The 56,464-nt window shown below is 64.7% G+C and carries 56 protein-coding genes, 4 pseudogenes and 2 riboswitches (2 of these 62 cut by a window edge); of the genes and pseudogenes, 37 read left to right on the top strand and 23 right to left on the bottom strand.

From position 1 onward, the window contains the following. A protein-coding gene (locus tag G6N47_RS27520; RefSeq protein WP_083134760.1) for a histidine phosphatase family protein crosses the window boundary here: on the top strand, window positions 1-344 show its 3' portion. 226 nt of this gene lie to the left of the window's left edge; 344 of the gene's 570 nt are visible here — the last part of the coding sequence; its start codon lies off the left edge, out of view; it ends in the stop codon at window positions 342-344. Here G6N47_RS27520 and G6N47_RS27515 read toward each other — a convergent pair. Further along, a complete protein-coding gene (locus G6N47_RS27515; RefSeq protein WP_083134761.1) occupies window positions 341-643 on the bottom strand; it encodes a hypothetical protein in 303 nt (100 codons plus the stop codon). The two genes, G6N47_RS27520 and G6N47_RS27515, sit on opposite strands and share 4 nt — an antisense overlap. Before the next feature lie 169 nt (window positions 644-812). Beyond that, window positions 813-873: riboswitch (Fluoride riboswitch) on the top strand. A 306-nt stretch (window positions 874-1,179) separates the two neighbouring features. Between G6N47_RS27515 and G6N47_RS27510 the strand changes: the two genes are divergently transcribed. From G6N47_RS27510 to G6N47_RS27460, 10 genes and pseudogenes are all read left to right on the top strand, one after another. Next, a complete protein-coding gene (locus tag G6N47_RS27510; protein WP_083134762.1) occupies window positions 1,180-1,479 on the top strand; it encodes a PE family protein in 300 nt (99 codons plus the stop codon). Between the two features lie 12 nt (window positions 1,480-1,491). Next, the gene (locus tag G6N47_RS30120; RefSeq protein ID WP_179966480.1) at window positions 1,492-2,670 is read left to right on the top strand and encodes a PPE family protein; all 1,179 of its coding nucleotides are present in this window, start codon (window positions 1,492-1,494) and stop codon (window positions 2,668-2,670) included. 38 nt (window positions 2,671-2,708) lie between these two features. Beyond that, a complete protein-coding gene (locus G6N47_RS27495; RefSeq protein ID WP_232080445.1) occupies window positions 2,709-3,860 on the top strand; it encodes a PPE family protein in 1,152 nt (383 codons plus the stop codon). 73 nt (window positions 3,861-3,933) lie between these two features. Continuing rightward, complete coding sequence (locus G6N47_RS27490; RefSeq protein WP_083134036.1) at window positions 3,934-4,230, top strand: WXG100 family type VII secretion target; 297 nt, start codon at window positions 3,934-3,936, stop codon at window positions 4,228-4,230. Window positions 4,231-4,297: 67 nt separating this feature from the next. After that, on the top strand, window positions 4,298-4,582 hold the full coding sequence (locus G6N47_RS27485) for a WXG100 family type VII secretion target (RefSeq protein ID WP_045384667.1): 285 nt from the start codon (window positions 4,298-4,300) through the stop codon (window positions 4,580-4,582). Window positions 4,583-4,624: 42 nt separating this feature from the next. Continuing rightward, window positions 4,625-4,685: riboswitch (Fluoride riboswitch) on the top strand. Window positions 4,686-4,717: 32 nt separating this feature from the next. Further along, a complete protein-coding gene (locus G6N47_RS27480) occupies window positions 4,718-6,247 on the top strand; it encodes a MutS-related protein (protein ID WP_083134047.1) in 1,530 nt (509 codons plus the stop codon). Then, window positions 6,244-7,773, top strand: a complete 1,530-nt coding sequence (locus G6N47_RS27475; RefSeq protein WP_083134046.1) for a MutS-related protein — start codon at window positions 6,244-6,246, stop codon at window positions 7,771-7,773. The genes G6N47_RS27480 and G6N47_RS27475 overlap by 4 nt, the downstream gene beginning before the upstream one ends. Before the next feature lie 310 nt (window positions 7,774-8,083). Further along, entirely contained in the window at window positions 8,084-8,713 is a 630-nt protein-coding gene (narI, locus tag G6N47_RS27470; RefSeq protein ID WP_211281514.1) for a respiratory nitrate reductase subunit gamma, read from the top strand. A 271-nt stretch (window positions 8,714-8,984) separates the two neighbouring features. After that, complete coding sequence (locus G6N47_RS27465) at window positions 8,985-9,596, top strand: cation diffusion facilitator family transporter (protein ID WP_083134044.1); 612 nt, start codon at window positions 8,985-8,987, stop codon at window positions 9,594-9,596. Between the two features lie 143 nt (window positions 9,597-9,739). Continuing rightward, window positions 9,740-10,277 (top strand): annotated as a pseudogene (locus tag G6N47_RS27460) (ABC transporter ATP-binding protein); the annotation flags it as partial. 152 nt (window positions 10,278-10,429) lie between these two features. Here the strand turns inward: G6N47_RS27460 and G6N47_RS27455 are convergent. From G6N47_RS27455 to G6N47_RS27445, 3 genes are all read right to left on the bottom strand, one after another. After that, window positions 10,430-11,980, bottom strand: a complete 1,551-nt coding sequence (locus G6N47_RS27455; RefSeq protein ID WP_232080444.1) for a DUF389 domain-containing protein — start codon at window positions 11,978-11,980, stop codon at window positions 10,430-10,432. A gap of 111 nt (window positions 11,981-12,091) precedes the next feature. Then, window positions 12,092-13,375 carry a PPE family protein, SVP subgroup gene (locus tag G6N47_RS27450; RefSeq protein ID WP_083134042.1) on the bottom strand — a complete coding sequence of 428 codons (1,284 nt, stop codon included), beginning with the start codon at window positions 13,373-13,375 and terminating at the stop codon, window positions 12,092-12,094. A 14-nt stretch (window positions 13,376-13,389) separates the two neighbouring features. Next, entirely contained in the window at window positions 13,390-13,689 is a 300-nt protein-coding gene (locus tag G6N47_RS27445) for a PE family protein (RefSeq protein WP_083134041.1), read from the bottom strand. Window positions 13,690-14,040: 351 nt separating this feature from the next. Between G6N47_RS27445 and G6N47_RS27440 the strand changes: the two genes are divergently transcribed. Both G6N47_RS27440 and G6N47_RS27435 read left to right on the top strand, forming a co-directional pair. Further along, a complete protein-coding gene (locus G6N47_RS27440; protein ID WP_083134040.1) occupies window positions 14,041-15,045 on the top strand; it encodes a sensor histidine kinase in 1,005 nt (334 codons plus the stop codon). A gap of 71 nt (window positions 15,046-15,116) precedes the next feature. Then, window positions 15,117-15,700: pseudogene (locus G6N47_RS27435) on the top strand (response regulator). Window positions 15,701-15,716: 16 nt separating this feature from the next. On the opposite strand, the gene G6N47_RS27430 reads toward G6N47_RS27435, so the two are convergent. Beyond that, a complete protein-coding gene (locus tag G6N47_RS27430) occupies window positions 15,717-16,193 on the bottom strand; it encodes a SpoIIAA family protein (RefSeq protein WP_083134039.1) in 477 nt (158 codons plus the stop codon). Between the two features lie 104 nt (window positions 16,194-16,297). Between G6N47_RS27430 and G6N47_RS27425 the strand changes: the two genes are divergently transcribed. The 6 genes from G6N47_RS27425 to G6N47_RS27400 all read left to right on the top strand — a co-directional run bounded on the left by G6N47_RS27425 (window position 16,298) and on the right by G6N47_RS27400 (window position 22,123). Further along, window positions 16,298-17,482: an FAD-binding domain gene (locus G6N47_RS27425; RefSeq protein WP_083134038.1), complete on the top strand. Its 1,185-nt coding sequence runs from the start codon at window positions 16,298-16,300 to the stop codon at window positions 17,480-17,482. Window positions 17,483-18,264: 782 nt separating this feature from the next. Next, window positions 18,265-19,509: a PPE family protein gene (locus G6N47_RS27420; RefSeq protein WP_083134059.1), complete on the top strand. Its 1,245-nt coding sequence runs from the start codon at window positions 18,265-18,267 to the stop codon at window positions 19,507-19,509. 177 nt (window positions 19,510-19,686) lie between these two features. Further along, a complete protein-coding gene (locus G6N47_RS27415; protein ID WP_083134058.1) occupies window positions 19,687-19,986 on the top strand; it encodes a PE family protein in 300 nt (99 codons plus the stop codon). A gap of 11 nt (window positions 19,987-19,997) precedes the next feature. Further along, the gene (locus G6N47_RS27410; protein ID WP_083134037.1) at window positions 19,998-21,410 is read left to right on the top strand and encodes a PPE family protein; all 1,413 of its coding nucleotides are present in this window, start codon (window positions 19,998-20,000) and stop codon (window positions 21,408-21,410) included. Window positions 21,411-21,474: 64 nt separating this feature from the next. Further along, window positions 21,475-21,771: a WXG100 family type VII secretion target gene (locus G6N47_RS27405; protein WP_083134036.1), complete on the top strand. Its 297-nt coding sequence runs from the start codon at window positions 21,475-21,477 to the stop codon at window positions 21,769-21,771. Window positions 21,772-21,838: 67 nt separating this feature from the next. Next, window positions 21,839-22,123 carry a WXG100 family type VII secretion target gene (locus G6N47_RS27400; RefSeq protein ID WP_045384667.1) on the top strand — a complete coding sequence of 95 codons (285 nt, stop codon included), beginning with the start codon at window positions 21,839-21,841 and terminating at the stop codon, window positions 22,121-22,123. Between the two features lie 94 nt (window positions 22,124-22,217). Here the strand turns inward: G6N47_RS27400 and G6N47_RS27395 are convergent, their stop codons facing one another. Further along, window positions 22,218-22,631 (bottom strand): MerR family transcriptional regulator, encoded by a 414-nt coding sequence (locus G6N47_RS27395; protein WP_083134035.1) that lies wholly within the window; start codon window positions 22,629-22,631, stop codon window positions 22,218-22,220. Window positions 22,632-22,751: 120 nt separating this feature from the next. On the opposite strand from G6N47_RS27395, the gene G6N47_RS27390 reads away from it, so the two are divergent. After that, the gene (locus G6N47_RS27390) at window positions 22,752-23,081 is read left to right on the top strand and encodes a hypothetical protein (RefSeq protein WP_232080443.1); all 330 of its coding nucleotides are present in this window, start codon (window positions 22,752-22,754) and stop codon (window positions 23,079-23,081) included. A gap of 30 nt (window positions 23,082-23,111) precedes the next feature. Beyond that, the gene (locus tag G6N47_RS27385) at window positions 23,112-23,477 is read left to right on the top strand and encodes a SpoIIAA family protein (protein ID WP_083134056.1); all 366 of its coding nucleotides are present in this window, start codon (window positions 23,112-23,114) and stop codon (window positions 23,475-23,477) included. A 372-nt stretch (window positions 23,478-23,849) separates the two neighbouring features. Here G6N47_RS27385 and G6N47_RS27380 read toward each other — a convergent pair whose 3' ends face one another. The 4 genes from G6N47_RS27380 to G6N47_RS27365 form a co-directional block, all read right to left on the bottom strand. After that, window positions 23,850-23,996, bottom strand: coding sequence for a hypothetical protein (locus G6N47_RS27380; RefSeq protein WP_163659932.1), 147 nt, complete (start codon window positions 23,994-23,996; stop codon window positions 23,850-23,852). Window positions 23,997-24,091: 95 nt separating this feature from the next. Continuing rightward, window positions 24,092-24,802 (bottom strand): GAF and ANTAR domain-containing protein, encoded by a 711-nt coding sequence (locus G6N47_RS27375; protein WP_232080442.1) that lies wholly within the window; start codon window positions 24,800-24,802, stop codon window positions 24,092-24,094. Window positions 24,803-24,885: 83 nt separating this feature from the next. Then, window positions 24,886-25,845, bottom strand: a complete 960-nt coding sequence (locus tag G6N47_RS27370; protein WP_083134054.1) for a sensor histidine kinase — start codon at window positions 25,843-25,845, stop codon at window positions 24,886-24,888. 317 nt (window positions 25,846-26,162) lie between these two features. Further along, window positions 26,163-26,666 (bottom strand): DUF421 domain-containing protein, encoded by a 504-nt coding sequence (locus tag G6N47_RS27365; RefSeq protein WP_083134034.1) that lies wholly within the window; start codon window positions 26,664-26,666, stop codon window positions 26,163-26,165. 171 nt (window positions 26,667-26,837) lie between these two features. Here G6N47_RS27365 and G6N47_RS27360 point away from each other — a divergent pair. Further along, a pseudogene (locus G6N47_RS27360) lies at window positions 26,838-28,318 on the top strand (chloride channel protein). An 11-nt stretch (window positions 28,319-28,329) separates the two neighbouring features. Here G6N47_RS27360 and G6N47_RS27355 read toward each other — a convergent pair. Continuing rightward, window positions 28,330-29,730, bottom strand: a complete 1,401-nt coding sequence (locus G6N47_RS27355) for a nitrate/nitrite transporter (protein ID WP_083134033.1) — start codon at window positions 29,728-29,730, stop codon at window positions 28,330-28,332. Window positions 29,731-29,839: 109 nt separating this feature from the next. Beyond that, the gene (locus G6N47_RS27350) at window positions 29,840-30,661 is read right to left on the bottom strand and encodes a class I SAM-dependent methyltransferase (RefSeq protein ID WP_083134032.1); all 822 of its coding nucleotides are present in this window, start codon (window positions 30,659-30,661) and stop codon (window positions 29,840-29,842) included. Window positions 30,662-30,896: 235 nt separating this feature from the next. Between G6N47_RS27350 and G6N47_RS27345 the strand changes: the two genes are divergently transcribed. Then, the gene (locus G6N47_RS27345) at window positions 30,897-31,379 is read left to right on the top strand and encodes a MarR family winged helix-turn-helix transcriptional regulator (RefSeq protein ID WP_083134031.1); all 483 of its coding nucleotides are present in this window, start codon (window positions 30,897-30,899) and stop codon (window positions 31,377-31,379) included. 42 nt (window positions 31,380-31,421) lie between these two features. On the opposite strand, the gene G6N47_RS27340 is transcribed toward G6N47_RS27345, so the two are convergent. The 8 genes from G6N47_RS27340 to G6N47_RS27305 form a co-directional block, all read right to left on the bottom strand. Further along, complete coding sequence (locus G6N47_RS27340) at window positions 31,422-32,720, bottom strand: ArsB/NhaD family transporter (RefSeq protein ID WP_083134053.1); 1,299 nt, start codon at window positions 32,718-32,720, stop codon at window positions 31,422-31,424. A 188-nt stretch (window positions 32,721-32,908) separates the two neighbouring features. Next, on the bottom strand, window positions 32,909-33,229 hold the full coding sequence (locus G6N47_RS27335) for a CBS domain-containing protein (protein ID WP_083134030.1): 321 nt from the start codon (window positions 33,227-33,229) through the stop codon (window positions 32,909-32,911). A gap of 59 nt (window positions 33,230-33,288) precedes the next feature. After that, window positions 33,289-33,705 (bottom strand): hypothetical protein, encoded by a 417-nt coding sequence (locus G6N47_RS27330; RefSeq protein WP_083134029.1) that lies wholly within the window; start codon window positions 33,703-33,705, stop codon window positions 33,289-33,291. Beyond that, window positions 33,702-35,702 (bottom strand): site-specific integrase, encoded by a 2,001-nt coding sequence (locus tag G6N47_RS27325; protein WP_232080440.1) that lies wholly within the window; start codon window positions 35,700-35,702, stop codon window positions 33,702-33,704. Before G6N47_RS27325 ends, G6N47_RS27330 begins: the two co-directional genes overlap by 4 nt. A gap of 122 nt (window positions 35,703-35,824) precedes the next feature. Beyond that, the gene (locus tag G6N47_RS27320; protein ID WP_139799693.1) at window positions 35,825-37,324 is read right to left on the bottom strand and encodes a hypothetical protein; all 1,500 of its coding nucleotides are present in this window, start codon (window positions 37,322-37,324) and stop codon (window positions 35,825-35,827) included. Between the two features lie 239 nt (window positions 37,325-37,563). After that, window positions 37,564-39,069 carry a site-specific integrase gene (locus G6N47_RS27315; RefSeq protein ID WP_083134027.1) on the bottom strand — a complete coding sequence of 502 codons (1,506 nt, stop codon included), beginning with the start codon at window positions 39,067-39,069 and terminating at the stop codon, window positions 37,564-37,566. 1,048 nt (window positions 39,070-40,117) lie between these two features. Continuing rightward, window positions 40,118-41,068 (bottom strand): nucleotidyl transferase AbiEii/AbiGii toxin family protein, encoded by a 951-nt coding sequence (locus G6N47_RS27310; protein ID WP_163659930.1) that lies wholly within the window; start codon window positions 41,066-41,068, stop codon window positions 40,118-40,120. After that, window positions 41,058-41,627: a type IV toxin-antitoxin system AbiEi family antitoxin domain-containing protein gene (locus tag G6N47_RS27305; RefSeq protein WP_083134025.1), complete on the bottom strand. Its 570-nt coding sequence runs from the start codon at window positions 41,625-41,627 to the stop codon at window positions 41,058-41,060. Before G6N47_RS27305 ends, G6N47_RS27310 begins: the two co-directional genes overlap by 11 nt. Before the next feature lie 302 nt (window positions 41,628-41,929). Here G6N47_RS27305 and G6N47_RS27300 point away from each other — a divergent pair. Next, window positions 41,930-42,153, top strand: a pseudogene (locus G6N47_RS27300) (MMPL family transporter); the annotation flags it as partial. Between the two features lie 73 nt (window positions 42,154-42,226). Beyond that, complete coding sequence (locus tag G6N47_RS27295) at window positions 42,227-42,685, top strand: hypothetical protein (RefSeq protein ID WP_179966479.1); 459 nt, start codon at window positions 42,227-42,229, stop codon at window positions 42,683-42,685. Between the two features lie 138 nt (window positions 42,686-42,823). Here G6N47_RS27295 and G6N47_RS27290 read toward each other — a convergent pair whose 3' ends face one another. Further along, complete coding sequence (locus G6N47_RS27290; protein ID WP_083134024.1) at window positions 42,824-43,453, bottom strand: RES family NAD+ phosphorylase; 630 nt, start codon at window positions 43,451-43,453, stop codon at window positions 42,824-42,826. Then, window positions 43,450-44,043: a helix-turn-helix domain-containing protein gene (locus G6N47_RS27285; protein ID WP_083134023.1), complete on the bottom strand. Its 594-nt coding sequence runs from the start codon at window positions 44,041-44,043 to the stop codon at window positions 43,450-43,452. The genes G6N47_RS27290 and G6N47_RS27285 overlap by 4 nt, the downstream gene beginning before the upstream one ends. Before the next feature lie 425 nt (window positions 44,044-44,468). On the opposite strand from G6N47_RS27285, the gene G6N47_RS27280 reads away from it, so the two are divergent. From G6N47_RS27280 to G6N47_RS27225, 12 genes are all read left to right on the top strand, one after another. Then, a complete protein-coding gene (locus tag G6N47_RS27280) occupies window positions 44,469-45,719 on the top strand; it encodes a nucleotide sugar dehydrogenase (protein WP_083134022.1) in 1,251 nt (416 codons plus the stop codon). Beyond that, window positions 45,716-46,660, top strand: a complete 945-nt coding sequence (locus G6N47_RS27275; RefSeq protein ID WP_163659928.1) for a TIM barrel protein — start codon at window positions 45,716-45,718, stop codon at window positions 46,658-46,660. The genes G6N47_RS27280 and G6N47_RS27275 overlap by 4 nt, the downstream gene beginning before the upstream one ends. Then, window positions 46,653-47,852 carry a DegT/DnrJ/EryC1/StrS family aminotransferase gene (locus tag G6N47_RS27270; protein ID WP_083134020.1) on the top strand — a complete coding sequence of 400 codons (1,200 nt, stop codon included), beginning with the start codon at window positions 46,653-46,655 and terminating at the stop codon, window positions 47,850-47,852. The genes G6N47_RS27275 and G6N47_RS27270 overlap by 8 nt, the downstream gene beginning before the upstream one ends. Then, window positions 47,849-48,838, top strand: coding sequence for an NAD-dependent epimerase/dehydratase family protein (locus G6N47_RS27265; RefSeq protein WP_163659926.1), 990 nt, complete (start codon window positions 47,849-47,851; stop codon window positions 48,836-48,838). The genes G6N47_RS27270 and G6N47_RS27265 overlap by 4 nt, the downstream gene beginning before the upstream one ends. Further along, the gene (locus G6N47_RS27260; RefSeq protein ID WP_083134018.1) at window positions 48,835-50,076 is read left to right on the top strand and encodes a DegT/DnrJ/EryC1/StrS family aminotransferase; all 1,242 of its coding nucleotides are present in this window, start codon (window positions 48,835-48,837) and stop codon (window positions 50,074-50,076) included. Before G6N47_RS27265 ends, G6N47_RS27260 begins: the two co-directional genes overlap by 4 nt. Continuing rightward, window positions 50,076-51,008, top strand: coding sequence for a GNAT family N-acetyltransferase (locus G6N47_RS27255; protein WP_139799691.1), 933 nt, complete (start codon window positions 50,076-50,078; stop codon window positions 51,006-51,008). Before G6N47_RS27260 ends, G6N47_RS27255 begins: the two co-directional genes overlap by 1 nt. Next, on the top strand, window positions 51,005-51,709 hold the full coding sequence (locus G6N47_RS27250; RefSeq protein ID WP_083134016.1) for a WbqC family protein: 705 nt from the start codon (window positions 51,005-51,007) through the stop codon (window positions 51,707-51,709). The genes G6N47_RS27255 and G6N47_RS27250 overlap by 4 nt, the downstream gene beginning before the upstream one ends. Then, window positions 51,706-52,398, top strand: a complete 693-nt coding sequence (locus tag G6N47_RS27245; protein WP_083134015.1) for a PIG-L deacetylase family protein — start codon at window positions 51,706-51,708, stop codon at window positions 52,396-52,398. The genes G6N47_RS27250 and G6N47_RS27245 overlap by 4 nt, the downstream gene beginning before the upstream one ends. After that, window positions 52,395-53,948 carry an MFS transporter gene (locus tag G6N47_RS27240; protein WP_163659924.1) on the top strand — a complete coding sequence of 518 codons (1,554 nt, stop codon included), beginning with the start codon at window positions 52,395-52,397 and terminating at the stop codon, window positions 53,946-53,948. Before G6N47_RS27245 ends, G6N47_RS27240 begins: the two co-directional genes overlap by 4 nt. Beyond that, the gene (locus tag G6N47_RS27235; protein ID WP_249025614.1) at window positions 53,852-54,391 is read left to right on the top strand and encodes a GNAT family N-acetyltransferase; all 540 of its coding nucleotides are present in this window, start codon (window positions 53,852-53,854) and stop codon (window positions 54,389-54,391) included. Before G6N47_RS27240 ends, G6N47_RS27235 begins: the two co-directional genes overlap by 97 nt. After that, a complete protein-coding gene (locus G6N47_RS27230; RefSeq protein ID WP_083134013.1) occupies window positions 54,384-55,811 on the top strand; it encodes an alpha/beta hydrolase in 1,428 nt (475 codons plus the stop codon). Before G6N47_RS27235 ends, G6N47_RS27230 begins: the two co-directional genes overlap by 8 nt. A 126-nt stretch (window positions 55,812-55,937) precedes the next feature. Beyond that, entirely contained in the window at window positions 55,938-56,285 is a 348-nt protein-coding gene (locus G6N47_RS27225) for a hypothetical protein (protein ID WP_083134012.1), read from the top strand. A 15-nt stretch (window positions 56,286-56,300) separates the two neighbouring features. Here the strand turns inward: G6N47_RS27225 and G6N47_RS27220 are convergent, their stop codons facing one another. Beyond that, a protein-coding gene (locus G6N47_RS27220) for an RNA-guided endonuclease InsQ/TnpB family protein (protein ID WP_083134011.1) crosses the window boundary here: on the bottom strand, window positions 56,301-56,464 show its end. It continues 1,066 nt past the right edge of the window; the window shows 164 of its 1,230 coding nt (coding positions 1,067-1,230); its start codon lies off the right edge, out of view; the stop codon is at window positions 56,301-56,303.

Genomic DNA, 56,464 nt, shown 5'->3' with positions numbered 1-56,464 from the left:
TCCCGGTCACCATCGACGCACGGCTCAACGACCGCGACTACGGGCCGATGACCGGGCTTCGTCGCGACGCCGTCGAATGCCAATACGGCAGCGTCGATTCCGCGCCCGGTGTCGAGCCGCTGACTGCATTGGCCGATCGCGCGCGACGGGCGTTTTTCGAGCTGGTGGCCGAACACGGACCGGGACCCGTTGTGATGGTGTCTCATGACGCGTTCAACCGCGCGCTGCTGTCACAACTGGACCCAACCTTGGACCATGTCCCGCAACGAACCGCATGCTGGAATCAGCTCAGCCTCGTCGGCGGCCGCTGGCGCGTCGACGCCTACGATTGCACGCCTGATTAGTGGGCCCGGAAGTAAGCCATCAGCACGTCTTCGGCGTGGTGGTATTGAACCGAGTCGACCCATAGCCGGTTGATCATCCGCTTCGCGGTGCGCGACCCGCGGCCACCGGGCGTCGCGACATACCCGCCGATGTCCGCCTCCGCGAGCAGTGCGAGCACTGGCTCGACATCACCGGGCTGCAGATCGGCGAGCTCGGCCCATGCGCTGGCCCACGCCCCGTTGTCGGTGCCCCCGGGTGGCAGCGAAAACATGATGTCGAATTGCGCCGGGTCCGGAATGGGTCGCAGCGGCGAACTCATGATGGCTCCTGCGGTGCTCTATTAGACATGCGCCTTATTCATTCCCGGTAGATGTCTAGGGACTGTCGGCGACATCGCGGTTGCGGCGAGCCCCACCGCCGTCTCCAATTATCCGCTACAAATCGATCCCGACAAACTGATTGCCAGCCGCGCCGGCCGAAGTGTAACCTCGGCTCCAGGCGATGAAGCTCGCCTTAACCGCCGCACCGGCTGATGGCTTCTACCCGTGACTGAGTCAGGGTGAAGGCAGGTGCCGATGGCGGCGAACCCGAATCACAGCGTATTCTCGCTCCCCCACGCAATTTCCGATACCGACGCGTGTGCAGGCCAGGAGCGCAACGTATTCCGGCTGTCGATTAACCGACGCGCGCCGAAGCACTCCCGAATGCGCCGAACGCCGCTGCTGCGACGGCATTCTCGTTGACTAACGAAGCGAAGACGATCGGAATCATCAACCGAAGGGGAGGTCGCCTAACTTCAGAATTATCCAGCGTTTATCGCGCTCGTAGAGAGATGTCGTAGAGAAAGGGAAATCCATGTCATTCGTAACAGCGCAGCCGGAAGCTCTGACGGCAGCAGCAGGCAGCTTGGCCGGGATCGGTTCAGCAATGAGCGCCGAAAACGGTGCCGCGGCCGCTCCCACGACCGGAGTGGTACCTGCGGCCGCCGACGAGGTGTCGGCGTTGACGGCGGCGCAGTTCGCCGCCCAGGGGCACCTCTATCAAGCGGTCAGCGCCCAGGCCGCCGCCATTCACGAGATGTTCGTCAGCACCCTCGGAACCAGTGCCGGCTCGTACGCCGCCACCGAGGCCGCCAACGCCATTGCGACCGGCTGAGACGGAGGGTATGTGCTGGATTTCGGAGTTCTACCGCCGGAGATCAACTCGGCCAGAATGTATTCCGGTCCCGGATCGGGTCCGATGATGGCAGCTGCGGCGGCCTGGCACGCGCTTGCTGCCCAGCTATCGGCGAGCGCGGCGGCATACGGATCCGTTGTGTCCGAGTTGACCGGCACGGGGTGGTCTGGACCGGCGTCATTGGCGATGGCCGCGGCTGCCGCGCCGTATGTGGCGTGGTTGCACAACGCCGCTGCGCAAGCCGAGCAGACCGGTGCCCAGGCTATGGCGGCGGCGGCGGCCTATGAACTCGCGTTCGCGATGACGGTTCCGCCGCCGGTGATTGCCGCCAACCGCAGTCTGTTGATGACTTTGGTCGCAACGAATTTCTTCGGGCAGAACGCGCCGGCGATTGCGGCAACCGAGGCGCACTACGCCGAGATGTGGCTTCAAGACGCGGCCGCCATGTACGGATATGCCGGATCATCAGCTGCTGCAAGTCAATTGCCTCCATTCACACCGCCACAGCCCACCACCGATCCGGCCGGGCTGGCCGCACAATCGGGCGCGGTAGCTCACGCAGTGGGCAATGCTGCCGGGACCCAGTCGACGACAGTGCCACAGCTGCTGTCCACGATGGCCGCCCCACTGCAAGCGCCCGCCCCGCTGCAAGCGCCCGCCCCGCTGCAAGCGCCCGCCCCGCCGACGGGCATTTCCCCGCTGTTCTTAGTGGGCACGGCGGAGCGCATCCCGAATGTCATCAACACCGCGCTCTCGTTCACCAACGCCGCTACCTCGGCGCGCGGTATTTCCATCCTCAACGCGCGCCTTGCATTCCAAGAAGCTCAGGACGCGGAAAAGTCTGCAGCTGCCCGCCTCGTCTCGAGCAGCCCAGTCCGGTTGGGTGGGGCAGCGGTGCCCGCAGTGTCGGCGGGTATGGGCCGCGCCACCATGGTCGGGTCTTTGTCGGCACCGCCTACCTGGGCGACGGCAGCACCGGAGATCCGAACTGTCGCACTGACATTGCCCGAATCCGGCATCACTGCCGCGCCGGCTGCAACCACCGGTATGCCGCCTGTCCCGGGGAGTACGTTCAGCCAATCGATGTTGGGCATGCTCTCTCCTCACGGATTCGACGGTCCTCGCGAAAAGAGCAAACCCGTCATTGTGCGCTCACCGGCCGCCGGCTAACCAACTTCAGACCGCCAATTGAGAAAGGGTCTTCAGACATGGACTTCGGAGCACTTCCCCCGGAAATCAATTCCGCCAGAATATATTCCGGTCCCGGCTCAGGCTTGATGCTGGCCGCCGCCGCCGCATGGAGCCAGCTCGCTCATGAACTCAACTCATCAGCCGCCGCCTACGGTTCGGTGATCAGCGGCCTTACCACTTCGGGATGGCAGGGCCCGTCTTCGACGATGATGGCCAGTGCGATCGCTCCCTACGTGACATGGATGCGCAGCACTGCCGCTCAGGCCGAGCAGACATCCCTGCAAGCGCAGAATGCAGCAAGTGCATACCAGTCGGCGTTCGCGATGACGGTGCCGCCGCCGCTGATAGCGGCCAACCGCACCCAACTGATGTCGCTGATCTCCGGTAATTTCTTCGGCCAGAACAGTCCGGCGATCGCTGCCACCGAAGCGGAGTACGACCGGATGTGGGCTCAGGATGCCGGCGCGATGTACGGGTATGCCGCTTCGTCGGCGACCGCGTCGAAGCTGGCACCGTTCGCGGACCCGCCGCGCACCACCGACCCGGCCGGGGTGGCCGCGCAAACGGCTGCGGCTGCGCAGGCCGCGAGCAGCCCGTCGCAGACTGCAACCTCGCAGTTGCTCGCTCAACTACCCATGGCGATGCAGCAACTGGCCGCGCCGGCGCAGGCCCCCGCGCCACCCGCCCTACCGACGCCGACAGACCTGCTGCTGCAGATCCCCTCCATCACGAGCGCGACAGCGTCGGTCTCGAGTTCGTCGTTCTCGGGAGCATCTATCGCGACAACGAACCGTGCCATAGCCATCAACGCAATGCGTGACGAAGCTCAGGGAATCGGACCGTTCTTGGCGGGATCGACCGGGCCATCAGCGCCGGCTGTCCCCGTGAATGCGGGCGGCTCGATGGTGTCAGCGGGGATGGGCCGCGCCAGTCTGGTCGGTACGCTCTCGGTTCCGCAAACCTGGGCGGCGACTGCCACGCTGCCTACTAGCTCTGCGAGCGCATTACCGGTCGCCAGTACCGCAGCCGCTCCGGCGGTTTCGACAACGATGTCACCCGGCATGTTCGGGGAAGCCCTACTCGGCACATTGGCCGGACGGGGGGTCAGCAACGTTGCCGCGAAACTGCGCACCAACAGCGTGGTGCCACGCTCGCCAGCGGCTGGATGACAGAAAGGGGGGCAGCCGTTCACACCATCTCGCAACGACCAAGTTCCAATGACCGCTAGTAAAAGGAGATTTCATGCCTACCCGGTTTATGACCGACCCGCACGCCATGCGGGACATGGCGGGCCGTTTTGACGTGCACGCCCAAACCGTCGAAGACGAAGCCCGCAAAATGTGGGCCTCCAGCCAAAACATCGCCGGAGCCGGCTGGAGCGGAACCGCCCAGGCCACCTCCTACGACACCATGGGCCAAATGAACACCGCATTCCGCAACATCGTCAACATGCTCCACGGTGTGCGCGACGGACTGATCCGCGACGCGGGCAACTACGAGGCCCAAGAACAAACGTCCCAGCAGATCCTGTCCAGCTAGAGGCGATCGCAAGCGCGGCGCAGCCGGGCGCGGCGGGTCGCCGACCAGACAACGAGGAGAAACCACCATGACCATCAACTACCAATTCGGCGACGTCGACGCCCACGGCGCACTGATCCGCGCCCAGGCCGCCTCGTTGGAAGCCGAACACCAGGCCATCATCCGCGATGTCCTTGCCGCCGGCGACTTTTGGGGCGGCGCCGGCTCCACGGCCTGCCAGGAGTTCATCACCCAGTTGGGCCGCAACTTCCAGGTCATCTACGAACAGGCCAATGCCCACGGCCAAAAAGTCCAAACCGCCGGCTCCAACATGGCGTCCACCGACTCCGCCGTCGGCTCCAGCTGGGCCTAACGCGCCAGCGGTATTGGCAAGCCAGGTCGGTTGCGGCGTACCATAGAGCAAGGCGATGAAGCTCGCCTTGACCGCCGCACCGGCTGATGGCTTCTACCACGTGAACGAACCGCGGGTTGGAAGCAGGTGAGGCAAGTGGGTTTTACCAGCATCCTCTTCCCGGGTTCCGGCGCGCGGACTGGTGCGGACAACCCACCGGAGTGCTTTCCCGACCTACTCCTGGATCAAGTCATCGGCGCGGCGACAATCGGGCACGCCGAGGAGCATCTCGACCAGTTCTTCTACGCGCCATTGCACGGCGTGGCGACCGTCGAGTATCGGCAGCAGGTCTTCCGCGACCTCGATCACGACCACATACGCCGACCAATCGACAATTTCGTCGACGGCATGCGGACGATGCGAAACCGGCTGCAGCAGGCCAAGAAACTGTGGCATCCACTGCAGCAGCAGGGCTGGTTTATCTACGCCGTCGAGGCTTACTGCGCCGCGATGGCAATGCTGCGCGACGATCTCGCCCGCATCGAGGTGGCTTCGCCCGGGTTGCGGGATGTCGCCGATTACCTGGCGCGCTATGTCGACAGCGACACCTTCAAAAAATTGGTGGCTGACACCGAAGCCGTGCAGGCCGAGTTGCACAAGGTGCGCTACACCGTACATATCCAAGGCTTGCGGGTCCATGTCGACAGGTTCGACGGACAACCCGATTACAGTCGCGGGGTTGTCGCGGTGTTCGAACGTTTCGCCACCGAAGCACGCAAGGACTACCACGTAGCCCTTAAAGACTTCGCCGATATGAACCACGTCGAGGAGCAAATTCTCGACTGCGTGGCCAAGTTGTATCCGGATACCTTCAAGCTGCTCGACGACTTTTGCCGCCGAAACGAGCACTTTGTCGAACGCACTCTTGCCCGCTTCGAACATGAGGTTCGCTTCTACCTGGCCTATCGCTCGTTCATCGATCGCTTCACTAAGGCCGGACTTGCCTTCAGCTATCCCGATGTCACCTCGGAAGCCGGTGCTGTGTACGTCGAGGATGCCTTCGACCTGGCGCTGGCGATCAAGTCGATCGACGACGGCAAGCCGGTCGTGTGCAACGACTTTCGGCTATCGGACGGCGAGCGGATATTCGTCGTCACAGGCCCTAACCAGGGCGGCAAAACCACATTCGCCCGAACCATCGGGCAGTGCGCATATCTTGCGTCACTAGGCTGTCCGATCCCCGCCAGCCGTGCACGGTTCATGCTTCCCGACCGGATCTACACCCACTTCGAACGGCAAGAAACCCTGGCGACGTTGCACGGCAAGCTCGACGACGAGCTCGTGCGGATTCATGACATCCTGTCCCGCGCTACCGACGCCAGCATCATCGTCATGAACGAAAGCTTCTCGTCCACCACTGCCAACGACGCACTGCTGATCGGCACCGAAGTGCTCGAGCGCATCATCCGACTGGGTTGCGTCGCCGTCTACGTCACCTTCCTCGACGAATTGGCCAGTCTCGCCCCGGCATGCGTAAGCATGGTTGGCGGAGTAGCGGAAGACGACCCGACACGACGAACATTCAAATTCACCCGCCGGCGGGCCGACGGCCTTGCGTATGCCGCGGCGTTAGCCGACAAGTACGGACTCAATCACGACGTCCTGCAGCGAAGGATCAGCCGATGAAAGTTCGCTTGCTCCATCCCGATCGCCACATCACCTTCGAGCCACAGCTCCCGTGGCAGCTGCAGGATCTCATCGACGATGACCTCGAACTTTCGCGACTCTACGACGCCATGGCGGCCGGTGATCCATTTCTGCTGGAGACGGCCAAGAAAGTGGTGCCGGTCAACGTCACCGATCCCGATGTGATCGTTTACCGCCAACAGGTGCTGGCTGATTGCCTGGCGAATCGCGCTGTGGTCCAACAGATGTACGACGTCGCTGTCGACGGAGTCGAAGTACGGCGCAAGGTCTTTCTCGGCGGGCTGATGGCCCGGCATCCGGAGGCGATCTTGCGTCGCTCGGTTCGCGTCCTCGAGTTTCTCACCGAGAATCTCAAACAACTGCGCAGCCTCTGTGATCAGCACGGCGATCAGTTTCGTTCTGCTGGATTTCGCCAGTTGCTGGCGATGGTCGGCGAGCAACTGTCCGACGACTACCGGAGCCAGCTCGACGAGCACCTAAGCGAACTGCAGCTACCGCGTGGTGTCCTGCTGAGCGCTCAGCTCGGGCTGGGTAACAAGGGCGAACGGCACATCCTGCACCAGCCGCCCAAGCGAAGCTGGTGGGAAAAGCTGACCGGAAACCTCAACGACAGCTATGGATTTGTCATCGCAGACCGTGACGAGGCAGGGGCACAAGCCCTCACTGAATTGGCTGGGCGTGCCATGAACGATGTCGCCAACGCCGTCGCACAGTCCGCCGACCATGTGCAGGGCTTCTTTGGGCGGCTGCGCACCGAACTCGCGTTTTACCTCGGCTGCCTGAATTTGCACACGTGGCTCAACGAATTCGGCGTCCCGACGTGCTTTCCCGTCCCGACCCCGATCGAGTCACCACAGTTCGAATGCCGTGACCTGCGGGACGTGGGTCTTTGTCTGGCCAGCGCAAAGAAGGTGATCGGCAACGACATCGACGCCGACGGCAAGTCGCTGATTGTGATCACGGGTGCCAATGAGGGCGGTAAGTCGACATTTCTGCGCAGCCTGGGCGCGGCGCAAGTGATGATGCAAGCCGGCATGTTCGTTACGGCGCAATCGTTGACGGCCAACGTGCGGAACGGCGTCTTCACCCATTTCAAGCGGGAAGAAGACGCCGGCCTCACACACGGCAAACTCGACGAAGAACTTGCCCGGATGAGCGCGATCGCCGACCACCTCGGCTCGACATCGTTGCTCCTGTGCAACGAATCGTTCGCCTCGACCAATGAACGCGAAGGGTCGCAGATCGCCCGGGGCGTCATTCACGCGATGACCGAGCGCGGCGTCAAAGTCGTTTACGTCACTCACCTTTACGACCTCGCCCACAGCCTCTATGTGCGCCACAATCCCGCCGACTTGTTCCTGCGGGCCGAGCGGCGTCCCAACGGTGCGCGCACCTTCCGACTGACGCCTGCCGAACCCGAACCCACCAGCTATGGCGAAGACTCCTTCCGGCGGGTCTTCGGCATGTCAGCACAGACGGCTGCCCAACCAGTGCGCTCCCATTGAGCTTTGTTAGGCAAGAGGATTGGGAATCATGATTTACCTGCTGACCGTCACCACTTTCGCGGATACTTGCACGGGTCACTCCGATTCCACCTCGGTCCACGAAAGTTACGAGAGCGCGCGTGCCGCTGCCGTCGGGACTGCATCCGTCGACAATCTGACAGTGGAAACGCGGCGCTGTTCAAGGGTGGGCGCGGAGGTGGTCGCCGCCAGCGGTGTATTCGTTGACGGTGACGGGGTGCCACTGTATGGGTTCCGCATTAAGTGTGAGTCGTGATCGGGACCCGCTACAGGTGAAACCGAGACGATAGCAATGGAAACGACGACCACCTGGAACATCTGGTGGTGGGTGATCCTGCCCTACATCGCGCTCGTCGTCTTCGTCGTCGGCCACATCTGGCGCTGGCGCTACGACCAGTTCGGCTGGACCAGCCGCTCGACCCAGCTGCAGGAGCGCCGGCTACTCAAATGGGGCTCGCCGCTATTCCACTACGCCACGTTCGCCGCGATCGCCGGACACGTCCTGGGCATCCTGGTGCCCAAGGAGTTCACCGACTGGCTCGGCATCCCCGAGACCTGGTACCAGGATTTCTCCGCCGTCGCCGGGTCGACCGCCGCCGTCGGCATCCTCATCGGCGCCGGCATCCTGACGTTCCGCCGCACCGCCATCCCCCGCGTGCGCGCCACCACCAGTGCCGTCGACTACCTGGCGCTGATCCTGCTCGGCATCATCGTGCTGCTGGGCATCTTCCTGACCCTCGGCATCGAGGACACCTCGCACTACGAGTACCGCAACACCGTCGGCGTCTGGTTCCGCAGCCTGTTCGCCTTGCACCCCAACGTCAAGGCGATCACCAGCGCCCCGTGGCTCTACCAGCTGCACGCCGTCGCGTCGTGGGCGATCTTTTTGGTGTGGCCGTTCAGCCGCCTGGTCCATGCGTGAAGCTATCCGCTGTGGTACTTGTGGCGGCCCTATATTGTCATCCGCAGCCGCGTCGCGAAGCAGCCCCAAGAGCCGGGCACCGGCGGGCGGAAGTGGCGAAAGATTGGTGTCCCTTACTGAGACCAACCTATCGCTGTGTTAATCCCGGGTGAGCCGGCAGTGTGTCATCCGATAGGGACGCCCGGCTTCGGCGCCCAGCCTGGCGATCTTATTCTGTTCGTAACCGGCGAAGTTTCCGTCAAACCAATGCCTCCATGTGAGACTGGCTCTGATGACTCACCCCGACGAGGCCGCGCGCCGGTCCTTGCTGTGGCGTGGATTTGCCCTTGAATACGCCACCCTGGCCTGGAACGTGGTCGGTGTTGTGGTCCTCGCGGTGGCGGCTATCGAGGCGAAATCGGTGGCCCTCGCCGGTTTTGGCTTGGACTCGTTGATAGAGATCGGCGCCTCCCTGGTGGTGATCTGGGAGCTCTCCGGAACGGGAGAAGCCCGTCAACGGTTCGCGTTGCGGCTCATCGGCGCCGGCTTCGGAGCGCTGGCGGCGTATCTGCTGGTGCAGTCAACGATGGTGCTAGTCACTGGCTTTCACCCCGATCACTCGTCTCTGGGCATTGGGTGGACCGCGATCACTGCAGTGGCGATGTTCGCGTTTGCGTTCGGCAAGACGCGAACCGGCGCCGTGCTGGGTAACCCGGTGCTCGCTGCAGAAGGCCGGGTAACCCTGATCGACGGCCTGCTGGCCGCCGCTGTGCTGCTCGGCCTGCTACTCAACAGCGTCATCGGCTGGTGGTGGGCTGACCCGCTCGCCGGCTACGTGCTCGTGCTCTACGCGCTGCGTGAGATCAGGGAAATTTTCTTCACGCCGATGCCGGCGCACGACTAAATCCAGCGGAGCAAGCGGTTCCGCAGCCGGGCGCCTTGGCTTTCGGTGACTAGCCTGCCGTTCCGCCCCGCTGTAACGTGGAAAGTAACCACGACAACTTGTTTCGCGGCTGGCGATGAGGCTCGCCACCCTCGCGCCGTCCGGCGCGCGCTCTGGTGCTCGACCCGGAAATCATCCTGGTTGATGAGCCTGACTCCGGTCTGGATCCGGTCCGCACCGCTTATTTGAGCCAGCTGCTGATCGACATCAACGCCCAGATCGACGCCACGATTCTGATCGTCACGCACAACATCAATGTCGCTCGCGCGCACGGTGCCCGACAATATCGGCATGCTGTTTCGCCGCAAGCTGATCATGTTCGGGCCGCGCGAGGTGCTGTTAACCAGCGATGAGCCGGTCGTGAAACAGTTCCTCAACGGCCGCCGGATCGGCCCGATCGGCACGTCGGAGGAAAAGGACGAGGCCACCATGGCCGAGGAGCAGGCTCACGTGGAGGCCGGCCATCACGGCGGCGGCGTCGAAGAGCTCACAGGGCTGCCGCCGCAGATCCAGCCCACTCCCGGCATGCCCGAACGCAAGGCCCTTGCACGCCATCAGGCCCGGTTGCGGGAGAACTTGGACACGGTGCCGCCCAAGGCGCGCGATCCAATCCTCGATTCCCTTGAGGGAGCGCGCAGCTAACCTAGCAAGTGCCAGGATCGCGGCCATTTGCGCCGACAAGGCCATGCGTCGCTGATAACGCACACCCTTTGCGGGTATCGATCGACGAACACCTTTTTGCGGCCCCTATCCAGGCACTTGGCGGGACTGTGGTGGTGGTCGGCGTCCCGGAGTTATCGCGGTGGTCGCGTTAGTGGACTGGTCGTCGGCCCGGGTGCCCCCGTGGGTTTGGGCGTCGGTGTGGGCGGTGCGACGACCAGTAGTCCGCCGGATACCCATTGAATGGTGATGGTGGCTTGCGGAAGTGCGGTCTGCAGGTCGGTTTGCAGGGTGGCGACGTCGGGTTGGGTTTGGCCGATCAGGGTGACGGTGATCGCGGTGGCGGAGCCGTCGACACTCAAGACTGTGGTGCCCGGTTTGGACGATGCCCATTTGGCGGCGGTGTCGCGTGCGGTAGCGAGTGCTGTTTGGGCGCCGTTGGATCCGACGGTGCCGGGGGTTCGGGTCCAGGCCAGGCTGACCGGGATGCGGTGGTGGTAGTGCGCATTGAGTAACGCTGCCAGGTTCTCGGAACTCTTGGGTGGGTGCGGCCCGGCGGTGGAGACAACCAACGTCGCGGCCTCATAGCTGAGCCCTTTCAAGCTCAATGATTGTGCGGCCAGCCACTTTTCGACTAGGGGGCTCAGCTCGTTCAGCGGCAGCTGCGGCGTGTCCGGCTGGTCGTGTTCGGGGTCGCGCATCGGTATCCACCCCAACTGCACGGTAACTGGGTGGCCCAGCGCCCGGCTGAGCTTGGCTGCCACCTCCTGTACCGGTGGGGGAGCCGTGGGGCCGGTGATGTCGGCTCGAATCGTGTTGTCGGAGGTCGTGATACGGCTGAGTCGGCTGCCCGAGTCGAGCAGATCGGTGATTGCTTGCGTGGCGACCTTGAGTTCGTGGGCCTGGCGGGTGACGGCGATGAAGCGCGGCGTGAGGATCAACGCGACAGCCAGCGCGCAGACGGCGGCGATAGCCAGAGAGGTAAGGATCTGGCCGCGCCGGGTGCGGAACATCTCGCTGGGAACCAAGCCGGTCAGCAGGAACACCACCGCTGCCATCAGCACAATGCCGACCAGGTTGGTCAGAAACAGCAGCGCCGCACCACGTGCCAAGTCGGGCTGACCGCGGCCTAGCAGCACGCCAATTGCCGCCAGTGGCGGCACTATTGCGACCGCTACTGCGACGCCGGGCAACGCGACGGAAATCTGTTTGTGCACGGTGGCGATCGCTCCCGCGGCGCCGGCGCCCAACGCAACCAGCAGGTCTCGAATGTCGGGGCTGGATCGTGCGACAAGTTGGGCGGGCAGCCCCGTTCCCGCCGGGGGCAACAAGATCGCCATGAGCCATCCCACCGCGATGGCACCCGCCACGGAAACCGACACCAGCGCCAAGCCGCGCACCAGTCGCGGTCCCCAGCCCATGATCAGACAGGTTGCGATGCCCATGATCGGCGACATCAGCGGCGCGATCATCATCGCGCCGATCACAACCGCGGCCGAATTCTGCAGCAGCCCGATCGCGGCGACCAGGCTGGACAGAAACATCAGGACTGCGAATCGCCCTATCGCTGCGCTCGACGGCGACACCATCAGGGCATCCATGACCGAATTGCGGTCTTCGTCGGGTAGCCGATAGACCGGCCACGACACTCTCGACACCAACCGCGTCACCGCGCCCGTTCCCACCGTCCCCCTCGATTTCGATCGATGTTGGCATCGGCTGCCCGCTGATGCCATCCATCAAACCGCTGCCAGGCGATGAGGCGCGTTCATCGACACGCCTTCGGTGGGGCGCGGTTAGTGACCGAGAAGGCATCGCTTTTGTTCGGTGAATTCTTCCTCGGTCAGAATCCTGGAGTCCCGCAGTTCGGCGAGTTCGCGCAGTTCTGCGGCGATTCCGGTCACCGGTCCGATCGGCGACCGCCGCGACGGGTTGGCACTTGCACGAGTCGGCGCGGACCTTTCCCTACGTCCCATTCCGGCGGTGCCGCCGAGGGCGCGGCCGGCCATGCTCGCCAGGGCCATCTCGCTGAAGAGCTGCCCCGAGCCCGCTGCGGCAACTTCCGGGGCCGCGGCGGCGGTGGTCATCGGCAGCGCTGCGGCGACTTGACGGAATGCCGGGGCCGCTGTTGCCCATGACTGCGGGACCGACAATGCACCGACCGAGGCGGCTTGGCCCATGCCTGCCGACACCGGTGGCCAGCCCCAGCCTGGAAACGGGGTAAAACCCGGGAAGACGCCTCCGGTGTCTATCTGCGCGGCCTGCAGAGCAACAGCTACGCCAGCCGAATCCACACCAAACGAGCCGGCCGAATCTATCCCGAACGAGCCGATGAGGTCGGCCCCGAGGCCGGCCGCGGCCATGGTCAACGCGGGGCTGGCATCGAGGGCAGGTGCGGCCAGCGGCGCGAGCGCATCACCCGGAGTCGATGCCGCTGCCAGGCTCTGCAGTGCTTGGGGCGCTGCCGAGATTGACGAGACAGCGGTGGGCACACGCGTACCGGCGGCAGTACCGGTCGCGTGGGCCACGGCGGCGGCCTGACTGGCCGCGCCGCCCGGGTTGGTGGCCTGATCCGGCGGGGCGAACGGTGTCAGCTGCGAGGCGGTGGCCGCGCTGCCGGCATAGCCATACATGGCCGCGGCATCTTGGGCCCACATTTCGGCGTAGTGCGCCTCCGTGGCCGCGATTGCCGGGGTGTTTTGACCTAGGAAGTTGGTCGCTACCAGCGTCGCCAACTGAGTCCGGTTGGCGGCGACGACCGGTGGCGGCACGGTCATCGCGAACGCGGTTTCGTAAGCGGCGGCGGCGGCCTTGGCCTGGGTAGCGGTCTGCTCGGCCTGGGTTGCGGCGGTGTGCATCCACGCCGCGTACGGAGCGGCCGCACCCGCCATAGCCGTTGATGCGGGCCCCAACCACCCCCCGGTCAGCTGGGAGATCACCGCTTCATATGCGGCGGCTGCCGAGCCCAACTCCGCAGCGAGCCCGTCCCAGGCCGCGGCGGCGGCCAGCACCGGTCCGGACCCGGGACCGGCATAGATTCTGGCGGAGTTGACCTCCGGCGGCAACATCGCGAATTCCATTGCTGCCCAGTCCTTTAGCTGGCGGCAATGGCGTTGGCCGCCTCGGTGGCCGCATACGAGCCGGCGCTGGCGGTCATGGTGGCCACGAACTGTTCGTGGATCGCGGTGGCCTGGGCGCCGATCGCCTGATACAGCTGAGCCTGGGCGGCGAATCGCGCCGCGGTCAGCGCCGACACCTCATCAGCGGCAGCAGGGATTACGCCGGTTGTCGGGGCAGCCGCGATCGCGTTTGCGGCGCTCACTGCCGAGCCGATGCCCTGTAAGTCGCCGGCCGCCGCCGCCAGCATCTCCGGCTGCGTGGTCACGAACGACATCTGTTCCTCCTAACGTGGCGAAATAGCGTTCCCCCAACACAAATGGCGCCGAAACGGCTCGCCGAGCGGGCGGTCGAGGGCATCCGTCACACCGATGTGCCCACAGCGGGCTCCCGCGGATAGGCGGTCTTGCGCTGCGAGGCAGACACGACGAGCCGCAGTTCCGGGTATCGATGTGATGCAATATGCCACTGCCGGACCGTCTGTTCGATCCAGCCGCGTCCACACCCTTTGCACCTGACCTCCAGTTTCCGTCGCGCACCGACCCATCGGCTATTGGGTCTGACACCCATTCGGCGGGGGAGCAGACCCGTATGGACAAACCTCCACCGCCCGGATCACCCTGGTGGCATGACGCGTCGAGCAGCGGTCATCAACGCGACGCGACGACGAGCGCGGATCCCGGCAGGTGGCCTGTTCCGGTGGGTCGTGTTGATCAACGGTCTGATCTTTACGTGCGGCACGCTGGTGCTCGTCATGTCACCGGCAACCGTGTCGTGGCCCGTCAAGCTCACCGAGATCCCGGTTCTTGGCGTGGGGTTGGCGGTCATGCTGAGCGCCAACGCGCTGCTGCTGCGGTCTAGGCTTGCGCCCCTGGATCGGCTCGCCGCATCCATGTGGCGGGTGGATCCGCCCCGGCGCAGCGCCCGCCTACACGACCGGGGTGACCTACAGCACCTCATCACATCGTTTAACGCCATGCTGGACAGGCTCGAATCAGAGCGCACGTCCGCAAGCGCAGCGGCGCTGGCCGCGCAGGAGACCGAGCGTCAGCGCATCGCGCGGGAGTTACACGACGAGATCGGCCAGACCCTCACCGTGGCGCTGCTCAGCCTCAAGCGGGCGGTTGACCGCGCACCCCCGGAGATACGCCGGGAGCTCAAGGGCACGCAGGAAACGTTGCGGGCCAGCCTCGATGAGATGCGTCGCATCGCTCGGCGGCTGCGCCCGGATGCGCTCGAAGATCTTGGCTTGCCGAGCGCGTTGCACGCGCTGTGCAACGAGTTCACTCAGGCGAGCGGCGTCGGCGTCATCAAACACATTGCGCCGCAAGCTGACCGGCTCAGGACCGATGTCGAATTGGTCTGCTATCGGGTCGCTCAAGAAAGCTTGACCAACATCGCCCGCCATTCCGGCGCCGACAAGGTTTGGTTGGACTTGCACACCGCCGCAGACGAACTCACCCTGCGGATCGCCGACAACGGAAAGGGCGGGGCGGTCTCCAACGGGGCAGGAATCCGCGGTATGCGCGAGCGCGCCATGCTCGTCGATGCGACCTTGGCAATCACCTCACCGAGTAACGAAGGGACCGAAGTCAGACTCGTGGTGCCGCTAACGACCGGTCAGGGCCAGTGATGGTGCCCGCTCCGGTGCGCATCCTGCTCGCCGACGATCACGCATTGGTGCGAAGCGGCCTGCGGATGATCCTGGATGCCGAACCTGACCTGCGCGTCGTCGCCGAGGCCGCCGACGGGTGCGAGGCCCTTGCGGCCCTCGACGGCACCCCGGTCGACCTAGCCATCCTCGACATCGCGATGCCGCGGATGACCGGGCTGCAGGCTGCGCGGGAGATCAACCGCAAGTACCCGCTCGTGCGGATGCTGATTCTGTCCATGCACGACAACGAGCAGTATTTCTTCGAAGCGCTCAAGGCGGGCGCATCTGGCTACGTTCTCAAATCGGTGGCAGACCGCGATTTGCTTGAGGCATGCCGGGCGACCATGCGCGGTGAACCGTTCCTATATGCCGGGGCGGTGACAGCGCTGATCCGCGAGTATCTCCGGCTGGCACAGCACGGAGACGCGTTGCCCAACACCATTCTCACGTCACGCGAAGAGGAAGTGCTCAAACTGATCGCCGAGGGCTACTCGGCCCGTGAAATCGCGATACCCTTGGCATTAGCGCCAAAACGGTGGACCGGCACCGAACCAATACCCTGCAAAAGCTCGGCCTGCGCGACCGCTTGGCACTCACCCGATACGCGATCAGGACCGGCCTGATCGAACCCTGATGGGCGTTGATCGCAACTACTGGCAACTGCGTTCGGAGACGACAGCCTTCGCTAGGCTCCCGGCCCCGGCGCAGACCCCTCCAATGTAGGCCTTGACCACGTCACGTGCGGACACCTCAGTGCCTTTCGGTAGCGCGGCCAGCCATGCGAGAGCATCGTCGCGTTCATTGTCGGCGTACACCCGGACTGGAAACGGCAGCCAGGCGCCAATGCCGTGCGTTGACGTCCGAATCCAGCCGATGTCGCTCGTAACCGCGCAGCCGTCGAGCAGCTGCACGTAAGCGAATCCCAGCCGGGCGTCCGCCCACAGTGCACCTGGCGTGATGCGCTGGAAGCTCGGTCCGAACTGGTACAGCAGGCGCAACCGGCTGCCCGTTCGTCGCGCCCGTTCGACCATCGGTGCAAAGGTCCGCCGGTAATCTTCGGCCGTCACCGTCCCGACGGCCTCCAGGCCCTGGATGCCGTGGGGCATGTCCGTAAGTTCCTTCAGCACAACGGCTCTTCTTTCAATGTGGATTAATGCGGAGACACAGCTTACTAGTGCAACTATTGCATAGTGCTACTATAGCTGATAACTCCATCTTTGGAGGTTGGCTTATGAGGGTCGCCATTGTCGGCGCCGGAATCGCCGGACCGACGCTCGCGTACTGGCTATGGCGTTACGGCCACGAGCCGACGCTGATCGAGAAGGCGCCGCGGCTCCGCACGGGCGGGTATGCCGTCGACTGTTGGGGTGGCGGATATGCCGTCGCTGAACGAATGGGGCTCACCGCCGAATTGCATCGCACCGGTTATGCGGTTCAGGACGTGCGTCTGGTGGACCGGAACTCGCGGGAGGTGGGGGGCTTCTCGGTGGATGCATTTCGGCGCAACGTCGATGGCCGGTTCGTCACTGTGTCGCGTGGTGATCTTGCGGCGATGATCTACCGCTGCATTGACGGTCATGTCGAAACCCACTTCGGTGAATCGGTCTCGGCCATCACTCAAGATGACTCGGGGGTACGGCTTACTTTCGAACGCGGCCGGCCACGGATATTCGACTTGGTCGTTGGCGCCGGAGGCATCCATTCGCCGGTGCGCGATTTGGTGTTCGGGGCCAAAGCAGCATTCGAGGCCGATCTCGGTTATCGAGTCGCCGCGTTCGAAGCCGAGGGTTATCGGCCGCGCGACGAACTCGTCTACCTCGCGTACAACGCACCGGGGCGGATGGTGGGGCGGTTCGCGATGCGCGACGACCGGACGCTGTTTCTGTTCGTTTTCACGGCCGATCACATGAGCGGACGTGATCCGCAAAACTCGGCTGAGGTCAACAACACACTGCGTGACGTCTTCGGTGACGCCGGTTGGGAGTGCCCCGAGATCTTGCGCGAGCTGGACGGTGTCGCCGATGTGTATTTCGACCGGGTTAGCCAAATCGTCATGGACCGCTGGTCGCAGGGGCGGGTGGCCCTCATCGGCGATGCCGCGGCCGCGGTCTCGTTGCTTGCGGGCGAGGGTGCGGGGCTTGCGATGGTGCAGGCCTACGTATTGGCGGGCGAGCTCAATCTCGCAGGCACCGATCACCAGGAGGCATTTCGCCGCTATGAACGCCGGCTGCGGCCGATAGTTGAGGCCAGGCAGCGGTCGGCTCGGGGCTTCGCTGCGATGTTCGCGCCGAAGACGTCGATGGGTGTATGGGTCCGCAATCAGGCGTCCAAACTGCTGAACGTTCCGCAGGTGGCCGACTGGGCCGTCCGACGCGAGTTTCGCGACGACATCGAGTTGCCCGAATATGCCGTCTAGATGCCCGCGAGGCGATTCCTATGTCCAGAAATGCGCGGTTTATCGGGGTACTTCGGCGGGTACGTCATCGCCCGAGCGCTATGCGGGTACCGGTAAGGCATGGAGGCGGCAGTGCGCGGAGTAGCAGCCGAAGTACGGCGCCCAAGGACGTCGGGATATTGCTGCCTGCCCCTGCCGGAAAACAGGGCGATCACGGCGCGCACGCGACGGCCTGGCATTGAGGCGTATCTGCAACGCCGACGACACCGGCAATGGCGCAGCCGAGGCTCCTGACGCAAAGCAATCTAGCGCCAGTGCATGCCGGCTGCGGTCACTAAAGCAGTTAGCAGTCGGATATCCGTTAACCGCTGCTGACCAGTCATGCACTGGCACGTAAGCGAAATCGCCTGTAGTAGACCAGTCTCTCGCGGAGGCGGGCTGCGTCGTTCACATTTAAGGCCTCAAGGTCTGCGTTGACTGTTGAGGCTGTCCCAAGAGGCGGAGGTGACAGAAAGCAAGCTGATCCTGAAAAGTCCGGGGCGGCAAAACGGTAGCTGATACTCGGTCCGACAACGCACTGCCTGCGTATGCGACTTACGTTGCCGCCCAACGAGTTAGGATTACGTCGCACCGCTGGTGACGACGTCGATCAAATGCGCTTGCCAATGCTTGTATCTGACCAAAGCGGCACCCAAACATCTTGAAACCCAACAATATTCATGTTTCGATAACAACAGGGGCGGGTAGGTCGCGAAGGTCGAAGTTGACAAGATCACATGCTGTCCTGGCGAGGGGGTGTGGCGTTGGATTACGGGGCGTTACCGCCGGAGATCAACTCTGGTCGGATGTATGTCGGTGCCGGGCCGGGGCCGTTGTTGGCTGCGGCGGCGGCCTGGGATGGGTTGGCGGCCGAATTGCATTCCACGGCAGCGTCTTACACCTCGGTGATCTCGGGGTTGACTGCTGGCTGGCAGGGTCCGTCGTCGGCGGCCATGGCAGCGGCGGGCGCACCGTATGTGGGATGGATGAGCGCTACTGCGGCGCAGGCTGAGCAGACTGCTAACCAGGCCAGGGCAGCGGTGGCCGCCTACGAGGCGGCGTTCGCCGCCACAGTGCCGCCGCCGGTGATTGCGGCCAATCGCAGCCTGCTGATGTCGCTGACTGCGACCAACATATTCGGGCAGAACACCCCGGCGATCGCGGCCACCGAGTTTCATTACGCGGAAATGTGGGCCCAGGATGCGGCCGCGATGTATGGCTATGCCGCCGGTTCGGCAACCGCCTCGCAGGTGACGCCGTTCACGCCGCCACCGCAGACCACCAACCCAGGCGGCATGGGTGCGCAATCAGCAGCGGTCGCTCAAGCCACTGCAACGGCGGCCGGCACGCAGGCGCACAGCGTGCCGCAAATGATTTCTGCGATGCCTCACGCGCTGCAAAGCATGGCCACACCGGTTTCTGCTGCAGCGCCCGCGGCGGCGGCGGATCCGCCGGCGCCAACGCAGCTGTTTGGGGTGTTGCAGAACCTCACCATCGGGTCGCTATCGCCGCTGTCGCTTTTTGGCACACCGGGCACCGGTTATCTGTTGGGTATCCAGAGCTATCTGCTACCTCAGGCCGCGGCGAATTTGACGTCGGCGAACGAACGGCTTCATCGCGACCAGACCAAGTTGGGGCTCATTTCGGCCGAGCCGGGTTCGGGGGTGCGGATGATGAGCGCCCCGGGGAGTGCGGTTTCGGCAGGCATGGGGCGCGCCGGTGCGGTCGGCGGCTTGTCGGTGCCGCAGGGTTGGGCGACAGCCGCTCCAGCGATCAAGGAGGTTGCCGCGGCTTTACCTCAGTCGAGCCTGTCCGCTGCACCTGCCGCATTGGCGGCAGAAGGTCAACGAACGGTGTTCAGCAATATGGCCCTGTCGAGTTTGGCCGGGCGTGCCCTGGTTGGTACCGGCGGCGGTGCTGCGCGCCCGGTCAGCGTAGCCGGCGCAGGTGGCACGGCTGCAGCAGCGACGACGGCCAACATCTTCGTGATACAGGAGGCAGACGAATGATGGCGCACCGACGGGGACGGTATCCGGAAAAGCCCTGTGGCCGCGGGCTTTTAGCTCAGTTGCGACTCCGCCTCGATCCACCGCGGATTGGCCCCGAACAGTACTGTGGTCGACCCAGCATCCACCAGCCAAGGCACGGCAACGTTTGAGATCCACACCCAGGAAACGGAGGAGAAAATGTCTTTTGTCACCACACAGCCCGAACTATTAGTGGCGGCCGCCGGCGATTTGACCGCTGCCGGCTCGGCGATGAATGCCCAAAACGCCGCTGCGGCGGCTCCTACCACAGGGATTCTTCCCGCTGCGGCTGACGAGGTTTCGGCTCTGACCGCAGCTCAATTTTCCACGCACGCCCAGATGTATCAGGCCGTCAGCGCTCAGGCCGCGGCCGTTCATGAGATGTTCGTGAACACGTTGGGGGCCAGTGCCGGATCCTATGCGGCCACCGAGGTCGCCAACGCGTTGGCTACCGGTTAAGGGGCGCTGCAATGGATTTCGGGTTGCTGCCACCGGAGGTCAACTCCGCTCGGATGTACGCCGGTCCCGGATCGGGCTCGATGATGGCTGCTGCAGCCGGCTGGGACGGGTTGGCCGTTGAATTGCGGTCAACGGCAGCGACCTACTCCTCGGTGATCTCGGGTTTGACTGCGACATGGCAGGGCCCCTCCTCGGCGGCGATGGCGGCAGCGGTCGCACCGTATGCGGCGTGGATGAATACCACCGCCGCGCAGGCCGAGCAGGCGGCCACGCAGGCCAGGGCGGCAGTGGCCGCCTATGAGACCGCGTTTGCCGCGACGGTGCCCCCGCCAGTGGTCGCCGCGAACCGCAGCCAGTTGATGTCGCTGGTCGCGACCAACGTCTTTGGGCAAAACACCGCGGCAATCGCGACCACCGAAGCTCAATACGCCGGCATGTGGGCCCAAGATGCCGCTGCGATGTATGCCTACGCCGGTCAGTCCGCGGCCGCCAGCCGGGTGACACCGTTCACCCCGCCGCCGAAAACCACCGACCCGAGCGGGGTCGCCCGTCAGGCCGCAGCGGGGGGACAAGCCACCGCCACCGCGGCCGGCACGAACACCCAGTCGACGTTGTCACAGGCGATGATGGTCACCCAACAGGCCTTGACGAGCCTCGCGGCGCCAGCCGCCGCTCCGGCCGCAGTTGACCCACCGTCGCCCATTTCAACGCTACTGAGCCTGTTGAGCTCATCGTCGCCGTTGTCAACGGGCGCATTGCTTTTCGAGGCGGTAGGCAAGGGCATCCTGCCGGCTAACGACACCATCATCAGCATCATCATGGGCCTGACAATCGGCGCCCGAACCCTCAACGACAGCGCGGTCGCATTAGAGCCGGCACTGCTATCCGGGGCCGGCTGCGGGGAGTCCCTGACAGGACTCAGCGCGGGCGCCAACGGACTGGGCGCAGCCTCGGCCGTATCAGCAGGCGTGGGCCGTGCCGGCTTGGTGGGGGCCTTGGCGGTGCCGCCAAGCTGGGCCGCGGCCACCCCAACGGTCAGGCTGGCCGCCGCCGCGTTGCAGGGCACCAGCGCTGCCGCCGCACCGGCCGTCAGTGCGCAGACCGCCGGAGTCCTCGGTAGCCAGCTAGCCCTGGCCAGCTTGGCGGGCGCCGCCCTCGGCGGTAGCGCCCCCTGTTTCATCAGTAAAACCACCACGCGGATAGGCCGCGCCCTCTCGGACAAGGACTCCGAAAGCCAGACGCCGGACAAATTCAAACGCGCCCTTGCCGAAGCCGCACAGAAGCCAGAGTCGGTGCAGCACTGGCACACCGACAAAGAACACCTCGACGACCTTTTAGATCAACTGTCGAAAAAGCCCGGCCTTCATGCCGTACACGTAGCAGGCACACCCAAGACCACCGCGCTCAAAGCAAAGTGGGGCTAACCATGATCGGTTGGGCCGCCGAGCTTGGCTCGGACCGAATAACCCAGGATAAGGAGAGACAAGAATGCCTACCCGGTTTATGACCGACCCGCACGCCATGCGGGACATGGCGGGCCGTTTTGACGTGCACGCCCAAACCGTCGAAGACGAAGCCCGCAAAATGTGGGCCTCCAGCCAAAACATCGCCGGAGCCGGCTGGAGCGGAACCGCCCAGGCCACCTCCTACGACACCATGGGCCAAATGAACACCGCATTCCGCAACATCGTCAACATGCTCCACGGTGTGCGCGACGGACTGATCCGCGACGCGGGCAACTACGAGGCCCAAGAACAAACGTCCCAGCAGATCCTGTCCAGCTAGAGGCGATCGCAAGCGCGGCGCAGCCGGGCGCGGCGGGTCGCCGACCAGACAACGAGGAGAAACCACCATGACCATCAACTACCAATTCGGCGACGTCGACGCCCACGGCGCACTGATCCGCGCCCAGGCCGCCTCGTTGGAAGCCGAACACCAGGCCATCATCCGCGATGTCCTTGCCGCCGGCGACTTTTGGGGCGGCGCCGGCTCCACGGCCTGCCAGGAGTTCATCACCCAGCTGGGCCGCAACTTCCAGGTCATCTACGAACAGGCCAACGCCCACGGCCAAAAAGTCCAAACCGCCGGCTCCAACATGGCCTCCACTGACTCCGCCGTCGGCTCCAGCTGGGCCTAACCGCAGAGGCTTTCGTACCATATCGTTTGGCTTCGCTACTCTGCGTTGTCCGCGAGGGGTCGATATGGGCGATCGTGTGTTGCGGGCTTGCGACTCACGAGTGTGTTGGCTCAGCGAGTTCTTGCAGCACAACACAATCCGCACCGGAACCACCGCAGCAAGTGGCATCGGCCACTTTGATGAATTCAGCGATGCTGTGCTCGAGCGCTCGTAGTTCCCGCAGCTTCTCACGCACCGCAGCGAGATGCGCATCCGCCAGATCTCGGGCGTGCGTGCAGGAACGTTCGCTGTCGTGCATCAACGTTTCGAGGATGCGGACCTGCTCGATAGGGAACCCGAAGTCTCGGCAACGCCGGATAAATGTCAATCGGCGCACATCGTCGTCGCCATAGCGGCGCTGACCTCCCGCGCGGCTGGGGTGCGGCAGGAGGCCGGCATCCTCGTAGTAGCGGATAGTGGACGCGGTTGTGCCGGTCGCACGCGCCAGTTCGCCAATCTTCAGGTCCATGAATACTGCTCTCACTTACGCTCTTGAACTTCAAGCGACTTGAAGGGGCATTCTGGAAGCGTGAGGCTTGGCCTGCAGGGATGTCAATACGCTGGAAGCGATTAAGGAGCCAAGATCACGATGGACATTGACTCGACTGCGGTTGCCTGCACGCTGGCAGCAACCGACCGCAAAAGTAGGTTGGCATGGATCAACGAGCTCAACGCGGCCGCGCTACGCGACCACCGTCGCGATGGCTCACGGATCGAACTCGCCTACGACCCTTCGTCGGCACCCCGAGTACGAGAGCTCGTTGACCGCGAGAAGGAATGCTGCCCGTTCCTGAGCTTCACCATCCGGGAGGAAGACGAGGCGTGCATCCTCGTAATCGAGGCGCCTGGAGACACCGGTACTGCCGCCGACGAACTATTCGCGGCCTACGTCGATAGAGGGCCCATCGGTGGACCCTAGACCGCAGGATCTTTGGAGTGGCTGGTTGGCGTGCTCGAGGTCATGAACGAAAGTTGGGGCAATGTTCTCGGCATACGGGCAAGTGGAAAGCTGAGTCGGGCAGACTACCGCGACGTGCTCGCGCCGCGTGTCCGATTGTTGCTCGGCCAATTTCGGACGCTGCGGGTGTTGTTTCTGATGGACGAGGCGTTTGAAGGTTGGAGCTTGGGGGCCGCCTGGGCCAACACCGTCTTCGACGTGAAGCACCGGCGGAATTTTGAGAAGATCGCAATCGTCGGCGCCCCCAAATGGGAGGAATGGTGCGTGAAAACGGCCGCGGCACTGTTGATCCGCGGCGATTTGCAGACCTTTGATAACTTTCAACTGATCACAGCATGGGAGTGGCTGCGGGCGTGAATGCAACGATCCGACGGGCCTCGACCCTAGTTCCCTGGGCGCAGCCTACTTCATTGGCGGGTAAGGAATTTGAGCCCCGAAGACCACGAATTGTGTTGGTCGGACGAGCCGCCTCGGCCCGATCGCCACAGTATGCGCCGAATAAGCTTGCCGCTGGCATCGGTCAGCGTGTGGACCCTTACCTTGGGGCTGCTCCTCGTTGGCGGCTGACTGGTGTCGCGGGTTTGCGCGCACGGACTCTGCACAGTCATCTGGGGCTCGATCCGACTGTGTAGGACTGTTTCCGGTTAGTTGGATCGAGGCGGTTTCGAGCAATCGGAAACAAACGTAACGGCGTGAACGGGCAGTCGCACATGGGGACTTCGGTGTCTGCTAGTCGTACTCGTAGCTGGCGATCGCGGTGAGTTCGGCGCGGACGGCGCCATTGCTGATGGGAGTGATGGTGTGGGCATGGCTGATCCCCACCAGGCGGAAACTGTCCAAGTTGGTTTCTGCCTCGCGGATGTGCTGATCAAGCACGCGAGTCACGGTGGCTAGCGCCGCTTGGAGCGTCCCCGCTGGCTCTGGGCCCGTCTTGACCGATGTCGCGTGAAAGGTGCCGTAGGCCAAGGTCTTTAGTGGCTTGGATGGTCGGCGTGAACGACCTGTTGGGCGATTTGGGCGAGGGGGACGTTGGATTCTTGCGAAAGGCGCCGCAACAGGTCGAAGGCGGCCACCGCATCGATTCTGTAGCGTTCCATGAGCATGCCTTTGGCTTGGCCGATGATGTCGCGGGAGGCTAGCGCACTGCGGAATTGTTCGTCGCGGCGCTGCATGTTCCATACCAGTGCGGCGTGGGTGGCGAAAACCAGTCCCAGTTCGACCGATTCGTTGTCGAAGACGTTGATCCCCTCGGAGAAGAAGTTGAGCGCGCCGACTGCCTGATCTTGACCGAAAAGCTGAAAACACAGCATCGATCGGATTGGTGTCTGTGCGATGGCGTCAGCACAGTAACGCGGCCAGCGGTCATCGACGGCTAGGTCGTCGATGCGGATGGTTTGGTGAGCCCAGGCGGCCGACAAACACGGTCCCTCGCGGTGTCGGCGTTGAATATCGTCGAGGATGAGTGGGTAAGAACCGGTGGCAGCAGCGGTCTCGATATCGCTGCGACGCCTGGTGACGGTGATGCCCGCGTATTGGGCGCCAGGCACCCATTGGACTGCGCCTTCGGTCAGTTCGTCGAGCAGCCCCTCGGGAGGCGTGAGTTGGTGCAGATCACGCACCAGCTCCGCCAGCCGTTGCAATTGGCCTTGCCGGGTCGTCGACAGTTCGTCGGGATTCGACACTGGTCGAGTGTCTCTCACAAGTCGTCGGTGAAGAAGCAAATCTTCACCGTCTGATCAACTGGAATTTCAAGGTACTGGCTGTGCTAAAGCGCGGCGGAGTTGCCCGGTGCGGGCAGCCGAAGGTGCGCCTGGATCGTCGTACTGCTGGTGGTGGTGTGAGTGCGGACCAGATCCGCTATGGCGTTGACCAGAAACAGGCCGCGGCCACTGGGGTCCTCGAATGGCTGGCGGTGCCCGGCTAGCGGATCGTCGAGTCGACCACTGTCGCTGGCCTGGCAGACGACATGGTCGTTGTGCTGCCACAGGGCCAGCTTGCAAGCGGCGCCGGTGCGTTGCAAGCTGTTGGTGGCCAGCTCGGTAGCGATCACCTTGAGGTCGGCGACACGTGCTGGCGGCAGCCCCAGTGAACGGCCGTATTCGGCGACAAACAAGCGCGCAGCACTGAGCTCTGTCAGTGCCGTTACCGTGAAGGTGCTCGCGGTCGGGTCGGTGGACAGTGGCTGGTTGTAGCGGGCCCATGCTTCGTCCGGGGCGTAGTCGTCGCTGGGGTAGGTCGATCCGCCGTCGCACACCCACGGGTGGGTTGTGCGGGCGTCGGCGAGCACGCGCTCATCGAGTTGGCCGGCGTCATAGGGGCACGCCGCTAACACTTGGCGGCCGGCGAACGCCCGATTCACTAGGACCTCGTGTTCGACGCACGCGGGATATTCCTCGGCGCTGCGGGCAGGCCACACGGGTTCACCGACCATCCGTACGGGCCGACCGGAGTGCATGGCGACAAACGCGCTGAGCACCCCAAGGATCCGCCCCGGGTTGCGGCCCACCTCGGTGATGTCGGCCAGCGTCACCTCTGCGGCGACGGCGCCCAACGCCTCGCGCAGCACCGCCAATTTATCTGGGGTGGCGCCGATCAGCACAGGCTCACCGAGGGTGATCCCGTCAGCGATGATGGGCAATACCGCATCGAGGTATTCCTGCTCGTCGCGATACAACAGCGCGCAATGCGTAGGGCGTGGACGCTCGCCGTTTGAGCTCACGGACATGGGCCAGCCGCCATATCGGCCGCTTCGCCGGTGCATCCCGACCTCATGTGAGCCAAGGTTATCGCAGACGCGATGACCGTCATGAGCAGAGCTTTACCCACGTTGATACTGGCCGAAACTGGTTCTACGGCGTTGCCGCCCGCGCCTGCGTGCGGCATGTCAAGTGGCGCGCGAATCGGGTTGTCCGTAGAGCAGCGCGATGGTCGATTCTTGCTCTTGCACTTTAGTTCTGAGCTGCCGAATCTCGTTGTCTGTGGCCGCCAGTCGAGCGCGCACGCATACCCGATCGATTCGGCGTCCATGTCGGCCGCACCTTGTCACGACGAGTTTCCCGAGTCCTGGGATTTAGACATGATCGAAACGGCCCCTTTGGATTCGAACAAAGCCAAGCGGACGTTCTCGGGCGTTTGATGACCGTGCTCGCGCAGAATCGCATCGAGGTCAACGCGGGTAAGGCCGCATCGTTTCATGTTGGGCTCGTGCAACTGCCCGTCGCGGATCAGCACCCGCACCGGTTTGTCGACCACGCGGCGCATCCACGGAATGAAGCGAAGGCGAGCCACAACGTCGTGCGCGGCGACCAATGTCAGCAGCGCCGCAGCCCCGGTGAACCACGACGTATCCGCGGCGGTTGCGGTGCGGCCAATGACGGCGCCGATCGCGACGGCGGTTACCCAATCGAACGGCGTGAGAGCAGCGATGGTGCGACGCAGAGTAAACCGGAAAGCTCCTGCCGCGGTGACAAAGAATGCAAGCGCCTTGAGCGCTGCGTAGCCTGCAGGGCGCCATCCATCAAATAACTGCAGCAGCAACTCTCGCATCACAACCACCCGCCCCGGAGGATCGACTCGTCCTGAGTGTGTGTAGGTGCTTCCGCGAAACACGCCTTGCCTTGAACCATTGTCATCCTCCTTGCTTGTTGTGACCGCGCCACCGCTAACGGGGTGCTGTAGCGGATCGCCCGGCTTCGTGTGCGGTAAACGGGGTATTCGATGCGCCGGCGCTACCTAGCGGTTGGTCACGAACCTGGTACCTGCGCTGATAGCATCCCAACGGTGCCGGCGGCCAAAGAGACTGACCCCGACAACACCGGCGGGCGGTTGAGCGCATTCATCCGCAGTGCTGACTACGTGCGCAAGTGGCTCGTTCTGGGCATCGCGATCGGCGTCATCGCGGGCGCCGGGGCGGTGGTCTTCTTCCTGTTACTGAAATACGCCGGCGAGTTTCTCCTCGGTTATCTGGCGGGCTACCACATTCCGACCCCAGTCGGTGAGGACGGCAATCATGCCTCCTCAGGCATCGACCGACCGTGGGCCATTCCGTTGGTCACGACAACCGGTGCGTTGTTGTCGGCGATCATCGTCGCCTGGCTTGCCCCGGAAGCCGAAGGCCACGGCACAGACGAGGCGATCGAGGCCGTCCACACCTACCCCGGCAGCATCCGCGGCCGGGTGGTGCTGGTGAAGATGGTGGCCAGCGCGCTAACTATCGGCTCGGGCGGTTCGGGTGGTCGTGAGGGGCCTACGGCCCAGATATCGGCAGGTTTCGGATCGCTGCTGACCCGGAAACTGAATCTGTCTGACGAGGACGCCAGGATCGCGGTCGCCGTGGGAATCGGCTCGGGCATCGGCGCTATTTTCGGCGCACCGCTGGGCGGAGCCGTGCTGGCCACGGCGATCATCTATCGCGAAGACCTTGAGTACCGTTCACTAGTACCCGGTTTCATAGCGTCGGCGACGGCATATGCGGTACTAGGTTCGATCATGGGCTTCGAGCCGTTGTTCGGCTTTGTCGACGCCGAATACCGATTCGAGGCAGCATGGCCGCTGCTGTGGTTCGCGGTAATCGGTGTAGTCGCCGCCGCGATCGGCTACCTGTATGCCCGCGTCTTCTATTGGACGGTGGCGCTGACCGATCGACTCCGCGCGGAGTACTAAAGCCCGCCATCGGTGGACTGCTAGTCGGGCTGCTCGGACTGCTGATACCTCAGGTCCTCAGCAGCGGCTACGGGTGGATTCAAGAAGCCCTCACACGGCAAACGCTGATGACGATTCCGTTGTGGATCGTCATCGTCCTGCCGATCGCCAAAATCGTTGCCACGTCGCTATCGATCGGCACTGGCGGATCGGGCGGGATCTTCGGCCCCGGCATCGTGATCGGCGCGTTCGTCGGGGCAGCGATCTGGCGGCTGGCCGACGTCTTCGACCTTCCTGGAGTGCCAGACGACCCCGGCATCTTCGTCGTGGTGGGCATGATGGCGTGCTTCGGCAGCGTGGCCCATGCGCCGCTCGCCATCATGATCATGGTGGCCGAGATGACGGGATCCTTTGCGGCGATACCCGGAGCGATAATCGCGGTGGGCATCGCGTCGTTGCTGATGTCCCGCAGTGGCGTAAGCATTTACCGGTCTCAGCGTCTTGATCGCGAGGCGGCTGCCGCTGAACGCGCAGCCGCGCGCGAACAGCCAAGCTAGCCGACTTCTTACTACCGAGACATAGCTTTGTCGATGGCCGCTTGCTGTTGCTCAGAACGTGTCGACGCGGGTCGGCGCACGTATCGAGACCAGGTCAAAACGGCCGCAAAAGCATAGAACGCCAAGAAAATCCAATACGCGGGCGTCTCTGTGCCGGTGCTGAGGTACGACTGCCGTAGCGCCAGGTTGATTGCCACGCCGCCGAGCGCGCCGAAAGCCGCGACAAAGCCGATGACGGCGCCCGATGTCGCTTCGGACCAATGCCGGCGTTCGGCTTCACTGACGGCTAGCAAATGGCTGCGCGCATCGAAAACAGACGGGATCATTTTGTACACTGCGCCGTTGCCGAACCCGGACAGTACGAAAAGGATCATGAAGCCACCGATGTAGCCGATGATCGTCAGTGCTGTAGTGCGACCGGGATTATGAGCGTCGAGCGTGCTGATGCCGACCAGCAATAAGGTGGTTAACCCCATGGCGGCGAAGACAGCCAGCGCGACGCGGCTGCCGCCGAGACGGTCGGCGAGTCTGCCGCCATAGATTCGCGCCAGCGAGCCCAAAGCCGGTCCGATAAAGGCAAACTCAGCGGAATGCAGCGCTGCCTGCGCATGAGTTTGACCGGCCGCAGCAAAGTTTAGTTGCAGTACCAGGCCGAAGGCGAACGAGAACCCGATCCATGATCCGAAGGTGCCGAGGTAGAGCAGCGCGAGCAGCCAGGTGTCACGCTCAGAAAGAATTTCGCGCAGATGGCTTACCTCCGTGGGATGCTCGAGGTTGTCCATGAAATGCGCTGCCCCGACCGCAGCAACAGTCAGCAGCACGAGATAAAGTCCACAGATCCAGTACGGTTGGCGATGGCCGACAAGAGCGATCACGAGCAGCCCGATTAACTGGATCACGGGGACGCCGAGATTGCCGGCTCCAGCGTTGAATCCCAATGCCGAACCCTTGAGCCGGTGTGGGTAAAAAGAATTGGTATTGGTCATCGACGCGGCATAGTTGGCGCCGCCGCAGCCGGTCAGCGCCGCGCACACGAGGTACGGCCACAGCGGTAGGCCGGGATGCGCTAACAACGCGATCGTGGCAACGGTCGGTACCAGCAATATCAGGATTGAGAACGCTGTCCAGTCACGACCACCGAAGTGCGCGATACCCAACGAATATGGGATCCGCAGGCATGCCGCGACCAAAGTGGCGGTGGCGCCGAGCAGGAACTTGTCGGCTGCGGAAAATCCATACACGCTTTGCGGCATGAACAGCACCATCACCGGCCAAAGCGTCCAAATGCCGAAGGCGAGGTGATCGCAGGCGACCATCCAGAGCAGATTGCGACGAGCGATCGTACTATTGCCCGCTTCCCACGCGACCGTGTCTTCGGGGTTCCATTCCGAAATACGATGTGAGCGGGTCATTTACACCTTTCCTGTAGGAGGGTTAGCGGACAATGACGCGAATTATCTTGTAAAACAAGGGCTTTATCGGCATCGCATGAGTCATGTGCATGCTGCAACAGAGCCTGGGTCATCGTTTCCGAGCGGTGAGAATCAAATATTCCCAGTCCATCACGCCGTCAGTCATGTGTCGCTGCGCGAGTTCGGTGAGTTGCTTGTCGAGCGTCGCGGCCAGCACGGCGTTTGTGCCGATCTGGCGGTAGGCGTTGATTGTCGGGCCGTACTGGTTCTTGAAATACTCATGCACCGCCTCGGCGCCGTCGAAGCGGTCCACCCTCAACATGGCGCGCCTGGCGCGGATATCACCGACGTGGTCACCCAGCAGCCCAGCGACATAGTCCTCACGCCCCCACAGCGCCGCCGGCGGCACACCTGGCGGAAGCGTTGGCCGGTACGGCCTGATGGCTGCCAGCATCTGGCCGAAGAATCCTTCTGGCGTCCAGCTGATCAGGCCAATCGTGCCGCCGGACCGGCAGACCCTCACCAGCTCGTTGGCCGCCTGCTGATGATGTGGGGCAAACATCACGCCGATCGCGGAGAGGACCGCGTCGAATTCACCGTCTGCGAACGGCAGCCATTCGGCATTGGCTTCATACCATTCAAGCGCCACACCCTGTTCCGCCGCCCGTGCCCGGGAGCGCTGAAGCAGCTCCGGTGTCAGGTCGCTGGAAACGACGGTGGCGCCCGTCTTGGCGGCGGGTATCGAGATGTTTCCGGAACCGGCGGCGACATCCAGCACGCGGTCACCCGGACCGATGTCGGTGGCGCCGACCAGCACCGGTCCGAGTGGGGACATCACCTGCTCGGCCATCAGCGCGTAGTCGCCCATCGCCCACACTGCCTGGTTCGTCGTTGCCACAGGCGCTCCGTCGCCAAGGATGTCGATGCTCATCAAAATCTCCTGCCTAAACAAGGGGTGGCTGCTCCGACACCGTCGTCGGTGGCACGGCAGCGAAATATCGCAACCCGAGCCAATCGTTGCCTACAGCTATAGTAATACTAGGAAATAGTTTGTCTTTACCATAGTAGTTGCCTGCTAAACTGCTGGACGTGCCTGTGAACATCCCGGAGCCAGGTCCCACAACGAGGCAAACCGGGACCACCAAGGGGACTGGATAAGCGGACCAATGGCCACCAAAAGCGCGACGGCATCCGAGGAGTCAGTGGATGCGATCACCGACGCATTGCTGACCGCGTCGCGGTTGCTGGTGGCGATCTCGGCTCACTCGATCGCCTTGGTCGACGAGTCCATCACCATCCCGCAGTTCCGGACCCTGGTGATCTTGTCCAACCGCGGGCCGATCAACCTCGCCACGCTGGCTGGTCTGCTCGGCGTGAAACCGTCGGCAGCCGGGCGGATGGTCGACCGGCTCGTCAGCGCCGGACTGATCGACCGCAAACCGCATCCGGCCTCACGGCGTGAATTGCAGGCCGCCCTGACGGCACGCGGACGAAAAGTCGTCGGTCAGGTCACGTCGCACCGGCGCGCCGAAATCGCCCGCATCGTCGAGAAAATGCCACAGTCCGAACGACATGGGCTGGTCCGCGCGTTGACCGCGTTTACCGCCGCCGGGGGAGAGCCTGCCGCATATCTCGATGCCGAGGCGTAAGGCAACCCCACTCGGTCAACGCAATCGACATGTTGCGGCACCTCAACCGAGCACGAAGTACCGCAGCCATAGGTAGATCGCCGAGAGTGCAATGGATATCGCGGTGACCAGTGCGCCTTTGCGGGTGAATTCCCAAAAGGAGATGGGATAGCCTGCGCGCCGGGCGATTCCCAGCATCACGACATTGGCGCTGGCCCCGACGGCAGTCAGGTTGCCGCCGAAGTCCGCGCCGAGTGCCAGCGCCCACCACAGTGTGTCGGGGTCGACCGGGCCGGGCATGACCGCGACCAGTTCAGTGACGATCGGTGTCATCGTGGCGACGTAGGGGATGTTATCGATGATGCCCGATACCGGCGCTGAGAGGCCGAGGACCAGCATGGTGGTTAACGCTTCGTCGCCGCCGGTCAGCTCGGTCGCTGCGCGCGCCAGCTCGTCGATGACACCGGTCTTCACCAACGCGCCGACCATGACGAACAGGCCCGCGAAGAACAGCAGCGTGTCCCATTCAACGTTGGACAGGTAGTCAGATCGCTGCAGGCCGGAGATCACGATCAGGATGCCGGCGCCCAGCAGTGCCACGACCGACGGTTCGACGTGAAGCAGCGGATGGGCGATGAACGCGGCGAAGACCAGTGCCAGGACCACGGCGCACTTGACCAGCAACCCGCGGTCGCGGATGGCTTCGCGTTCGTCTAGTGACATGACGCCGGCCACTCGCTTGGCATCAACAGTGAAAGAGCCTCGGAACAACAGCGGTAACAGTGCGACAAAGACGATCAACACGATGACGACGATCGGCGCCACGTGCACAAGGAAGTCGTTGAACGTCAACCCCGCCCGGCTGGCGATGATGATGTTGGGCGGGTCTCCGACTAGCGTTGCCGCACCACCGATGTTGGAGGCGAACACCTCGGACATCAGAAATGGCGCCGCGTTGATCGCGAGCCTGTCACACACCAACAGCGTGACCGGGGCGATCAACAACACTGTGGTCACGTTGTCCAGCAGCGCTGATCCGACCGCCGTCACCACGACCAGCAGGACCATGATCCGTAACGGAGAACCGTTGGCGCGCTTGGCCGCCCAGATCGCGACGTATTCGAAGACACCGGTATGCCGCAGCACGCTGACGATGATCATCATGCCCAGCAGCAAAAAGACGACGTCCCAGTCGATTCCGGTCGCATGCGAGTAGAAGACGTCGTCGGAGCGGATAACCGGCAAGATCGACACGACCGCCGCGCCCGCCAGCGCCACCAGTGTCTTGTTGAGGCGATCACTGGCGATCAATGCGTAGGCGACGACGAAAACTGCTACCGCGACGATGCTCACGGCCGACAGCGCCGTTCGCCGCCGCGCCTTTTCGGGACAGCGTCGGAGATGAGCGGCGACTGCTCCAGCAGGCCGAGCGCGGTTCTGCCAACGGTGTAGCCCATAGCCCTTCCCTGGTCCTACGACGACGTCGCCGACCAGGCTTCCCGGCACACCGAATTGTCACGCTATCAGCCGCCGGTACCGGCATGATGCGCTCAAGGTTTCAGCACCGCCGCCAGCAGGCGCGATGCGGTGATCACCCCGTGTGGCGCGCCGTCCTTGACCACCGCGATAAACGGACTTCGCGAGCACGCCATCATCGCGGCCACTTCGAGGATGGTGTCGTCCGCGTCGGCTGAGCGCACGTTGAGCAAGTGGTCGGGAAGCACTTCGCGCACCGCCTTGCCACCCAGCTTGTCGGCGGCCCGGTCGGCCATCCCGGGCAACCGGTGTTCGGCAAGCATTCGGGCGGCGTCTGGTGCATTGGAATCGATGGCTATGACCGGGAATTCCTCGGCGATGTCCTCTGCGCGCATACTCCGTGCGGCTGGCGGACAACCGCCCGCCGCGATGCTCGATCAACGCGTCACCAACGTCATGTCCTCATAGACACTAGGTGCGGGAGTGTGATGAGTTCTGGTGTTTGCTGGTGGTTGAGTTGTGTCGTCAGTTTTTCGTTTTCGACGGTCAGCACGTTGACGATGCGCGCAAGCGCTTCGATGGTTTGCTGCTGCTGTTGGCTGTGTTCGTTGAGGTCGGATAGGCGGCGTTGTGTGGCCTTGAGTTGATCGCGAAGCCGCTTCTCGTTCTCGGGTATTCGATTTTGAGCGCGGACTCGGGCATAAAACTCGTCTTTGAGGTCGGTGTGGCGGTGGGTGAGAAGGTGCCGCTTGATTCCGGCTTCGGCTGCGAGCGCAACAATGCTGAGTGCACCGTCGGACCGCAGCGGTGTGCCGGCCAGCAGGCGATCCATCGCGGCGCGTATCTGGTTGCGTGTTGGGTCGGTCGTCATCCCAAATCTTCTTCCTCTAGGTGGCTCGTTATCTTGCTGCGGTCGTGGGTGTCCGCTAGTTCGCTCAGCGTCAGCGCGCGGTGACGCAGACGTTGTGCGAGTGGTCCTGGTGTGATGGGTGAATCCGCCTGCTGCTGCAGGTGTTTGGCTTTGGCCCGTAGCTGGATTGCGTCGCGGTCCGTGCGGGCGATGTTGGGACAGCATGATTGGCAGCGGTCCAGGCTGGGCGCACCGGGTCGGCTCGTTGACCCGTTGTCGGGGTTGCAGAGGGCTTTGACTGGGTCGTAACTGCAGGTCAGGTAAGCGGCCGCATTTCCGAACACCGTCAATGTGGGATCTGCCAGCAGGGCTTTGGCTTGACGTCGGGTCAGGATTGCTCCGGCGAATCGCTGATGCTGTTGGTGCGCGGCATCGATTAGTCGGCGGGCTGCTGGACCTGAAACTCCATGCCCGGCCTGCAAGGAGTCATGCACGTCGGCCAAGTGGTCGGCGACAGCACGCGCGGTCTCTAGATCCAGAAGTTCGTGGATGCCCTCGCGTTGGCGGGCTGCGTAGCTTTCGCTGATGAGCGTTCGCATGTGGCCATATTGGACTGCCAGGGCGACAAGCCCGCCTGGTTGGCGGGCGATATGCCACGCCAGGGTGCGTCGGAATCGCCGGGTGCCGATCCGGCCGTGCGGGTCTGGCGGGATGGTGGCTTCGCCAGTTCGGCTGTTGACCCATGTCACGAACTCGTCGATGCGTCTGCCCATCGTCGCGTAGGTGACTGACCGACCCGGCCGGCCGGTGTCGTTGGTGGGAAACAGAAGCCCGGTCGGTGCGGCCTGCCTCTCGAGGATGCGTATCGCGGCCACGACTTGGGGGACGGCGACCCACGGCGCCGGGCGTAGGAGGCCATCGGATAGGTGGTTGCCATCCTCGTCGTAGGCGGTCTTGTAGTGCCGTGCCCGGATCAGGTGTCGCCGCGTAGCTGAGCCGTCACGGTCGGTGGCGGGGGCCGGTTCAGGGCAGCAGCCGGCGCGCAGCGCGAGGACTTCGCTTGGTCGCATGCCGGTGAGATAGGCGATCACAATGAAGCAAGCGGTATTGAGGTGTGCGAGAAGGGATCCGATCTGGAAGTGGTCGATGTCGTGGGTCCAGGGCTGCTCATCGATGGTTGCGGTAATGGCGACATCGAGCGGACACGGTCCTGGGTTTTGGGTCAGGTAGCGTTGCCACTTCGGCTGCCGGAGGACGCTTTCCACCGTGGTCGCGGGGCAGCCGGTGATGCCAGCGATGTAGTTCCTTGCCACGGTGGGCTTGCCTTCTCGGCTTCCCGCGGGCAGTGGTTTGCCGGTGGACTCCAGATAGTCAAGGTAGGCGCGCAGCGCGGTCGCGCCACCTGATGAGTGGCGCTGTTCGGCGGCGGTGGCGATGGTGCGTAGACGTTGATTCTCGACGTGGCCGGCCAGGATGTCGGTGGAGAAGTCCTCGACGAACCGTAGTGCCCAGCTCAGCAGCGGCCCCATCGTGGCAGGGCTGATAGGTTCGGTGGCGTTTTCGCCGGTCGGTGTGGCTGAAGACAGGTACTCGTTGGCATCGCCCGTTTCCCACGGTGGGGTATCGATGCGCGCGGTGGCAGGAAGCAACGGAGCGTGGGCGTGTAATCGAGTCAGGGCGCCGAGGTGGCTGACGACCGTGTTGCGAGCGAGCTTGCGGATTGTCGTTAGATGGATGCTGTAGTCCGCCAGTATTTCGGTGGTGACTGCGGCGAGTTCGGTGATGCCCCGCTCGTCGAGCCAGACGGCGAAGGATCGCCAACTCCAGATGGTTACGTAGTTGCGTTGTGCGCTCAGATGGCTGCGCATCCGGGTCTTGCGGGCCAGCAGCGTGTCGGGTACTGGAAAGTTCAGCAGTACCCAAGCCGCGAGCCGGAATTGTTCTCGCAGGCTGGCCGGGAAGGCTGACCAGTGGATGCGTGCCGTTCCGACGGAAGGACTGGTACTGGAGAACGTCATCAACCAGGACTCGGCGCCATAGCGGGGAATCAAGGCGCGGCGATCAGCATTAACAGCCGACGGATCAACGATTGGGTCGCTGGGCCGCGGGCCAGGCAGGACGTCTCGGGTCAAAGGCGTTGTCATTGGTCGAATTCCCGGTGCAGAAGTGCCTCGATGACGGCACGGTCCTCGGCGCCGGCAGCGGTGAGCGCGTCGATCCATTCAGCGGTCGTGAATACGGACTCTTTGAGGGTGCACAGGCGGGCGAAGTGTTCGCGCCAGTCGTGATCCCAGACCTTCGCCGGCAAAGCGGCGCGTAACTCGTCGAGCGCTCGGTGCAGATACGCTAATCGTGGCAGGTGACGTGGAGTGACGACCGCGTTGGTGCAGGCGAGGCACAGCAGAAACGAAGCGCGACAAGGCGTTCCATGTGCGCTGAATGGGCTGTGCAGATGATCACTGCAGCTGACGGTGGCAGTGTCCGCGTTTGGTGGGGCGTCGCTATTGTGGGTGCTGATGCGTGCCGTCACCACCGCTTTGGCGTGGGCGAGTGCGTGGTTGACGCCGTCGGCGATGACTGGGGCCGCAGTGTCGCGCGTTGCGGGCTCGGGCAGAACGTAGATGCTGTCGTGGACGTCCTGGCTGTGCTGGGTGGGTGTGCGTCGGTGCAAGGCCGTTACCGTGCGGCGCAGGCGACGCATGTTCATTGCGGTGATGCCTGTGACGGTATGCCAGTGTCGGATGTCCTCGGCGCCGAAACCCGCTCGGATCAATGCGGTTCGATCGCTGACCAGTACCGGCCGCTGAAGGTGCCACAGCAGCAGGCGAGAGGTGGGAGCGTCGTGTTCCTTCAGCAGATCACGTGCCGGGGCGGTGGCCTCAATGGCCTGCGCAATGAGGCGGCCGGGAGAGGTCGGGCCCCAATCGGTGAGGTTGCGGGTTTCGTAGCGCAGTGGCAGCTTGCGGCGTCGTTTCGCCAACTCTACGCGGTAGATCACGTGCCCGGTTTCCAGGTCGGACATGGCCTCGGGAACGTTGAGCTCGGTGATCGGCGTGGAGTTCCAGCCGTAACTGATCACCATCAGTGCAGCCAGTGAGACCACTTCAACGTTGGTCAGATAGAGCCTGCGCCAGCTGGATTCGGGATCTTTGCCGCCCAGAATGGCCAAGTATTGGGGCTGTACCACTCGATAGCCGGCGGCCGCCTTTTGGGGATCGAGCGGGACGTCGCCCGTGCTGGCGAGGTGGTTCAACGCCTGCCCGAGGAGGTCTTCTGGGCTGTTGTCTGTGAAGCGACCGTTGCGCCAATCAGCTAGGTGTTGGCGGTTGGCGCGGATACGCTGCCAGGCTTTGCGGATGTTCTGCGTTGCGGCGGTCTTGATGGCCGCGAATTGTTCCGGGGTGTAGGCGGTCTCGGTCCTGGGGGTTTTAGTGACGCGTTTGAGGGTTGCTTGCCGCGTGGCTGTCGGCAGCCGGGGGTCGGTGCGCAAGAACGCACCGACTTTTAGGATTTGGCGGCGCCCGATCTCCCCGGTGGGGCGGCTGACGCGCCATTGGTGCCACATCGCCGGGGTGATGTCGCACAGATCGTGAGGGGGCCGCTCCTGGGTGACGAGGAATCGGGCGAAGGTGCCGATCAAAGACCACATCTCTTTACTTGTGGCAACCGACCGCCAGGGGCCGCCGACGCAAACATGCCGAGCGAATGCAAGTGCCAGTGAGCGCTTCAGCGGCAGGTACCCGCACAGCTCGTCGAAGTCGTAGATCACGAGTCGCTCACCCTTTTCGTCCGTGTGGGTGACGATCAGGCCGGTGTCATCAAGCCTTGCGGGGCGTCGGTATTCACCTGCTGGCAGCGGTGCCCGCGATCCGGTCGCGGTCACTGGGCACCGTCGCCGTCGATGACGCGCTCGGATGCCGCGGCGATGCGGGACAGCAGTTCAGCGACGCCGGGCTGGCTCTCCTCAAGCAGCAGGGAGCGGACCTGCAGATCGGCGACAGGCGCGAGATAAATGTCGCGGGTGGTCTGTTCGCTGGCGTGCCCGAGCAGGTCTTTGACCATGCGCCAGGGGTCGCCATAGAGCAGCCGATAATCGCGGCGATCGTCTGGTGTGAGATCGAACCGCTGATCCATCGCATGATGCAACGCCACCAGCATGTGCAAGGCGAACGAGTGCCGGCACATGTGCGGTGTGCAAAACGGCGGATCCGGCACTACGCCGTCTAGAACAACCCGGCATCGGTCGGACCCGGCACGAAATACGGCCTCCCAGGAGTGGGTATCGAACGGTGTTCCGTCTTCTGCCAGCCACAACCACAAGGGCTCGGGGCCACCTGGACCCTCGATGAACAACAATCTCCGCTCGTCGGGATCCAGGCTGCCCAAATTGTCCTGTCCGGTGCGGCGGTGTCGGTCACGCCAATGCAGAATCTCTCGGCTGCGTCCTGTCCGATCGAACACGATCCGCATGCCATCGAGGTCGTCATACCGGCCCTGTAGTTGGGCTCGTCGGATCGCGGCGCGCCGCGTTGTGCCAACGTATGCCTCGATCTCTCGCAGCGCGGGGGCAGACACGTAAAACGCGCGTGCCCGCTTACTTTTGGTTACCGCCGCGGCCACTCGCGCCGCAAAGTAGCGCTGCGGCGGCGACGCCGCGGACGCCGGCAGTTCCCACGTCAGCAGCGACCCGGCCTCGGTTCGGCGCAATCCGCTAGAAAACAGCAGATCGGCGTAAGCGGCGTTGCGGTCATCATGACGTCCCTGCCACGAGCGATCCCGGCGGCCTTCGGGGGTGTAGCCGCGCAACCCGACGTCACGCCACAGCCGATACGCCCCTGGTGTCAGCCAGCGCACGTTACTTGAGCGCACATCCTTCGCCCAGGCATCCGCCGTCTCCACGAGCTGGCCCTGTCGATTTCGAATCGTCTTGATTGCCAACGGATTCAGTTTCAACAATCTCTGCGCGGTTGCCCAGCCGTAGAGCCGTTGCAGGGCAGCCAGTTCTCGGTTCCACTTGGCGCCGCTGATCCGGGCCGGGTTTCGAGGCGATCGGCGCCGCCAATCCTCGAAGTCGAACAGGTCGTCCGGTTCCGCGGCGTCCCAGTACTTTCCGCGCAGCCACAAAAAATCAAAGAACACACGGTAGTCATTGGTGTAGGACAACTTCGTCGACTTGGCCAGCTGGACGAACCCAGACCGGCTGAAAAACTGCGTCAATCGCGCGTCCACGTGATGATTCGGGTCAACCATGAATGGGTCGCCCGGCTTGATGCGCAGTCGGTCTTCGCGCGCAGGAAGGTCGGCCCACTTCTCCAAGATGGGATGAGTAGATGTCGCGGTCGGCACTGTCTCTGATACCCAGTGCACTCTCCACAGTTGTGTCATCTCACCTCGCTCATATGCAACACGGTCAGTCATAACACGTACGATTCAATAGGGAATTGCATGCAGCCGGGCTTTGTGTAAACGATTACATCCACTAGAAAGGTCCTTTCGGGGGACTGTGGAAATGGCCGGGATTAGTTCCTTTAATTTTATCGTGGGGTTCTGACACCCAGCAACGCTTTTTCTGCGCCATGAGTGGGGTTGGTGTCATTTATCCATGGTTTGGTGAGCGACCGTAAGAATTTCTCTGTTCCGGCCTTTTACCGGTGTGAGCCTTGGGGCACGGCGCGGCTGATGTGGCCTTAATCGCCACAGCGCCACGGGTATCCGTCCTGAGTATGTGGCAAAGACTGCCTGGCAGCTCAAATACTGCTCTTTCTCGGATTTTCTGGATGCGGTTATCAAACGGTTAGTCCGGCGCCAGCGTATTGATGCCGATGCTGAAGCACTCGGCAAACAGATTCTTTGGTCCTGTGGAGATGGGACCACCGGTGGATAATGTGGGGCTGATCGACGTGACCGCTGGTGATATCGACTTCATGAGCCAGGTGGTGTTCCCTTCCGGTCAGTGGGCATGTAGCCGCCCGTTCTTTTTGCCTTCTGGCACTGGAGATCTCGGCCGCCAGCGGCCGCGACAGCGCAAGGTTCGGGCGCGCAGTTTTCCCAGCTACCCGGCAGGGGAGCGGCTCGGGGAAAACTTCGCGAGCCCTTGGGCCCGAAGCGGGGCGAAGGCCGCGGCCTTGCGCGCAGCGGACCGCCGGCCACAATCGGTGGGCCAGAAGGCAAACCGGTACGGGGCCCCGGTCCGGCGGACCGGGCCAATGCTGTTGGGGCACGCGAATGGCGTTCTGAAAGGAAATCGGAACCGGACGGTTCGCTGCGTTGCGCGCGGTGCCATTCCGTCTTCAAATGCGCAGGTCAGCGGCTCGTTCGTGTTCACTGTGTCCACGTAGGGTCGGACTGTTTTTGCCCGTCTTGGCACACTCTTGGCACAACGGGGGTTTTGTCGTCAGGCGCTCGGTCGCGCCGGCGTGGCATGCGGCGCGCGTCAGGCCTTGTCGATCTGGCCGATCCAGGTATTGATCTCAGCGACCGCGGCGTCGAGTGAGAGTTGGATGCTCGCCGATTCCGCGGCCCGCTTGTAGTCGTCCCCCCAGTGGGCGTGTCCGATTACGGTTGGCGGCCAGGTCCTGGCCGGCAAACCGAGTTGCTGGGCTTCGGCGGCTCGGGCGCGAAACAGAGCCGCTCCGGCTGCATGGATTTCGGCCAGCGTGGGGCTTCCGGTCTCGGCTGCGAGGTCGCGCAGCAGGAGCAGGTCGACTACGTCGCGGGCACGATCGTTAAGAGAATCTGGCGGTTTGTGGGGGTCAGAGACCGCGTGGAGCTTCTGCGCAATCTGAAAGCGCATGGCGATCCCAACGAGGGTTTCGGGGTCCGGCAGTCCGAACCCACTCAGTGGTGGCGGCTCGATGACTTCGAAGTCTTGGCCGATGCCTGACTCGTCGGCTGAGACTTCGAATTGGATCCGTCTCCAGGTGACGCCTCGGAGCGCGATGACGATGTCGAACCGGCGCGGCTTGACGATCTTCGTAGGAGTATTGACGACCTCGACCTCACCCCGGCGCAGCGTGAGAGGTCCCCAGGGCTCCGCCAGCGCGTCCTCCAACGCCAGAAAAAAGGCGTCTAGATCGCCCCGGACGAGTCCGTCGACGTCCTTGGTGGGGCGGGCGGTCGCGGACAACCGATGCTGCAATAAAGTGCCGCCCTTCAGGAGGAACAGCTGCCTTCCGTCGGCGTCGATCGCACGTTGGACGCAAGCGATAGCGACCGACGACGCAACGAGCCAGCCGAGTCTGCCGCCCCTGGCCTCCTGGCCGAGCTTGCCCTCGGCTTGAACAATCCATTGGTTCAAAATGGCCGCCGAGGCCGGCTGCTTGGTCTTGGGCTTCAGCGTGCTCAACAGGGCGGCAAGCCGAGAATCGAGGCGCTCACGACTCATGGCGTGCCTCCAATTGCTTTGCCAGCTCATCACGTTCGGCGGCCTTCAGGTAACCCTGGGCGTGACCCCGTTCGATGGCCTGCCGCAGTAGGTAGGTAGGAGTGCCGTATGCGATGCACTGGGCAATAGCCGTTGCCGGTGTGACGGTGGGAATCTCCTGCCACCAGCCGATCTGCGTTGGCGCGAGGTCCTGTCGGTGAATGACATAATCATCACCGCCGGTGCGGCGCAGGCGGCGGCGCTTGGCGATGGTCACATGGATCCGATTCGGGTTGACGTCGCTGATTTCGTAGGCGTCGAGCGCGGTTTCGTGGCTGAGGCACGCCTCAGGTGCGCGCGTCCACAGCACTGCAAGCATGTAGGGGTCGTACTGACTGACGGGGAACCGTGGGAATCGGTAGACCCCGTGCGCGACACGGGTCAGTGTGCCCCGGTGAACGAGCATCTGCAGCGCAAACTTGTCCACGCCCAGAGCCACGGCCTGCTGAGCAGTCACAAACCCGAGCTGCGTGCTCGCAATATCCCACAGCTCATCCCGCGCTAAGGGCGTCTTGGTCATGGCAAAAGTATAACGGAACCGTAGTACTTTCGACACCACGCGATTTCTTGCTTTTCGCCCTCGGGGTCGCGACTGTTTGAACTGGTGAGAGCCGTTTTCTTTCGTGGCTGCACGATACATACAGCCGGGTGCGCGCCCACCTGCACACAGCAAGACGCGGACGAACACCTGGCTTTTGGGCCGAGCATCCACCACTCGATTCGCACCTTCGTCGTCTGGGCCAAAAAGAGCAGGATCGATATCGAGGTACGCATCGATCACCGCCGAGCCAAGTCGACCCGTGTACGCACCCAAAAACAGCGGCTGGCGTGGTTGAAAGAACTGCTCTCATGGTTCTCATTAACCGAGCGCTGGTCCCCGCGCGGTGATTGTCGGGACGATCGTATCGTCACTGTCCGCCCACGTTTCGGATTCTCCAACCTTATTTAGACAGCACGTTATTCAACTCCAAATAAACTGGGTTGCAATGGAATTCGCGTTAATCATCCTCTTGGCTGTCGGGTCTGATTACAACCTTATGCTGGTCTGTGTGCGATTGCCGGGAAACCATGTCGGGTGCTGGCCGTACGATCGACTGGATGGCAAGTCCTTCTGAATTAGTGGCGGTCGACCTGAGCGAGCGCGAACGCGGCTTCATCGACGCGGTTCTGCGCGAATGGGGTGGTTCGGCAGGCTCGGCACCGATGCCAATCGAAGTGTTGGGACTGTCGACGTGGGACGAGTTCGACGCGCTCACGGACCGGCTCCGCGGTGCCATAACCCGTGGCGAGCCGCTAACCAATCTGGACTGGGCGCGTGCCCTGTTCCTCACCGAGGTCGGCTGGGCCAGCGATCTGGTCGGCTCTGGTCTAGATTTTTCGATCGTCCGCTTCGCCGACGAAGAGGCAGTCAAGCTGCTGCGGGCGCTGCAACGCAAGATCAGCAATCGCCAGCGCGCTCAACTGCTCTTCCCGGGCCGCGGGCGGCCCCGCAACGTGGAAGAACTGGAACGCGAAACCGCCAAAATGCTCCAAGAAATCGGTAAGGACTGGCCGAACACCGGCTCCAACCCGTCCTGATCACTTGATCCATATACCCTGCAGGTCAAAATTAGCGGTTCGCGACCGTAATTGGCATTTGTCGTAGCTGATTAGCGCAGGGCTCGGCCTCGGTTCAGTCCCGTTAGTGGCCCGCCTCTTGGTTCCTCACGGCGCCGCTCAGATGATCTGGTAGCCGATTTCGGCGGCTGCGGCTTGTGCGAGCGTCCAGACCAGTGGTTGGGCGAGGGGGCGGGAAAACGATGGCGCCGCGGGCATGGCGTCGGCCGAAGCGGTCCACAGAACTACGTTGAGGCGCCCTGTCATGGTGGAGGGCGCTTGCAGACCGTCGAGTTCAGGCCAGGTTAGGTAAATCGCGCGGGCCCAGCGTCGGCAAGTGGATCGCGGTGCGCCGAGCAGTGCCGCCGACGCTGCGTTGCGCAGCAGCCAGGTCCCGGACAAGTCCAGCAACTGCAGAGCCCGCGTGGGCTCCCACGCGGTGAGCCTCGGTGCGCCGGCGCGCGTGTCGATGACGCGCGTCGATTGGTAAACCTCGGCAAGGGCGGTGGCGACGTCGCACGCGGCGTAGAGCACGCTGTCGTGATGGTCGGCGGGTGGTGGGCCTGGTTGGGGGTCCCAGCGCATCGACGGCAGTGGGCCGTAGGTGCGTAACTCGTTCCACGGCCGGACGTGTTCGCCCGTGCTGCGGTGGACTCGCCACAATATGCCCGTGTAGTCGACGACGTCGTCCGGTTCTTTGGTGAGGCGGTCAGGCGGTGTTCGCGGGACTTTCGGCTTGGGCCGATTCACCAGCGGGCGAGATCTGCTACGAAGTCGGCGATCAGCGTGGGATCACCGCCGGCGGCGAGATGTTCGATCGGTGTGCGATCGCCGAAATCTGGCTGCGGTGTATTCATGAAACCTTCCACCGCCGCGGGTGTTACGTCGCGCGGTATCGCAGGCACGATCACGTCTAGACCAGGAAGCAGCCGCTGGCCGAGGAACTGCCAGCGAGGTATGCGGCGGCTTCCATTGATGTCGAACGCCCACAATCCTTTTCCGATGATGCGCCGAGACACCCGGGACCGGTCGATCCCCAGCAGGGCGGCGGCCTCCTTGATGCTCATCGACCCAGAGAGGGCATCACCGAGCTCCTGTACGGCCGAGCGCGCGTGAGCCTGGCGTTCCTGTTCGCCAGACCAGTTGTCGATCACCGCGGTGGCGCCGGCGCCGGCGTGGGCGCGAAGAAATCGCACTTCATCGGTGGAGAGAGGCGCTGCCCCGGCACCGGGGATTGTCGCGAACGCGGAGTCCAGCTGGTCTAAGACCTCTTCGCTGGTCATATCCACCTGATGCCTTTCCAGCAGCGCATCCAGCCCCCGGAAACCCGATCCACTCATAACGCACATCCTAGCACGCGCATGCTGCTTTGTGCCATCGTTCGGTTTAGTCGACCGCTTCGCTTTTGCTTGCGCTTATCCCGAACGGTGAAACGGTTTGTCTAGCCTCACCCCTGGCCGCTCACGGGGTCCCGCGTGTGAAAGTACAGGCGCACTACCTGCACTTTTCTGCCTTTGATCGGCAACAAGCCGCGGATCGTACCGCAGTCTCGGACCGTTCAGCTGCAACAATAAGTTGCTGCGTAACCGTTGCACTGTGTGTTTGAATCTGTAGCAGCGCGCCGCGGACGATGCGGGCGATCAGCGAAAGGCTCAACCGTGACCTCTGCGATTCAGCTTCTCGCCGATGTGCCCGTCGGCGCCGAGCACCCGAATGGGTCTAAACGCCGAACCGGCGCCTTGCAACAGCTTTAAGGAGTCATTCCATGCGAGTTTCCGTGATCGGCCAAGGGTATGTGGGTCTGCCCCTGACCATGGCGCTGGTCGAGGCCGGGCACACCGTGCTGGCCGTCGAGTCCGACCCGAACCGGTTAGCCGCGCTGCGCCGCGCCCAGTCCTACATCGTCGACGTGTCTGACGAGGCGTTGTCGCAGGCGCTGGCCACCCGACGGTTCACACCGGTCCCCGACCTGCAGGGCCAGCAGCACTCGGATGTCTATTTGATCACCGTGCCCACCCCGGTCAACGCCGACGACGAACCCGACCTGCGCTATCTCGACGGCGCGCTGGACACCGCCGCGCAGACCGCACAACCCGGTGCACTGGTCATCGTCGAGTCGACGCTCTACCCGGGCGCCACCCGCGGCCATGCGGTGCCCCGGTTCGAGGCACGCTCACGGCTGCGCTCGGGCATCGATGTGCACTTCGCCTACAGCCCCGAACGCATCGACCCGGGCCGCGACGACAGCTATGTCGAAATACCCAAGATCGTCGGCGGCATCGATACCCAGGGCGCACTGCTGGCGTCGTCGTTCTATGAAACCGTGTTCAAGAAGGTGATAACGGTCTCCAGCGCCGAAATCGCGGAATACGTCAAGCTTTTCGAGAACATCTTCCGCTACGTCAACATCGCGTTCGTCAACGAGCTCAGCCAAAGCGCCCGGGCGATGAACATCGACCTGCGCGAAGTGGTGGCCGCCGCATCGTCCAAACCCTACGGCTTCATGCCGTTCTCGCATGGCCCCGGTGTTGGCGGACACTGCCTGCCCAACAACATTCACTACCTCAACCACGCGCTGCGCGGCGCCGGGCGTTCAAGCTCAATCCTGACCGCGTGCACCCAGGTCAACAACGGTGTCGCAAACTATGTCGCCGATCGGATCGAGCAGGCTCTGCAGGCGGCCGGCAAGTCCGTGGCCACGGCCAGCGTGCTGATCCTGGGGCTGGCCTACAAGCCGGGCATCGCCGATGACCGGCTGGCGCCGACCTATGCGATCAGCGCCGAACTGGCCGGCCGCGGCGCCCACGTGAAGGTCGCTGACCCGCATGTGCCTGCCGCCGTGGCCGGTGAGCACTTCACCCGCGTCGAGCTGACCGCCGCCCAGGCGGCCGCCGCCGACATCGTGGTGATCGCCACCGACCACAAAGACTTCGACTACGGCCTGGTGCTTGACCACGCGCCGCTGATCTTCGACTGCCGGGGCCGGTTCGACTCGCAGCGGGTCGAGCAGCTGTGAACACACCGAAGATCACCTGGCAGCACTCCTTCGACGGATTGCGTCCCGAGCAGATCGACGAGCGGTGGGTCGCTGATGGCTGGGGGCTGGAAGCCTATGTTTTCGACGGGCACGACCTTGCCGACGAGCAGCATTGGCAAGCCCTGCACGCCAGTCTGCGCCAAGCGCGCAGGCTCGGGGTGACAACGCTGAGCACGCATTTTCCCACCGACCACGCCGACTGGGTCGGCGACCCGGCGATGTTCGCGGCGCTGCTGCGGTTCTGCGAGCTGGCCGCCGCTCATCACGCCGACGGGGTGGTGCTGCACGCCAACCAGTTTGTCGCCGAACGCGATTGGCTGACCTACGACCTGGCCGGTGCGCGCCGCAGAGTCGTCGACCGGCTCGGGGAGCTCACCGAACGCCTGCGCGGCTACCCGCTGTGGATCGGCGTCGAGAACCTGCCGGTGATCGGATCCGAGGGCATCGACTATGACCCGATCTTCGTCTATCCCGGCGACTTCGATCCGCTCGCCGAGCTGGGGTCACCGCTGCTGGGCGTCACCTGGGACCTGTGCCACTGGGCGGTCACCCACTCCACGGCGGCCTCGATCGCCCAACTGCAGCGCCGCCCCAGCGATTCGACCCTGATGGACCTGCCCGCGCTACCCATCCGTCACCTGCACTTCGGCTCGTACTACGGACATGCGATGCCGTTTTGGGCCGGACACTGCTTCGAAGGTGCCACCCCGCAGCGCGGCGAAGCCGACGCGCAGCTGCTGGCCGCGGCCCTGCGCCACGCGATCGACACCGCCGAGCCCACCGACGGTGCGCTCGGTGTCGTCTTCGAAGTACAAGAAGCCGACTACCAGGCCCGCTCCAGCTGCTGGGAAACCGTGGCCTGGGTGCACAGCACACCGCCGCTTGCCGATTTGACCAGCGCAAGGAAAACCCATGTCTGAACTGCCCTATGCCAAGCCCTACTGGGACGGCGAGGAAGCACAGGCGCTGCGATCGGTGCTGGATTCCGGGATGTGGACGAACGGCAGCCAGGTCGCCGAATTCGAGCGCCTGCTGAGCGAGATCACCGCCGCGCCGGTGATCAGCCTGTCCAGCGGCACCACGGCGATCTTCGCGTTGTTGCACGCGCTCGGCGTGAACTCCGCCGGACCGAGGCTGTTGGTGACTCCCACCCTGAACTTCGCCGCAGCCGCCGCCGCCGCCCGGCTGCTCGGCTGGGATGTCGGGCTGTGCGACGTGCGGCGCGAGGATCTCAACATCTGTCCGGAAAGCCTTGCGACACTGCTGGAATCCGTCGACGGGCGATACGCCCATATTGTGGTCGTACCGGTGCACTACGCCGGCAACCCGGTCGATGTGGAGTCGCTGGCCGAAGTGTGCGCTCGCCACGGCGCCGACCTGGTCGAGGACGCGTGCCACGCGATCGGCGCCGGCTACGGCGACGGGACGCCGGTCGGCTCGTCGCGCGCGTCGCGGGCAGCCTACTTCAGCTTTCACCCGGTCAAACCGATCGGCGCGGGCGAAGGCGGCGCCGTCGCCACCCATGACGAAGCGCTGCGCGACAGGCTGCGCGCGTTTCGCAACCACGCCATGACGCCGGTCGCACCCAGCGACGACGACCTCGCGCCCTGGCCCTACGACATCGACACCCCGGGGGCCAACTTCCGTCTGTCGGAGTTCCACGCCGCCCTCGGAGTGGTGCAGGCGCGCCGGCTCGAGACGGCCCGGCAAGCGAGAGCTGTTCAGGCGCAGCGCTACCGCGCCGCCTTTGAGGGACTGCCCGCGCTGCGCACACTGGCCACCATCGGGCGCGCTCGTTCGGCGCACCACCTGTTCCCGGTGGTGTTCGACCTCGACGAACTGGGCATGGCCAAGCGCGACGTGATCGCGTTCCTGCGCGCGGCGGGCATCGGCTGCCAGGTCCACTACACACCGTTGCACCGGCTGGGCGCCTTCCGGCGCTCGCTGGCGCCGCCCACCGGCTTTGCGGTGATGGATGCGATGTATCCCGGGCTGCTGTCGCTGCCGCTGTGGTACGGCATGTCCGAACTCGACCAGGACCGGGTGATCGCCGCGGTCAAAGAGCTGGTGAGCCGACCCGGCGCCAGTCATCGACAGGAGGAAAAGCGTTGACTACCACCCTGATTACCGGCGGCTTCGGCTTCCTGGCGACCTGGACCGCCAAGGCGCTGCACGACGCGGGCCACGATGTCGTGCTGGTCGACAACCGCCCCCTGGAGGGCTCGTCGCTGCAAATGTCCGGGCTGCTGTGCGCACCGGGGATCACCGCGGGCCGCGCCGACATCACCGAGTTCGGCGCGCTCGACCGATTCGGGCCGGTGGATTACGTCGTGCATGCGGCCGCCGTCCTCGGTGTCAGCACGGTGCGCGACCTGCCGGCGCGCACCCTGCAAGTCAACATCGACGGCACCCGGGTGGCGCTGGACTACGCGGCGCGGGTGGCGAACTGCCGGCGCTTCCTGCTGCTGAGCACCAGCGAGGTGTACGGCGACGACGCCGCGCACGCCACCGAACAGTCCTGGCTGTCGGTGCGCACCGACGACCCGCGCTGGTCATATGCGGTCAGCAAAATCGCCGCCGAGTCGTGGGTGTACGCCTACCACGCCGAACACGGGCTGCCGTTCTCGATCGTGCGGCCCTTCAACGTATTCGGGCCGCTGCGTACCGGCGGCTACGCGGTCAGCGCGTTCGCGCAGCAGGCTCTCACCGCAGAGCCGGTCACCGTGCACGGCGACGGTTCGCAGACCCGGGCCTGGTGCTACGCCGGTGATTTCGCCGACGGGCTGATCCGCTGCCTGCTCGACCCGGCCGCCGAGGGGCAGGCATTCAACATCGGCGACGACCGCGCCGAACTCACCGTCAACGAGCTCGCCGAGCGGATCGTGCGCTACAGCGGTTCGGGCAGCAGCGTGTGCCACCACACCCGCAGCGGTCCGGACATCGCCCGGCGCCGCCCCGACATCAGCAAAGCCCGCGCGCTGCTGGGCTACGACCCGCGAAGCGACTTCGACGCTCGGCTGCGCGAAACCGTGGGGTGGATCAACGACCACGACAGCTGGGCCCTGCACAGCAAGCAGATCGCAGCGCCGTCCCGATGACCGAGCTGGCGCCGGAAACCGCCGATCTGCGCTACCCACCGCCGCCGGGCTGCCCGCAGCTGGTGCTGCATCCCAGCCGGCTCACCCTGGGCGCGCTGGCCGCGACAGCCGTGGCCGGGTGGGGGCCGACCACGTCGGCGCGCCGCCGGCTGTGCGCGACCCTGCTGGCCGAAACACCCAACGGCAGCGCTGTTTTGACGCAGTCCGGGCGCGCGGCGCTGCGGTATGCGTTGCAGCGCTGCGGTGCCGGCCCCGGCGCCCGGGTGGTGCTGTCGACGTTCAACTGCCCGGCCGTCGCCGACGCGGTCCTGGCCACCGGCGCCACCCCGGTGCTGGTGGACTTCGATCCCGACAGTGGTCCGGCGTTCGGCGACGTCGATGTCGAGGACACCCTCGTGGTGCTCACCAACGGGCTTAGCCGCGACGAGTGGGCGCAGCATGGCCGGTGGCTTTCCCGGCGCGGCGCCACGCCGATCCTGGACTTGGCTCAGGCGATCCCGTCAACGACGCTGATCAGCCAATACCTGCCCGCAGGTGTGCCGATCGTGCTGAGCTTCGGGGTGGGTAAGCCACTCGGCGGCGTCGGTGGCGGTGCGGCGCTGTTATGCGCCGCCGACCCGGCCGACGACCTCGGCCCGGCTGAAACAACCGGCGGCGCACAGCTTTTGGCCGCCGTCACCCAACGCTGGATCGAATCCAGTCCCGGCCCGGTGCGCGCCGCCGTGGCGCGCCGCTCGCAACGCCGGCCCGGCTGGTCACCCAGCAAGGCCGCGCATTTGCCGCAACGCTGCGGCGACGTCCCGCTTCGTGGGCCGGGTCGCTGGCAGACCGCGGCGGCGGCGGTGCTGCTGCGCGACGCCGAGCGGCTCAGCGCGTCCGCGCGGCACACCCACCGAACGCTACTGGCAGAACTCGGCCCGCGGCTGCGCTGCGCCCGGTTCGTCCCGGGGGCACAGCCGTGCCTCAGCGGGGGTGTGGAGCTGCTGTTCACCGAGCGCGGCCACCGGCACCTGTTCGCCGCCCGGCTGGCTGCGCTGGGCATCCAAACCGGTTGGAATCACTACCCGTTGCACAAACTGGCGCAGTATCAGCGGTTCGCGAGCGGCCAGATGCAGCGTGCCGAGCAGCTGTGGACCCGGGTCCTCACGATTCCCAAACTGCCGCAACGCCGCCCTGTCGACCGACTCGTCGACGCTTTGTTGACCGCCGATGCGGCGCTGGCGCAGGAGGTGCGGTGATGGTGGCGCACCACACCGGTGTGCAGACGCTGTCGAACGCCCAGTGGGCCGAGCGCCTGCAGGCCGCGGCCCAACCCGTCCCGTTCGGCCGGGCGCCCTGGATCGCTGTGGGCCTGATCGACTCGCCGCAGCTGCGCTTCACCCCCGTCCAGATCGACGGGCCGGGGGACGGGCCGCTGCTGATCCCGTTGTGCCGCAACGGCGATGAGGCGCAGATCGGCGCCTACGGCTACGGCATGGTGTATCCCGCCGCCGGCCGGCCCGCCGGGCAACCGCTGCCGTTTTCGGCGCTGGCCGCCGCACTGGGCGACACGCTCGGACTACGCGAGATCCACACCCTGCTGCCGCCGCCGCTGCCCGGCCTGCCCACCTGGCTGGACACCTGGCCCAGCTCACCGGGCCGCGACACCTACCTGCTGGACCTCTCAGCAGGCCCCGACGCCGTGTGGGCGGCGGCCAAGGGCCGGATGCGTACCGCGGTGCGCCGCGCCCAGACCTGGGGCTTGTCGGTCACCGTAGCGACGATCGCCGACGCCGAAGCCATCGACACGCTGCACGCGGTGACAATGGCCCGCCACGACATCACCCGAGGTGAGCGCGCCGAACAGCTGCGCGCACTGTTGGCTCAGCACGACGATGCGGTGCTCGCGGTGCTCGCCCGCAGCGGCCGCGGCGTCGAAGCGGCCAGCGTCTTCGCCGTCGGCGGTCGCCTCGCCTACCACGTGATGCAGCTGACCTCCGATGACGGGCGACGCACCAACGCCGGCTACCTGTCGTTCTTCTCAGCCCTCGGCGCCCTGACCGCGCGCGGAGTGCAGCTGGCGGATCTGGGCGCGGCCGGCAACGACGGCCAGGCCCGATTCAAAACCGATTGGGGCGCAACAGCACACGCCACCCGCCGGGTGGCCTGGCGCAAAGGAGAGTCCGCATGATCTTGACCGCGCACCAGCCCGCCTATCTGCCGTGGCTGGGCTACTTCGCGAAGATGGCCACCGCTGATGCGTTCGTGGTGCACGACCTGAGCCGATTCGACCGCGGCGGAATGGTGAACCGCAACAAGATTCGCACCGCCGCCGGCGAACAGTGGCTGACGGTGCCGATCCGCCACGCCGACGTCCGCGACGAGCACACCCTTGACACGATCGCGGTCCTCGACGACGGTTGGCGCCGCCGGCACTGGAAGGCCATCCAGATGGCGTATCGGCGCGCCCCGCACTTCGCGGAGCACGCCGAATTCCTGGCCGACTACTACTCGCGGCCCTACCCCACGATCACCGAACTGTGCCTGCCGTTCATCGAATACTGCCGGGGCCAGCTCGGCCTGACGATGCCGCTCTACCGCAGCTCCCAGCTGGCACTGGGCGACTTCGACCGCACCTCCATCATTGCGGCGCTGAGCGCGAAGTTCGGCGCGGACACCTTCGTCACCGGCATTCACGCCCGCGACTACCTGCAGTGGGAGCGCCTGGGCGATGTGCGCGTGCAGGTGTTCGAGTACCACCATCCCAGCTACCCGCAGCGTCATGCCGGTTTCGTGTCGCACCTGTCGGTGCTGGATCTGCTGATGAACTGCGGACCGCACAGTCGCGCCATCTTGACCGCAACCGCGCTCGCACAGCAGGTTTCGCCGTGACCCGGGTCCTGGTGGTCGCCGCGCACCCCGACGACGAGGTGATCGGGCCGGGTGGAACCCTGGCCAAACACGTGCGCGCCGGCGACACGGTGGCGGCGTTGATCTTGGCCGAAGGCAAAACGTCGCGCGCCGACGACGCCTGCCTGCCCGAGAGCATGCGGCGCTCGCTCGACGAGACCAGCGCTGCCCTGAGCGAGCTGGGCGTCGCGTCGTGGCGACGACTCGATCTGCGCGACAACCAACTCGACAGCTATCCGTTGTTGACGCTGGCCCGTCACGTCAGCGACGCGGTCGAGGAATTCAGCCCGCAGGTGGTGTACACCCATCACAGCGGCGACCTCAACATCGATCACGAATTGACCGCGCGGGCCACCATGATCGCCTGCCGCCCGCACGTGAGCCCGGTGCGTTGGCTGCTGTCGTTTTCCACCTTGTCGGCGACCGAGGCCGGCTACGCCGGGCGGCCGGTGTTTCAGCCATCGGTGTACAGCGACATCAGCGACACCCTGGACACGAAACTCGCGGCGATGAGCCACTATTCGTCCGAACTGCGCGACTTCCCGCATCCCCGCTCGCTGCAGGCTCTGCGCAGCCAGGCCGAACTGTTCGGCGCCGCCGCGGGCGTGGCCGCCGCCGAAGCCTTCAGCGTCATCCGCGGCACCTGGAGTGCCGGGGGGCAGACACCGTGAGCGCTTGGCGCCGCTGGCCGGTGCTGCTCATTTGCGCGTCGGCGCTGTTTGCGGTCGGGCTGGACACCACCGTGCTGCAGATCGCCGTCCCGGCCCTCGCCCACGACCTGGCGCCCGGCCCGAACGCCACCTTGTGGATCCTGGACAGCTACGCGCTGACCCTGGCCGCGCTGCTGGTGCCCGCCGGGGCGTGCGCCGACCGGTTCGGCCACCGGGCCATGTTCGCCACCGGCGTGGCGCTTTTCGCCGCCGGCTCGGCGACCGGCGCGCTGGCGGCCACGGCCGGTGCGCTCATCGCCGCCCGGATGATCACCGGTGCGGGCGCCGCGCTGCTGCTGCCCTCCTCGCTGAGGCTGATCCGTCGTAGCTTCGGGGAGCCCAAACAGCGGATTGCCGCGCTGGGAATATGGACCGCCGCCGGGTCGATCGGCTCGATGGCCGGACCGGTGCTCAGCGGTGCACTGCTCGAACACTATTGGTGGGGCGCGGTTTTCGTCATCAACCTGCCGCTGTTCGCGGTGCTGCTGCCGGCCGCGCTGCGACTGGTCCGCGCCGACACAGCCGGTCCGGGCGTGGGCCGGCAGCAGCGCCGGGTCGATCTGGCCAGCGTCGTGGTGGGGGTGCCGGCGATGTTCGGGCTGGTGTACTGCCTCAAATCGGCCACCCACCTGCACTTCTCGCCGGCGTTGTGCGCCGCCGTGGTGACCTCGCTGACCGCAATGGTCTGGTTCGTGCGACGACAGCACCATCTGCGCGAGCCGCTGCTCGACCTCAGCCTCTTCCGCATACCGGGGTTGGCCACCTCGATCGTCATCGTGCTGGGCAGCGTCATCGCCGTCACCGGTGTCGAAGTGCTGTTGGCCCAATACTTTCAATACGTGCTGGGCCTGGGACCATTCGCGGCCGGCCTGCGGGTGGCCCCGCTGGCGATCGGCACCGTCGCCGGCGGCCTGGCCGGCGCCCCTCTGGCGGGCACGTGCGGGCCGCGCGCCGCGCTGCGCATCGGACTCGGCGTCGCGAGCACCGCGGCCGCGGTGCTCGCCGCCACCGGTGAGCTCGCCAACCCGGCGCTGGTTGGCGCGAGTCTGCTGTGCCTGGGCGCAGGCGTCCAGGTCGCCGCCAACATCTGCTCGGCACGAGTCCTGTCAATCGCTCCCGCGACCCGTGCCGGGGCCGCAGGCGCCCTGGACTCCACCGCATTCGAATTGGGCAGCGGATTAGGCGTCGCGATCCCCGGCGTGCTGGCCGCCGCCTACTACACAGCCGGCGTCGACGCGAACGCCGGCCTTTCACCGGCGCTCAAAGCGCACGCGCACCGCTCCATCGCCGCAGCGTTCGACTACGCGGCCGGTCTCCCGGCCGCGCAGCACACCGCCGTGATCGATGCCGCTCGGCACGCGTTCGGCTCCGCGACGCACATCTGCGTGGCGCTGAGCGGGTGTTTACTGCTGATGTGCTGGGCGATGTCCGCCCGGAGGGAAAGGAGCACACCATCACTCACAGCATCCGCGCCTACCGCGCAACCGATTTCGACGACTTCGTCGCGGTGAGCCGCGCGGCCGACCAGCTCTATGCCGACGCGGGGATGGTGCTGCCGCCCGACGAGCCGACCGTGCTGACCCGCCAGGCCGAGCGCATCTTCGTGGCCGGTGACCCGCTGGTCGGGTTTGTCGCAGTCGAATGGGTCGACGGCAACATTCACGTCGCCCAGCTTTCCGTGCACCCAGGCCACGGCAGGCAGGGTCTGGGCGCGCGGCTGCTGCAACGCGCCGTCGACTACGCGGCCGAGCGCGGCGTGCCCGCGCTGACGCTGACCACATTCCGCGACGTGCCGTGGAACGGGCCCTGGTACCGCAAACGGGGTTTCACCGATTTCCCCGAGTCGCAGTGGGGCGAGCAACTGCGCGCGATCTGGGCCGAGGAACAAGCGGCAGGGATCGCGATCGCGCCGCGGGTCGCGATGCACCGCCCCGTCGACACCTGCGATGGCTAAGCTGGTGCGCTTCCTGAGCCGCGCCGCCGCGGTGCTCACCGCGGCGGCGCTGTGCGCGGTGCCGATCAGCGCCGAGCACGCCTCGACACCGGCGCTGGCGTGGCGCGACTGCCACACCGACAAGACGTCGCCGCGGCTGCAGTGCGCGACGATCCTCGTCCCGCTGGACTGGGCGGACCCTACCTCAGGCGCAATCACCCTGGCGCTCAACCGGATTCCGGCAGCTGACCCGGCGCACCGCATCGGCGTCCTGATCACCAACCCGGGCGGTCCGGGCAACTCCGGAGTCGACGACGTCGCCCAAGAAGGAGCCGGTCCCGGACCGGAACTCGACATCGTGAGCCAGCGCTTCGACATCATCGGACTTGATCCACGCGGGGTCGCACACAGCACACCCGTGCGCTGCCCCAGCCCGATACACGACCCCGGCCTCAATACGTTCCCGGACTCCGAGCAGACCTACGCACTGCTGGTCGCGGCGAATCGCCGGGCGGGCCAACAGTGCTCGCAGCGCACCGGCCCGTTGATCGGCCACGTCGACACCATCAGCGCCGCCCGCGACATCGACGCGGTGCGGGTCGCCCTTGGTGAATCGACCGTGTCGCTACTGGGGGAGTCCTACGGCACCGAACTGTTCAGCACCTACCTCGCATTGTTCGGGCAACGGGTGCGCGCAGCAGTCCTCGACGGTGCCGTCGACCACACCCGATCCACCTGGCAGGACGCTCAAGACGAGGCGATCGCGACCGAAGAGCAATTTCATCGCTTCACCGCGTGGTGCACCCACGAGCCGACCTGCCCCCTGGGCGGTGTCGACATCGCCGGCCGCTTCGGCGACATCCTCGCGCGAGCCGATGAGAGTCCCCGCACCGTCAACGGGACGCGCGTCGACGGGCGCCTGATCACCCAGGCCGTTTACGAACTGCTGTTCCGCAACGACTGGCCCGAACTGGCCCGGCGGCTGCGACTCGCCTTCGCGCCCGGCGAACCGAACCTGATCGCGTTGGCCGCCGGCCATCTTTCGCCCGATCCGGGGGAGGCCGCCAACACCGCGATCGGCTGCCACGACCTGCCTTCGGAGATCAGCGGACTTGGCGACCTGCAAACCAAAGTGCGCACACTTCAACAGCTGGCACCGCTGACGTGGCGCTACTCGGAGACCTGGGCGTGGTCCACGTCATGTCTGGGCTGGCCGATCCCGTCGGCCAATCCGCCTGCACCGCAACATATCCGAAACACCTCACCGGTGCTGGTCATCGATTGCACACACGACCCGGCCACCCCGATCCAATGGGCGGTCGCACTCGCCGGCCAATTCGAGCGCGCCCACCTGGTGACCGTCGAATGCGACGGACATACCGCCATCACCCACTCCGCGTGGGCGCGCCGCCACGAGGCGGCGTTTCTGATCGAGCCATAGCCGGCCCGCGGCGCTTCGGTGCAGATGTCGTGCAGCGGATCAACCTTCCTCGACGCGTTCGGATCGTGGGTGGGGCCGCTCCACGTAGAGTCGGGCGGGTGGTGTCGGCCCGGCACGGTTACGGTCATGCGCTGGCGCGGCTGGGCCTTGTCGCAGCGGTTGTTTTCACCGGCGGTGGGTGCACAGCGCACCACCAGCAACCGGGTGCTGCGCCGGTCACCCTTACTGCGGCCCCGGCTGAGCTCGGGGTGCGCGCCAGATCGGTTGGCGCGCTGCGTACCCGGGTTGGCAAACGTCGACGAGAACCTCTTCGGTGAGGTCACCGTGTACAAACCCTTTGCCGGCTTCGACGCGCTGCCACCGTCGGCGGCCCGGGAGGCTGCCCCCCAGCAGTGCCGGTATCTGCCGAGGTTCGGAGCCAAGGACAGCCCAGAAGGTGTCGAGGCGATGAGATTGACCTTCTCCCGCGAGTGAAGATCGCGGGATTCCCTATGCCGCTTGCGCGTCATCGGGTCTTCTCGCTTGCGCGAGCACACCCGTGGTGGCGGGTGTTGCCTCCGGCCCGGAGGTGTGCGCGGGCTGGGTGGCCCGGGCGAGGATGGTGCTGGCTGCCTGGATATCGGCGTGGTCTTGGTGGCCACATTGCACGCACC

It is taken from the genome of Mycobacterium branderi (genome assembly GCF_010728725.1).
In the GTDB taxonomy this organism is placed as follows: Bacteria; Actinomycetota; Actinomycetes; order Mycobacteriales; family Mycobacteriaceae; genus Mycobacterium; species Mycobacterium branderi.
This window is presented reverse-complemented; position numbering and strand designations above follow the sequence as displayed.

Coding starts and splice junctions, on each gene's coding strand:
- G6N47_RS27390 (WP_232080443.1), top strand. CDS start 22,752: ATGGACATTGACTCGACTGCGGTTGCCTGCACGCTGGCAGCAACCGAC.
- G6N47_RS27495 (WP_232080445.1), top strand. CDS start 2,709: ATGGACTTCGGAGCACTTCCCCCGGAAATCAATTCCGCCAGAATATAT.
- G6N47_RS27485 (WP_045384667.1), top strand. CDS start 4,298: ATGACCATCAACTACCAATTCGGCGACGTCGACGCCCACGGCGCACTG.
- G6N47_RS27335 (WP_083134030.1), bottom strand. CDS start 33,229: ATGCGCGCAGAGGACATCGCCGAGGAATTCCCGGTCATAGCCATCGAT.
- G6N47_RS27405 (WP_083134036.1), top strand. CDS start 21,475: ATGCCTACCCGGTTTATGACCGACCCGCACGCCATGCGGGACATGGCG.
- G6N47_RS27395 (WP_083134035.1), bottom strand. CDS start 22,631: ATGGACCTGAAGATTGGCGAACTGGCGCGTGCGACCGGCACAACCGCG.
- G6N47_RS27255 (WP_139799691.1), top strand. CDS start 50,076: ATGGTGGCGCACCACACCGGTGTGCAGACGCTGTCGAACGCCCAGTGG.
- G6N47_RS27315 (WP_083134027.1), bottom strand. CDS start 39,069: ATGACACAACTGTGGAGAGTGCACTGGGTATCAGAGACAGTGCCGACC.
- G6N47_RS27280 (WP_083134022.1), top strand. CDS start 44,469: ATGCGAGTTTCCGTGATCGGCCAAGGGTATGTGGGTCTGCCCCTGACC.
- G6N47_RS27425 (WP_083134038.1), top strand. CDS start 16,298: ATGAGGGTCGCCATTGTCGGCGCCGGAATCGCCGGACCGACGCTCGCG.
- G6N47_RS27450 (WP_083134042.1), bottom strand. CDS start 13,375: ATGGAATTCGCGATGTTGCCGCCGGAGGTCAACTCCGCCAGAATCTAT.
- G6N47_RS27490 (WP_083134036.1), top strand. CDS start 3,934: ATGCCTACCCGGTTTATGACCGACCCGCACGCCATGCGGGACATGGCG.
- G6N47_RS27270 (WP_083134020.1), top strand. CDS start 46,653: ATGTCTGAACTGCCCTATGCCAAGCCCTACTGGGACGGCGAGGAAGCA.
- narI (WP_211281514.1), top strand. CDS start 8,084: ATGGAAACGACGACCACCTGGAACATCTGGTGGTGGGTGATCCTGCCC.
- G6N47_RS27440 (WP_083134040.1), top strand. CDS start 14,041: ATGACGCGTCGAGCAGCGGTCATCAACGCGACGCGACGACGAGCGCGG.
- G6N47_RS27400 (WP_045384667.1), top strand. CDS start 21,839: ATGACCATCAACTACCAATTCGGCGACGTCGACGCCCACGGCGCACTG.
- G6N47_RS27370 (WP_083134054.1), bottom strand. CDS start 25,845: ATGTCCGTGAGCTCAAACGGCGAGCGTCCACGCCCTACGCATTGCGCG.
- G6N47_RS27230 (WP_083134013.1), top strand. CDS start 54,384: ATGGCTAAGCTGGTGCGCTTCCTGAGCCGCGCCGCCGCGGTGCTCACC.
- G6N47_RS27305 (WP_083134025.1), bottom strand. CDS start 41,627: ATGACCAAGACGCCCTTAGCGCGGGATGAGCTGTGGGATATTGCGAGC.
- G6N47_RS27345 (WP_083134031.1), top strand. CDS start 30,897: ATGGCCACCAAAAGCGCGACGGCATCCGAGGAGTCAGTGGATGCGATC.
- G6N47_RS27285 (WP_083134023.1), bottom strand. CDS start 44,043: ATGAGTGGATCGGGTTTCCGGGGGCTGGATGCGCTGCTGGAAAGGCAT.
- G6N47_RS27465 (WP_083134044.1), top strand. CDS start 8,985: ATGACTCACCCCGACGAGGCCGCGCGCCGGTCCTTGCTGTGGCGTGGA.
- G6N47_RS27325 (WP_232080440.1), bottom strand. CDS start 35,702: ATGACGTTCTCCAGTACCAGTCCTTCCGTCGGAACGGCACGCATCCAC.
- G6N47_RS27510 (WP_083134762.1), top strand. CDS start 1,180: ATGTCATTCGTAACAGCGCAGCCGGAAGCTCTGACGGCAGCAGCAGGC.
- G6N47_RS27225 (WP_083134012.1), top strand. CDS start 55,938: ATGCGCTGGCGCGGCTGGGCCTTGTCGCAGCGGTTGTTTTCACCGGCG.
- G6N47_RS27330 (WP_083134029.1), bottom strand. CDS start 33,705: ATGACGACCGACCCAACACGCAACCAGATACGCGCCGCGATGGATCGC.
- G6N47_RS27410 (WP_083134037.1), top strand. CDS start 19,998: ATGGATTTCGGGTTGCTGCCACCGGAGGTCAACTCCGCTCGGATGTAC.
- G6N47_RS27350 (WP_083134032.1), bottom strand. CDS start 30,661: ATGAGCATCGACATCCTTGGCGACGGAGCGCCTGTGGCAACGACGAAC.
- G6N47_RS27260 (WP_083134018.1), top strand. CDS start 48,835: ATGACCGAGCTGGCGCCGGAAACCGCCGATCTGCGCTACCCACCGCCG.
- G6N47_RS27475 (WP_083134046.1), top strand. CDS start 6,244: ATGAAAGTTCGCTTGCTCCATCCCGATCGCCACATCACCTTCGAGCCA.
- G6N47_RS27445 (WP_083134041.1), bottom strand. CDS start 13,689: ATGTCGTTCGTGACCACGCAGCCGGAGATGCTGGCGGCGGCGGCCGGC.
- G6N47_RS27415 (WP_083134058.1), top strand. CDS start 19,687: ATGTCTTTTGTCACCACACAGCCCGAACTATTAGTGGCGGCCGCCGGC.
- G6N47_RS27515 (WP_083134761.1), bottom strand. CDS start 643: ATGAGTTCGCCGCTGCGACCCATTCCGGACCCGGCGCAATTCGACATC.
- G6N47_RS27365 (WP_083134034.1), bottom strand. CDS start 26,666: ATGCGAGAGTTGCTGCTGCAGTTATTTGATGGATGGCGCCCTGCAGGC.
- G6N47_RS27310 (WP_163659930.1), bottom strand. CDS start 41,068: ATGAGTCGTGAGCGCCTCGATTCTCGGCTTGCCGCCCTGTTGAGCACG.
- G6N47_RS27250 (WP_083134016.1), top strand. CDS start 51,005: ATGATCTTGACCGCGCACCAGCCCGCCTATCTGCCGTGGCTGGGCTAC.
- G6N47_RS27355 (WP_083134033.1), bottom strand. CDS start 29,730: ATGACCCGCTCACATCGTATTTCGGAATGGAACCCCGAAGACACGGTC.